This window comes from Paraburkholderia sp. 31.1, assembly GCF_014397645.1.
Taxonomy (GTDB): domain Bacteria; phylum Pseudomonadota; class Gammaproteobacteria; order Burkholderiales; family Burkholderiaceae; genus Paraburkholderia; species Paraburkholderia tuberum.
Genome location: NZ_VZQN01000001.1, coordinates 169,525 through 226,404, shown reverse-complemented (window position 1 = coordinate 226,404; position 56,880 = coordinate 169,525). Strand labels below are relative to the sequence as shown.

At 65.3% G+C, this 56,880-nt stretch carries 55 protein-coding genes and 1 tRNA gene (1 of these 56 only partly in view); 31 read left to right on the top strand and 25 right to left on the bottom strand.

The features are described from left to right. The 5 genes from coaE to F6X37_RS01055 all read right to left on the bottom strand — a co-directional run. Positions 1 to 59 carry the 5' end (the start) of a dephospho-CoA kinase gene (coaE, locus tag F6X37_RS01075; protein WP_187610010.1) on the bottom strand. Its footprint begins 556 nt before the window's first position, so 59 of the gene's 615 nt are visible here — the first part of the coding sequence; it begins with the start codon at positions 57 to 59; its stop codon lies off the left edge, out of view. Between the two features lie 3 nt (positions 60 to 62). Next, complete coding sequence (locus tag F6X37_RS01070) at positions 63 to 1,004, bottom strand: prepilin peptidase (RefSeq protein ID WP_184058556.1); 942 nt, start codon at positions 1,002 to 1,004, stop codon at positions 63 to 65. Between the two features lie 27 nt (positions 1,005 to 1,031). Next, a complete protein-coding gene (locus F6X37_RS01065) occupies positions 1,032 to 2,270 on the bottom strand; it encodes a type II secretion system F family protein (protein WP_187610009.1) in 1,239 nt (412 codons plus the stop codon). Next, a complete protein-coding gene (locus tag F6X37_RS01060) occupies positions 2,267 to 3,523 on the bottom strand; it encodes a GspE/PulE family protein (protein WP_184051022.1) in 1,257 nt (418 codons plus the stop codon). Before F6X37_RS01060 ends, F6X37_RS01065 begins: the two co-directional genes overlap by 4 nt. Before the next feature lie 147 nt (positions 3,524 to 3,670). Then, positions 3,671 to 4,969 (bottom strand): HlyC/CorC family transporter, encoded by a 1,299-nt coding sequence (locus F6X37_RS01055; protein ID WP_187610008.1) that lies wholly within the window; start codon positions 4,967 to 4,969, stop codon positions 3,671 to 3,673. Between the two features lie 112 nt (positions 4,970 to 5,081). On the opposite strand from F6X37_RS01055, the gene F6X37_RS37825 reads away from it, so the two are divergent. Continuing rightward, entirely contained in the window at positions 5,082 to 5,195 is a 114-nt protein-coding gene (locus F6X37_RS37825; RefSeq protein WP_410451179.1) for a hypothetical protein, read from the top strand. Positions 5,196 to 5,211: 16 nt separating this feature from the next. Here F6X37_RS37825 and F6X37_RS01050 read toward each other — a convergent pair. Further along, positions 5,212 to 5,288 (bottom strand) — tRNA-Pro (locus F6X37_RS01050). Between the two features lie 49 nt (positions 5,289 to 5,337). Further along, on the bottom strand, positions 5,338 to 6,330 hold the full coding sequence (locus F6X37_RS01045) for a polyprenyl synthetase family protein (RefSeq protein WP_026229109.1): 993 nt from the start codon (positions 6,328 to 6,330) through the stop codon (positions 5,338 to 5,340). A gap of 286 nt (positions 6,331 to 6,616) precedes the next feature. Here F6X37_RS01045 and rplU point away from each other — a divergent pair, with 286 nt between their 5' ends. From rplU to proB, 4 genes are all read left to right on the top strand, one after another. Continuing rightward, positions 6,617 to 6,928, top strand: a complete 312-nt coding sequence (gene rplU / locus F6X37_RS01040) for a 50S ribosomal protein L21 (RefSeq protein ID WP_007180329.1) — start codon at positions 6,617 to 6,619, stop codon at positions 6,926 to 6,928. 25 nt (positions 6,929 to 6,953) lie between these two features. Then, the gene (rpmA, locus tag F6X37_RS01035) at positions 6,954 to 7,214 is read left to right on the top strand and encodes a 50S ribosomal protein L27 (RefSeq protein ID WP_008923994.1); all 261 of its coding nucleotides are present in this window, start codon (positions 6,954 to 6,956) and stop codon (positions 7,212 to 7,214) included. Positions 7,215 to 7,452: 238 nt separating this feature from the next. Continuing rightward, on the top strand, positions 7,453 to 8,574 hold the full coding sequence (gene cgtA / locus F6X37_RS01030; protein WP_184051016.1) for an Obg family GTPase CgtA: 1,122 nt from the start codon (positions 7,453 to 7,455) through the stop codon (positions 8,572 to 8,574). A gap of 69 nt (positions 8,575 to 8,643) precedes the next feature. Beyond that, on the top strand, positions 8,644 to 9,762 hold the full coding sequence (proB, locus tag F6X37_RS01025; protein WP_184022882.1) for a glutamate 5-kinase: 1,119 nt from the start codon (positions 8,644 to 8,646) through the stop codon (positions 9,760 to 9,762). A gap of 133 nt (positions 9,763 to 9,895) precedes the next feature. Here the strand turns inward: proB and F6X37_RS01020 are convergent, their stop codons facing one another. Both F6X37_RS01020 and F6X37_RS01015 read right to left on the bottom strand, forming a co-directional pair. Further along, the gene (locus F6X37_RS01020) at positions 9,896 to 10,453 is read right to left on the bottom strand and encodes a CNP1-like family protein (protein WP_184058542.1); all 558 of its coding nucleotides are present in this window, start codon (positions 10,451 to 10,453) and stop codon (positions 9,896 to 9,898) included. Positions 10,454 to 10,529: 76 nt separating this feature from the next. Then, positions 10,530 to 11,279 (bottom strand): RNA pyrophosphohydrolase, encoded by a 750-nt coding sequence (locus tag F6X37_RS01015; RefSeq protein ID WP_090801927.1) that lies wholly within the window; start codon positions 11,277 to 11,279, stop codon positions 10,530 to 10,532. Between the two features lie 300 nt (positions 11,280 to 11,579). Between F6X37_RS01015 and F6X37_RS01010 the strand changes: the two genes are divergently transcribed. Both F6X37_RS01010 and F6X37_RS01005 read left to right on the top strand, forming a co-directional pair. Next, positions 11,580 to 13,316: a proline--tRNA ligase gene (locus tag F6X37_RS01010; protein WP_187610007.1), complete on the top strand. Its 1,737-nt coding sequence runs from the start codon at positions 11,580 to 11,582 to the stop codon at positions 13,314 to 13,316. A 12-nt stretch (positions 13,317 to 13,328) separates the two neighbouring features. Next, entirely contained in the window at positions 13,329 to 13,928 is a 600-nt protein-coding gene (locus tag F6X37_RS01005; protein WP_187610006.1) for a MarC family protein, read from the top strand. Positions 13,929 to 14,026: 98 nt separating this feature from the next. Here the strand turns inward: F6X37_RS01005 and F6X37_RS01000 are convergent, their stop codons facing one another. Continuing rightward, positions 14,027 to 14,578, bottom strand: coding sequence for a hypoxanthine-guanine phosphoribosyltransferase (locus tag F6X37_RS01000; RefSeq protein ID WP_184058538.1), 552 nt, complete (start codon positions 14,576 to 14,578; stop codon positions 14,027 to 14,029). Between the two features lie 157 nt (positions 14,579 to 14,735). Then, on the bottom strand, positions 14,736 to 16,103 hold the full coding sequence (ffh, locus tag F6X37_RS00995; RefSeq protein WP_187610005.1) for a signal recognition particle protein: 1,368 nt from the start codon (positions 16,101 to 16,103) through the stop codon (positions 14,736 to 14,738). 81 nt (positions 16,104 to 16,184) lie between these two features. Here ffh and F6X37_RS00990 point away from each other — a divergent pair, with 81 nt between their 5' ends. From F6X37_RS00990 to F6X37_RS00960, 7 genes are all read left to right on the top strand, one after another. After that, positions 16,185 to 17,108 (top strand): inner membrane protein YpjD, encoded by a 924-nt coding sequence (locus F6X37_RS00990; RefSeq protein WP_187610004.1) that lies wholly within the window; start codon positions 16,185 to 16,187, stop codon positions 17,106 to 17,108. A gap of 8 nt (positions 17,109 to 17,116) precedes the next feature. Then, entirely contained in the window at positions 17,117 to 17,428 is a 312-nt protein-coding gene (locus tag F6X37_RS00985) for a PP0621 family protein (protein WP_187610003.1), read from the top strand. Then, entirely contained in the window at positions 17,425 to 18,021 is a 597-nt protein-coding gene (gene ampD, locus F6X37_RS00980; RefSeq protein ID WP_187610002.1) for a 1,6-anhydro-N-acetylmuramyl-L-alanine amidase AmpD, read from the top strand. Before F6X37_RS00985 ends, ampD begins: the two co-directional genes overlap by 4 nt. Before the next feature lie 533 nt (positions 18,022 to 18,554). Then, positions 18,555 to 21,578, top strand: a complete 3,024-nt coding sequence (locus tag F6X37_RS00975) for a ribonucleoside-diphosphate reductase subunit alpha (protein ID WP_187610001.1) — start codon at positions 18,555 to 18,557, stop codon at positions 21,576 to 21,578. A 586-nt stretch (positions 21,579 to 22,164) separates the two neighbouring features. After that, positions 22,165 to 23,400, top strand: a complete 1,236-nt coding sequence (locus F6X37_RS00970) for a ribonucleotide-diphosphate reductase subunit beta (protein WP_187610000.1) — start codon at positions 22,165 to 22,167, stop codon at positions 23,398 to 23,400. 87 nt (positions 23,401 to 23,487) lie between these two features. Then, on the top strand, positions 23,488 to 23,805 hold the full coding sequence (locus F6X37_RS00965) for a hypothetical protein (protein ID WP_084754174.1): 318 nt from the start codon (positions 23,488 to 23,490) through the stop codon (positions 23,803 to 23,805). 29 nt (positions 23,806 to 23,834) lie between these two features. Beyond that, positions 23,835 to 24,461, top strand: a complete 627-nt coding sequence (locus F6X37_RS00960; RefSeq protein WP_187609999.1) for a histone H1-like DNA-binding protein — start codon at positions 23,835 to 23,837, stop codon at positions 24,459 to 24,461. 224 nt (positions 24,462 to 24,685) lie between these two features. Here the strand turns inward: F6X37_RS00960 and F6X37_RS00955 are convergent, their stop codons facing one another. The 10 genes from F6X37_RS00955 to F6X37_RS00910 all read right to left on the bottom strand — a co-directional run bounded on the left by F6X37_RS00955 (position 24,686) and on the right by F6X37_RS00910 (position 33,053). Further along, a complete protein-coding gene (locus F6X37_RS00955; RefSeq protein ID WP_184058527.1) occupies positions 24,686 to 25,162 on the bottom strand; it encodes a hypothetical protein in 477 nt (158 codons plus the stop codon). 25 nt (positions 25,163 to 25,187) lie between these two features. Next, positions 25,188 to 26,126 (bottom strand): carbohydrate kinase family protein, encoded by a 939-nt coding sequence (locus F6X37_RS00950; RefSeq protein ID WP_184050998.1) that lies wholly within the window; start codon positions 26,124 to 26,126, stop codon positions 25,188 to 25,190. 95 nt (positions 26,127 to 26,221) lie between these two features. Beyond that, the gene (gene tpx, locus F6X37_RS00945; RefSeq protein WP_187609998.1) at positions 26,222 to 26,722 is read right to left on the bottom strand and encodes a thiol peroxidase; all 501 of its coding nucleotides are present in this window, start codon (positions 26,720 to 26,722) and stop codon (positions 26,222 to 26,224) included. A gap of 72 nt (positions 26,723 to 26,794) precedes the next feature. Then, a complete protein-coding gene (locus tag F6X37_RS00940) occupies positions 26,795 to 28,177 on the bottom strand; it encodes a zinc-ribbon and DUF3426 domain-containing protein (protein ID WP_187609997.1) in 1,383 nt (460 codons plus the stop codon). 47 nt (positions 28,178 to 28,224) lie between these two features. Then, positions 28,225 to 29,127: a 50S ribosomal protein L11 methyltransferase gene (prmA, locus tag F6X37_RS00935; protein WP_184058521.1), complete on the bottom strand. Its 903-nt coding sequence runs from the start codon at positions 29,125 to 29,127 to the stop codon at positions 28,225 to 28,227. Positions 29,128 to 29,130: 3 nt separating this feature from the next. Continuing rightward, positions 29,131 to 30,495: an acetyl-CoA carboxylase biotin carboxylase subunit gene (gene accC / locus F6X37_RS00930; protein WP_090801904.1), complete on the bottom strand. Its 1,365-nt coding sequence runs from the start codon at positions 30,493 to 30,495 to the stop codon at positions 29,131 to 29,133. Between the two features lie 116 nt (positions 30,496 to 30,611). Beyond that, the gene (gene accB, locus F6X37_RS00925; RefSeq protein WP_187609996.1) at positions 30,612 to 31,082 is read right to left on the bottom strand and encodes an acetyl-CoA carboxylase biotin carboxyl carrier protein; all 471 of its coding nucleotides are present in this window, start codon (positions 31,080 to 31,082) and stop codon (positions 30,612 to 30,614) included. Positions 31,083 to 31,159: 77 nt separating this feature from the next. Continuing rightward, on the bottom strand, positions 31,160 to 31,615 hold the full coding sequence (gene aroQ / locus F6X37_RS00920) for a type II 3-dehydroquinate dehydratase (protein WP_090801901.1): 456 nt from the start codon (positions 31,613 to 31,615) through the stop codon (positions 31,160 to 31,162). Between the two features lie 207 nt (positions 31,616 to 31,822). Beyond that, a complete protein-coding gene (locus F6X37_RS00915; RefSeq protein WP_187609995.1) occupies positions 31,823 to 32,383 on the bottom strand; it encodes a TlpA family protein disulfide reductase in 561 nt (186 codons plus the stop codon). A 19-nt stretch (positions 32,384 to 32,402) separates the two neighbouring features. Continuing rightward, positions 32,403 to 33,053, bottom strand: coding sequence for a UDP-N-acetylmuramate--alanine ligase (locus tag F6X37_RS00910; RefSeq protein WP_090801898.1), 651 nt, complete (start codon positions 33,051 to 33,053; stop codon positions 32,403 to 32,405). Positions 33,054 to 33,241: 188 nt separating this feature from the next. On the opposite strand from F6X37_RS00910, the gene mpl reads away from it, so the two are divergent. From mpl to pyrF, 16 genes are all read left to right on the top strand, one after another. Further along, positions 33,242 to 34,636, top strand: coding sequence for a UDP-N-acetylmuramate:L-alanyl-gamma-D-glutamyl-meso-diaminopimelate ligase (gene mpl, locus F6X37_RS00905; RefSeq protein ID WP_184066834.1), 1,395 nt, complete (start codon positions 33,242 to 33,244; stop codon positions 34,634 to 34,636). Then, positions 34,633 to 35,247: a YqiA/YcfP family alpha/beta fold hydrolase gene (locus F6X37_RS00900; protein WP_187609994.1), complete on the top strand. Its 615-nt coding sequence runs from the start codon at positions 34,633 to 34,635 to the stop codon at positions 35,245 to 35,247. Before mpl ends, F6X37_RS00900 begins: the two co-directional genes overlap by 4 nt. Before the next feature lie 215 nt (positions 35,248 to 35,462). Next, complete coding sequence (locus tag F6X37_RS00895; RefSeq protein WP_187609993.1) at positions 35,463 to 37,607, top strand: ribonuclease catalytic domain-containing protein; 2,145 nt, start codon at positions 35,463 to 35,465, stop codon at positions 37,605 to 37,607. Then, entirely contained in the window at positions 37,604 to 38,467 is an 864-nt protein-coding gene (aroE, locus tag F6X37_RS00890) for a shikimate dehydrogenase (RefSeq protein WP_187609992.1), read from the top strand. Before F6X37_RS00895 ends, aroE begins: the two co-directional genes overlap by 4 nt. A gap of 25 nt (positions 38,468 to 38,492) precedes the next feature. Next, positions 38,493 to 39,227: a monofunctional biosynthetic peptidoglycan transglycosylase gene (gene mtgA / locus F6X37_RS00885; protein WP_184022897.1), complete on the top strand. Its 735-nt coding sequence runs from the start codon at positions 38,493 to 38,495 to the stop codon at positions 39,225 to 39,227. Positions 39,228 to 39,588: 361 nt separating this feature from the next. Continuing rightward, entirely contained in the window at positions 39,589 to 40,617 is a 1,029-nt protein-coding gene (locus F6X37_RS00880; RefSeq protein WP_187609991.1) for an IclR family transcriptional regulator, read from the top strand. Further along, a complete protein-coding gene (locus tag F6X37_RS00875) occupies positions 40,614 to 41,744 on the top strand; it encodes a 2-dehydro-3-deoxygalactonokinase (RefSeq protein ID WP_187609990.1) in 1,131 nt (376 codons plus the stop codon). Before F6X37_RS00880 ends, F6X37_RS00875 begins: the two co-directional genes overlap by 4 nt. Before the next feature lie 45 nt (positions 41,745 to 41,789). After that, positions 41,790 to 42,470: a 2-dehydro-3-deoxy-6-phosphogalactonate aldolase gene (locus tag F6X37_RS00870; RefSeq protein WP_187609989.1), complete on the top strand. Its 681-nt coding sequence runs from the start codon at positions 41,790 to 41,792 to the stop codon at positions 42,468 to 42,470. Beyond that, positions 42,467 to 43,255: an SDR family oxidoreductase gene (locus F6X37_RS00865; protein WP_187609988.1), complete on the top strand. Its 789-nt coding sequence runs from the start codon at positions 42,467 to 42,469 to the stop codon at positions 43,253 to 43,255. Before F6X37_RS00870 ends, F6X37_RS00865 begins: the two co-directional genes overlap by 4 nt. A 120-nt stretch (positions 43,256 to 43,375) precedes the next feature. Continuing rightward, entirely contained in the window at positions 43,376 to 44,374 is a 999-nt protein-coding gene (locus F6X37_RS00860) for an arabinose ABC transporter substrate-binding protein (RefSeq protein ID WP_187609987.1), read from the top strand. Positions 44,375 to 44,581: 207 nt separating this feature from the next. After that, positions 44,582 to 46,138 carry an L-arabinose ABC transporter ATP-binding protein AraG gene (gene araG / locus F6X37_RS00855; RefSeq protein ID WP_187609986.1) on the top strand — a complete coding sequence of 519 codons (1,557 nt, stop codon included), beginning with the start codon at positions 44,582 to 44,584 and terminating at the stop codon, positions 46,136 to 46,138. Between the two features lie 54 nt (positions 46,139 to 46,192). Continuing rightward, a complete protein-coding gene (gene araH / locus F6X37_RS00850; protein WP_184022903.1) occupies positions 46,193 to 47,209 on the top strand; it encodes an L-arabinose ABC transporter permease AraH in 1,017 nt (338 codons plus the stop codon). Between the two features lie 51 nt (positions 47,210 to 47,260). Continuing rightward, on the top strand, positions 47,261 to 48,061 hold the full coding sequence (locus F6X37_RS00845) for an SDR family NAD(P)-dependent oxidoreductase (RefSeq protein WP_184058491.1): 801 nt from the start codon (positions 47,261 to 47,263) through the stop codon (positions 48,059 to 48,061). After that, positions 48,058 to 48,999, top strand: coding sequence for an SMP-30/gluconolactonase/LRE family protein (locus F6X37_RS00840; protein ID WP_187609985.1), 942 nt, complete (start codon positions 48,058 to 48,060; stop codon positions 48,997 to 48,999). The genes F6X37_RS00845 and F6X37_RS00840 overlap by 4 nt, the downstream gene beginning before the upstream one ends. A 220-nt stretch (positions 49,000 to 49,219) precedes the next feature. After that, positions 49,220 to 50,278: an aldose 1-epimerase gene (locus tag F6X37_RS00835; protein ID WP_090801877.1), complete on the top strand. Its 1,059-nt coding sequence runs from the start codon at positions 49,220 to 49,222 to the stop codon at positions 50,276 to 50,278. Between the two features lie 186 nt (positions 50,279 to 50,464). Then, positions 50,465 to 51,280, top strand: a complete 816-nt coding sequence (gene pyrF, locus F6X37_RS00830) for an orotidine-5'-phosphate decarboxylase (RefSeq protein WP_187609984.1) — start codon at positions 50,465 to 50,467, stop codon at positions 51,278 to 51,280. A gap of 96 nt (positions 51,281 to 51,376) precedes the next feature. Here pyrF and F6X37_RS00825 read toward each other — a convergent pair whose 3' ends face one another. From F6X37_RS00825 to thiL, 4 genes are all read right to left on the bottom strand, one after another. Then, complete coding sequence (locus F6X37_RS00825) at positions 51,377 to 51,907, bottom strand: cupin domain-containing protein (protein WP_187609983.1); 531 nt, start codon at positions 51,905 to 51,907, stop codon at positions 51,377 to 51,379. 32 nt (positions 51,908 to 51,939) lie between these two features. After that, a complete protein-coding gene (locus F6X37_RS00820; protein WP_184022908.1) occupies positions 51,940 to 52,440 on the bottom strand; it encodes a CinA family protein in 501 nt (166 codons plus the stop codon). 109 nt (positions 52,441 to 52,549) lie between these two features. Then, entirely contained in the window at positions 52,550 to 53,125 is a 576-nt protein-coding gene (locus tag F6X37_RS00815; RefSeq protein ID WP_187609982.1) for a phosphatidylglycerophosphatase A, read from the bottom strand. Beyond that, positions 53,115 to 54,116: a thiamine-phosphate kinase gene (thiL, locus tag F6X37_RS00810; protein WP_184022910.1), complete on the bottom strand. Its 1,002-nt coding sequence runs from the start codon at positions 54,114 to 54,116 to the stop codon at positions 53,115 to 53,117. Before thiL ends, F6X37_RS00815 begins: the two co-directional genes overlap by 11 nt. A gap of 178 nt (positions 54,117 to 54,294) precedes the next feature. On the opposite strand from thiL, the gene F6X37_RS00805 reads away from it, so the two are divergent. Then, positions 54,295 to 56,634, top strand: coding sequence for an NADP-dependent malic enzyme (locus F6X37_RS00805; RefSeq protein ID WP_187609981.1), 2,340 nt, complete (start codon positions 54,295 to 54,297; stop codon positions 56,632 to 56,634). The last annotated feature ends 246 nt before the right edge of the window (positions 56,635 to 56,880 follow it).

Here is a 56,880-nt window from a genome sequence, read left to right as displayed (position 1 = left end):
AGATCGGCCACCGTCGATTTGCCGCTGCCGATGCCGCCAGTGAGTCCTACAACGAACATGGTTCAGCCCCCCAGAGCCAGATAAAGCGGCGTGCCGGCGAACAGCGTCAACACACCGCCCGCCGCGAGAAACGGCCCGAACGGCAGCGGCTCCTCGAAGCGCATTCGGCCGCGCCACGTCGCCGCGAGGCCGATCACGGCACCGGCCACCGCGGCGACCAGCACGATCTGCGGCAGCGCGGGCCAGCCGAGCCACGCGCCGAGCGCGGCGAGCAGCTTGAAGTCTCCATAGCCCATGCCTTCGATACCACGCACGAGCTTGAACGCCCAATGCACGGCCCACAACGCCAGATATCCGAAGATAGCGCCGAGCACCGCATCATGCAGATTCGTGAACATGCCGTTGAAATTGACGATCAGGCCGGCCCACAACAGCGGCAGCGTCAAGGAGTCGGGCAGCAAATGCGTGTCGACGTCGATCGCGCTCATCGCGAGCAACGTCGCGCACAGGCCGAACGCGGCGAGTGCCATCAGCGTCGGGCCGAACGCTATCAGTGCGCCTGCCGCGAAAGCGGCGCTCGCGATTTCGAGCAGCGGATAGCGTGCGCTGATATGCGTGCCGCACGCGGAACAACGGCCGCGTAACAGCAGGTAGCTCAGCACCGGCAAGTTTTCCCACGCGCTCAGCACATGGCCGCAATGCGGGCACGCGCTGCGCGGCACCCACAGGTTGTAGCGCGCGGGCAGTCCGTGGTCGGGCGGCGGCACGTCGGTGGTCTCGCTGATTTCGGCGCGCCATGCACGCTCGAGCATGATCGGCAATCGATGCACGACCACGTTCAGGAAGCTGCCAATCACGAGGCCAAGCACGATCGCGAATGCGATCTGCACGCCGGCGGGCAGGCTCGCGAGCGCGAGGCCGATATCGCTGGCAAAGCGGCCCGGCAGTAAGCCCGCGAGCAGGCTGGAGGAAGTTTGTGACACGAGCGGAAGAGGAGCCTGCATGGTGACGAAGTGGATTCGGCTGCGATGCTACACCACGTTGCCGAGTTGAATAATGGGAAGATACATCGCGATGACGAGGCCGCCGACCAGGGTGCCGAGCACGACGATCACGAGCGGTTCACACAGGCTCGATAGCGTGCCGATCCTGTCGTCGACCTGGCGATCCGCAAGCGACGCGACATCGAGCAGCATGCTGTCGAGCGCGCCGGATTCCTCCGCGACCGCAACGGGCTGCACGACTTCGGGAGGAAAGCAGCGGGCCGCGAGCATAGCCGCGGCGAGCCGTTCGCCGCGCCGCAATCTGATGGCGATGCTTGCCGTCGCGCGATCGAAGAAGGCATTGCCGGTCGCCTGAGTGAGCGAATCGAATGCGTCGGCGAGCGGCGTGCCGGCGGACAGCAAGGTGCCAAGCGCGCGACTCCAGCGCGCCGCGCACAGCGTGCGCAGCAGCGGGCCGGCCACCGGCAGGTCGAGCGACAGGCGCGCGAAGCGGATGCGCGCCCCTACCGAACGACGCAGCACGAGCGTGATGGCCGAGCTCATTGCGAGCATCAGTATGAACAGCGGCACACTCCAGCGCGCGGCGGCCGCCGAGAGCGCCAGCACGAACTGCGTCGGCGCGGGCAGCTTCGCGCCGAAGCCATCGAAGATCTGCTTGAACGTCGGCACGACCCACACCAGCAATGCGGCAGTTATCGCGAGCGCGAGCAGCAGGATCGCGGCTGGATAGGTGAGAGCCGCGCGCACCTTGGCGCGCTGCGCAGCGGCGCGTTCGCGATCGTCGGCGAGGCGGGCGAGCACGGTGACGAGCGCGCCCGCCGCTTCGCCCACCTCGACGAGCTGGCAATACAGCGCATTGAACTGCGCCGGGTGCCGCTGCAAGGCCGCCGAAAACCGCAGGCCGGCGGTGATGTCGCGCGCGATAGTGCCGACGATGCGCGGCATGCCTTGCCGCTGACCCGACGTCGACGCCTGCGCGAGTAGTTCGAGCGCGGGCGCGAGCGCCAAACCGGCGCGCAACAGACTGGACAGTTGTCGCGTGAACAGCGTGACAGCGGCCGCGCTCGTCTTCGGGCGTGGCGCCGGCCCTTGCGTTGCGAGTTCGACGATAAAGAGGTTGTCGCGTTTGAGCATCGTGCGTGCGGCGCTCGCGTCGGGCGCGATCAGCGTGCCGCTTTGGCGCGTGCCGTCCGCGTCGACGCCGCGCCATCTGAAGCGTAGGTCGGCTGAGACGGACCGGGTTGGTGACAGCGCGGCGGTACTCATGCGACCTCCGTCGCGGCGAGTGCTTCGGCGAGACTCGTGGTGCCGTCGCGCACGCGCGCAAGCGCCGCGTCGCGTAACGTCGCGACCTGTTCCATCTGCGCGAGGCGGGCCAGCTCGTGCGCGCCCGCGCTTGCGACGATCTGCTCACGCATCGCGTCAGAGACGGGCATCACCTGATGAATGCCGACGCGCCCCCGATAGCCGATGCCATGACAAACCGCGCAGCCGGTCGCCGCATACGGTTGCCAGCCGTCGAGCTCATGTTCGCCAAAGCCCGCGGCGTGGAGTGCCGCCGGCGAATGCGGCGCGGGCGCGCGGCATGCGACGCACAGTCGCCGCACCAGCCGCTGCGCGGTCACCATGCGCAGCGCGGCGGCAAGGTTGTACGGCTCGACACCGATGTCGATGAGCCGCGCGATGGCCGCGGGCGCGTCGTTCGTATGCAGCGTGGACAGCACGAGGTGACCGGTTTGGGCGGCCTTCACTGCAACGTCGGCGGTTTCGTTGTCGCGGATTTCGCCAACCATGATCACGTCCGGGTCCTGACGCAGAAAAGCCCGCAGCGCGACCGCGAAAGTCAGTCCGGCTTTTTCGCGCACGCTGACCTGGTTGATGCCGGCCAGCTGGATCTCGGCAGGGTCTTCTACCGAGCAGAGGTTGCGTGCCTCGCCGTTCAGCAGGTTCAGGAAGCAGTACAGCGATAGTGTCTTGCCGCTGCCCGTCGGTCCGGTGACGAGCATCAGACCGTGCGGCGCGCGGATCGCGGCGTCGACGGCTTCGCGCTGCCGCGGATCGAGGCCGAGCGAATCGAGCGAAAGATCGGCGGGCAACGCGTCGAGCCGTCGTAGCACGAGCTTTTCGCCGAACAGTGTCGGCAGCGAATTGACGCGGTAATCCTCGAGCCGCCCTGGCGACGTCGCGAGGCGTAGCCGGCCGTCCTGCGGCACGCGTCGCTCGGCGATGTCCATGCGCGCGAGCACTTTCACACGCGTGACGAACGCGTCGCGCAGATGGGCGGGCGGCCGCGGGATTTCATGCAGCACGCCGTCGATACGCAGGCGCACACGCCAGCCATGCTCGGCCGGCTCGATGTGGATATCCGACGCATTGCGCCGCGTCGCTTCGTGCAACGTGTCGGTCAACAGACGCACGGCTGGGGCGTTGTCGGGATCGTTCAGACTCGTTGCGCTGGATTCGCCGTCGACAGCGAGTGGGCGCGGCAATGCCGCGGCGGTGGCAAAAGGTGTTTGCATGAGAGACCGGTGATGAGCCGCCTGTAGAACATGACGGCTTCATCTTCCGGTTGCGGGCGTCCGAATGCCATTCGGCCATTCGGCTAATGGCGCGTGTCGCGAGCCTGTGCGATGCTGACCGTAAATCAGCGTGCGGCGGCGCGAAGTTCAGCCTGACCTTGCTTTAGCGGCCTTCGTGCGCGACGGCGGTTTGAAAAGCTTGACGGTGCGGATCGCCTGATCGTCGCTGCGCATCACTTCGACCTTGGTGTCTCCGATGTGCACGCAGACGTCGCCGTCGGGGATGTCTTCGAGGATTTCGAGAATCAGGCCGTTCAGCGTTTTGGGGCCATCGGTGGGTAGCCCGAGTTGCAGCCAGCGGTTCAGCTCGCGCAATGGCATGCTTCCCGCGACGATGCATTCGCCCGCCTCGTTCCAGCCACCGCGCGAGCTGGCGCTACGCGGAATCGACGTGGTGAATTCGCCGATCAGTTCCTCGATGATGTCTTCCGGTGTGACGAGGCCTTGCAGTTCGCCGTATTCGTTGACGACGAGCGCGATGCGTTGCCGGCTCTCCTGAAAGTATTGCAGCTGCTGGAACACCGGCGTGCCGCTTGGCACGAAGTACGGCTCGGCGAGCAGCTCGCGCAAGGTATCGCGCTCGAGCTCCTGGTTGTGCAGCGCTGACAGCGTCTTGCGCACGTGCAGCACACCGAGCACGCGGTCGATGTCGCCCTGGTAGACGATCAGCTTGTTGTGATAGCAGGTCTCCAGTTGATGCAGGATCTGTTCGAACGGGGCATCGAAGTCGAGGGCCTCGATACGGCGACGCGGGATCATCACGTCATCGACGGAGATGTTTTCGAGGTCGAACAGGTTCAGCAGGATGCTGCGGTGCTTGGTGGGCATGAAGCTTCCCGACTCGAGCACGATGGTGCGCAGTTCTTCGGTGGACAGCCGCTGGTCGCGCGCGCCCTTCGTGTTGATGTGCAGCACGCGCAGGATGCCGGTCGCGAACAGGTTGACAAACCAGATCAGTGGTCTCGCGACGCGCATCAACGGCGCGATCAGCAGGCTCGCGGGTAGCGCGATTTTCTCGGGAAACGTCGCGCCGACGATCTTCGGTGTGATCTCCGCGAACACGATAATGAGGAACGCGACGATACCGGTCGCGATCGACAGCACGAGGCTATTGCGGCCGAACGTATGCAGCGCGAGCGATGTCGTCAGTACCGGAATGATCGTGTTGAACAGGTTGTTGCCGATGAGGATCACGCCGAGCAGCTGATCGGTTTTTGCGAGCAGGCCCTGAGTCGTCTTTGCGCCGAGCGTGTTCTTGCTGGCGAGATGTTTGAGGCGATGACGATTGAGCGCCATCATCGCTGTCTCGGAAATGGAAAAGAAGGCGGAGCAGACAAGTAGCAGAAGGACGGCGCCGATCTGCGCCCATAAGGGAAGTTGTTCCACGCGTCGTGAAAAATAAGGGAAAGGATGGAGAGAATATAGCAGAGGGGGCCGCGCGCTCCGGTGTGGACGACGGCTGACGCCGCTAGGACGACAACGTGGCAACGTACGCGCTGTGCCTGGCGAGCCGGAGGAAAGAAAGCGGCGAAGGGCAGCACGAGAGCAACGAAAAAAGCGCCGCGCAAAACGAAAAACCGCCCAGCAACGCTGCGGCGGTTTTGAACCTTGAGCTAACAAGGAGAATCTGGTCGGGGTGAGAGGATTCGAACCTCCGGCCTCTACGTCCCGAACGTAGCGCTCTACCAGGCTAAGCTACACCCCGATTGGGTACTGCTGACTCGATTCAGACTAATTCGGTGTTTCGGTCTCGTTCAAGACTGTCTTGCCGTCGAGTAAGAGCATAATTCTAGCAGGCTCTCTTTGAAAATGGAATGGGGAAACGACGAAATTGCTGCCGCGGCTGCCTGCGCCTCCTGTTTCGCGCACTCGAGCGTGTGATCCAGCGCGCCCGAGCGCGTGATCGCGTCGAAAATCGTATCGAAACGGTCGGTGCCACCTTGCTCGATGGCTTCGCGCGCGAGCGCCGACTGCTCGGGTGTGCCGCGTTCGATCAGATAGATGAGCGGAAGCGTCGGTTTGCCTTCGCGCAGATCGTCGCCGGCGTTCTTGCCCATCGACTCGGCCGTCCCCGTGTAGTCGAGCCAGTCGTCCATGATCTGGAACGCGGTGCCGATGCGACGACCGTACTCGGCGGCGGCGGCTTCGGTTTTCGCGTCCGCGCCGGCCAGCACCGCGCCGAGCTGGGCGGCCGCCTCGAACAACTTTGCGGTCTTGTAGCGGATCACCTGCATGTAACGGGCTTCGTCGACGTCGGCATCGTGCATGTTCAACAACTGCAGCACTTCGCCTTCAGAGATGATGTTGGTCGCCTCCGACAGAATTTCCATCACGCGCATCTTGCCCACGCCGACCATCATCTGGAACGACCGTGAGTAAAGAAAGTCACCGACCAGCACGCTCGCCGCGTTGCCGAACAGCGCATTGGCGGTCTGGCGGCCGCGCCTCAGGTCGGACTCGTCGACCACGTCGTCATGCAGCAGCGTGGCCGTGTGGATGAATTCGACGACCGCTGCCAGCTCGTGCCGGTGCCCCGTCGTATCGCCCAGCGCGCCCGCCACCAGCAACAGCAGCGCGGGCCGCAGCCGCTTGCCGCCGGCGCTGATGATGTATTCGGAAATCTGATTGATTAGCATCACGTCCGACGCAAGACGTTGCCGGATGACGCGATTGACCTGCTGCATGTCTTCGGCGATCGGAGCAAGCAGGCTGGCGACGTTGGGGGAGGTGGTGGCAGTCGACGACATGATGGCTGAATTGGGTAGTGCCGCGAATTATAAGGCGATCGGGGCGCTTCCGGGTCGTCGGCTGCCGCGTGGATGCGTTCCGCATGGCGCGCGGGGCGCCTGCCAAGGCCGTCTGCGGGGCGCCGCGCGTCGCAGGTATGCCATCTGCGAGCGCCTGCGAGGGAGGGCAAAGCCGGACGGTAGACGGTTTGGTAAGCAGGTTTTGACCGAGCAGCTAACTCTATGTATAATCGACAGTTTCCGCGCGCGGTGCGTGGGAAAAAATGAATACAGAGTGAGGTTCTCAATGTACGCGGTCATAAAAACCGGTGGCAAGCAGTACAAGGTTGCCGTCGGCGAAAAACTTAAAGTAGAACAGATACCGGCAGACATTGACGCTGAAATCACGCTCGACCAGGTTCTCGCAGTGGGCGAAGGCGAATCGATTAAGTTCGGTACGCCGCTGGTCAGTGGGGCTTCCGTCAAGGCTACCGTCGTGTCGCAAGGTCGTCACGCCAAAGTGACGATCTTCAAGATGCGTCGCCGGAAGCACTACCAGAAGCATGGCGGCCACCGCCAGAACTATACCGAACTGCGCATCGACGCGATCAACGCGTAAGCGCACCGGTTAAGGAGCAAATCAAATGGCACACAAAAAGGCAGGCGGATCGTCCCGAAACGGCCGCGACTCCGAGTCGAAGCGCCTCGGCGTGAAGGTTTACGGCGGCCAGGCTATCAACGCTGGTGGCATCATCGTGCGTCAGCGCGGTACGCGCATGCACGCTGGCGAGAACGTCGGCATGGGCAAGGATCACACCCTGTTCGCGCTGAAGGACGGCCACGTCCAGTTCTCGACGAAGGGCGCGGCGAAGAAGCACACCGTTTCCGTCGTCCCGGCAGCCTGAGTTTAATCAGGCACGGGCTTCAGGACCGGAAAAAGGCCCCGCGAAGTTCGCGGGGCCTTTTTTTATTGCGGCGCCCCTTTAGCTTGGCGCCCAAGCCGCGCAGCCGACCGCTCCTCATCGGCGGACTATGCCGTTCGGTCGATTGATCAACGCGCGGCGCGCGCGGCAAAATAGCAGCATCCAATCAGTATCAACCCCTGCATCGAATCGGGCAGTACACCACGGGACGGAGTAACACATGAAGTTCATTGACGAAGCGAGGATTGAAGTCATCGCCGGCGACGGAGGGGATGGCAGCGCGTCGATGCGCCGCGAGAAGTTCGTCCCGTTCGGCGGCCCCGATGGCGGTGACGGCGGCCGGGGCGGCAGCGTGATCGCGGTGGCTGACCGCAACATCAACACGCTGATTGATTACCGCTACGCGAAAAAACATCTGGCGCGCAACGGCGAAAACGGCCGCGGCTCGGATTGCTACGGCAAGGGTGGTGATGACATCACGCTGCGCATGCCGGTCGGCACCACCATCACGGACATGGAAACCGGCGAGCTGATCGCCGATCTGACCGAGCACAACCAAAGCGTGCAAATCGCGCAAGGGGGAGCCGGCGGCCTCGGCAACCTCCATTTCAAGTCCAGCACGAACCGCGCGCCGCGTCAGAAGACCGACGGCAAGCCGGGCGAGCGCCGCATGGTCCGCCTCGAACTGAAAGTGCTGGCCGACGTCGGTCTGCTCGGCATGCCGAATGCGGGCAAGTCGACGTTTATCTCGTCGGTGTCGAACGCGAAGCCGAAAATCGCCGATTATCCGTTCACCACGCTCGCGCCGAACCTCGGCGTCGTGCGCGTCGGGCCGAGCCGCAGCTTCGTGATTGCCGACATTCCGGGGCTGATCGAAGGCGCGGCGGAAGGCGCCGGCCTAGGCCATCAATTCCTGCGTCACCTGCAGCGCACCGGGCTGCTGCTGCACATCGTCGACATCGCACCGTTCGATGAATCGATCGATCCGGTCGCCGAAGCGAAGGCGATCGTCAACGAACTGCGCAAGTACGACGAAGAGCTTTATCAGAAGCCGCGCTGGCTTGTGCTGAACAAGCTGGACATGGTGCCTGAGGACGATCGCGAAGCGCGCGTGGCGGCGTTCCTCGAAGGCTTCGGCTGGGACGGTCCGGTGTTCGAGATCTCGGCGCTGACTGGCCAGGGCTGTGAAAATCTTTGCTACGCCGTGTTCGACTATCTCGCCGAGCACTCCGACGCGCAACGCGCGGCCGAAGCCGAAGACCTGGCCTCCGACGTGCGTTTCCGCGACGGGACGCAAGTACCGGCCGCGACCCGCGAAGCCGGCACCGATCCGCAGGAATAACAACTCGAGCGCCGGCGCCAGCGGCGGGTGCCGGTATGCATCACGCGTCATCTTGGGAGACAGCGCACAATGCGTTCCGTCATCGCAGATTCACGGCGATTGGTCGTCAAAGTCGGTTCGAGTCTCGTCACGAACGACGGGCGCGGCCTCGATCATGCGGCGATCGGCCGCTGGGCCGCGCAAATTGCCGCACTGCGCGCGCAAGGCAAGGAAGTGGTGCTGGTCAGCTCGGGCGCGATCGCCGAGGGCATGCAGCGGCTCGGCTGGACGAAGCGGCCGCGTGAAATCGATGAGTTGCAGGCGGCCGCGGCGGTCGGTCAGATGGGTCTCGCGCAAGTGTACGAAAGCCGCTTCGCCGAACATTCCATCCAGACTGCGCAGATCCTGCTTACTCACGCTGACCTTGCTGACCGCGAGCGCTATCTGAACGCTCGCTCCACGCTGCTCACGCTGCTGGGGCTCGGAGTTGTACCGATCATCAACGAGAACGACACGGTCGTCACCGACGAAATCAAGTTCGGCGACAACGACACGCTCGGCGCGCTGGTTGCCAATCTGATCGAGGGCGACGCGCTGATCATTCTGACGGACCAGCAAGGCCTCTTCACCGCAGATCCGCGCAAGGACCCGACCGCGACACTCGTCCAGCAAGCCGACGCCGGCGCGCCCGAGCTCGAGGCGATGGCGGGCGGTGCGGGCTCGAGCCTCGGCCGCGGCGGCATGCTGACCAAGATTCTCGCTGCGAAGCGTGCGGCCCATAGCGGCGCCAATACGGTGATCGCGAGTGGGCGCGAGTCGGACGTGCTGGTGAGACTGGCGGCCGGCGAGGCGATCGGCACCCAACTGATCGCGCGCACCGCGCGCATGGCGGCGCGCAAGCAATGGATGGCCGATCACCTGCAGGTGCGCGGCCACGTCGTGATCGATGACGGCGCGGTCGAAAAACTGACCGCCGGCGGCAAGAGCTTGCTGCCGATCGGCATCGTCGGTGTGCAGGGTGCGTTCGCGCGCGGCGAGGTGATCGCGTGTCTGAGCGCGTCAGGCCGCGAGGTCGCACGTGGTTTGACGAACTACAGCAGCGCGGAAACCAAACTGATCCAGCGGCGTCCGAGCGGCGAAATTGAGTCAGTGCTCGGCTATATGCTCGAGCCCGAACTGATTCATCGCGACAATCTCGTGGTGCTTTGATCTGCGAGGCGGCGCGCATATCGCGCGTATGAAGAGCCAACAATAAAGCCGTTCCAGCGCAGGCTGGAACGGCTTTTTAATCGTGACGTATAAGCAACGGCGCCTGAGCCGGGCGCGCGCCGCGCAACCGGCCTCAATGAATCTGCGACGTCTGCGTGCGCTTGTAACGAATGTTCTCGACGATGTGCTGCGCGCTGCCGGTCGGAATCTTGTTGGCGCACATATAGTCCTGATACAACGCGGCCTGGTACGCATTCAGCGCGCCGTTTTCTATCCGCGAAAACGGGTTTGCGACCGTCGTATCCCACCCGTCGTGATCGGCGTTCAGGCCCGCATACTGACGCCATTCATACGTGTCGCAACGGATGCCCTCGTAATTGACGTTGCGCGCACCGCCCGGGCTCGTGACGACCACCGTGTAACGCACCACGCCGTCGTCGCCGACGCTGACGGACTTCGGGTCGATCGCAAATTGCAGCGGCGTATTGCCGGAGACTTCGAACGGCAGCAGGTTCGCGTCGGAGGGCAGCGGCGGCAACGTGTCGACCTTGTTTTCAACCCAGTTGCTCTTGCGATCCAGCAGATAGGTGAACTCGCTGTCGTCTTTGTTGGTCGGTTTGCCGGCGCTCGAACAGCCTGCCAGCAGGGCGCCGGTGGCGACGCACGCCACGGCGAATGCAAGTGCTTTCAATCTGATTCCCTCGAGAGACAGACGAGGCTCGAAAGCCGCGCCAGAGAGAGGCGGCGCGAGCCGCCGCCTGGAATGGTTAATCGCGCACGCCTCGTCGGACTAACGGGGCGACGGCCTCGTCGGCTTCGGCCGTTTCGCGCTCATCCTCCGATCTCATGTTGGCATCCGGTGAGCCGGGACCGCAATCCGGCGCGACCAGCACGTGCGTCGAAGTTTCGACGCTGACCGAAGTTACGGTCGTGACGGTGGTGACCACCGTGCTTACCGTGGAATCCGGCGGGCTTTGCATCGACGACGCTATCCGGGGATAACGCGACCCATGATGCCCGCCAGGTTTTTCCGCACGCGGCGCAGGCCGGCGCATGAAACGGGACAGCTCCGTTAGCGCCAACTGATACACATCCCGCTTGAACTCGATCACACAGTCGAGCGGCACCCAATACTCGTTCCAACGCCACGCATCGAACTCAGGGTGGTCGGTGGCGCGCAAACAGATGTCGCAGTCGCGTCCTACCATCCGGAGCAAAAACCAGATTTGTTTCTGGCCGCGGTAATGACCGCGTACTTCGCGCTTGATGAACTTGTCAGGCACCTCATAACGCAACCAGTCGCGCGTGCGACCGATCACCTTGACGTGCTCAGGAAGCAGCCCGGTCTCTTCGTGTAACTCCCGATACATCGCTTGCACGGGGGTCTCACCATATTTGATGCCCCCTTGCGGAAACTGCCAGGAATGTTCACGGAGTCGTTTGCCCCAAAACACCTCGTTGTGCGCGTTCAAGAGGATGATGCCGACGTTCGGGCGAAAGCCTTCACGATCCAGCATACAACCACCTTCGAATCCTTTAAAATTGCTTTGATTATAAACAGATAACGGACCCTACGCACCGAATCGCATCAGAATGGAGCGATTCGCCGCAACAGGCCCGGGTTTGCGGTAGCCTGTCGGTTTTCCGTGCCTATCCCCTGTGAGAGAGGCTTTGCGCGGCGGTTTCGGCGCCGCACGGGGGCAGGGCGCCGCCAGTCGGGCGAACCCTGCCGGCTTCGCCGCGGATGTGTGTCGATTTCCCTCATTTTCCCCTTTTCTGGCGGTCCAACCGGAAGCCGCCGCTTTTGGACACCTTGAATGAAAGCTTCCCGTTTCTTTATCGGCACTCTCAAAGAAGCGCCCGCCGACGCCGAAATCATCAGCCACAAGCTCATGGTGCGCGCGGGCATGATCCGTCGCGTCGCCGGCGGTATCTATAACTACCTGCCGGTCGGCCTGCGTTCGATCCGCAAGGTGGAAGCGATCGTGCGTGAGGAAATGAACCGGGCGGGCGCCATCGAGCTGTTGATGCCGGCCGTGCAGCCGGCCGAACTGTGGCAGGAATCGGGGCGCTGGGAGAAGTACGGTCCCGAGCTGCTGCGCTTCAAAGACCGCAAGCAGGCCGATTTCGTGATGGGCCCGACGCACGAGGAAGTCGTCACCGACATCGCGCGCAACCAGATCAAGAGCTATCGCCAACTGCCGGTCAACTTCTATCAGATCCAGACGAAGTTCCGCGACGAGATCCGTCCGCGTTTCGGCGTGATGCGCGGCCGCGAGTTCATCATGAAAGACGCGTACTCGTTCGACAAGGACGCGCAGGGTCTGCGCGAGTCGTATCGCAAGATGTACGACGCGTACGTGCGCATCTTCACGCGCCTCGGTCTGGACTTCCGCGCGGTGGCGGCCGACAACGGCTCGATCGGCGGCAGCGGCTCGCATGAGTTCCATGTGATTGCCGACACTGGCGAAGACGACATCGCGTATTGCCCGACCTCCGATTTCGCCGCGAACGTCGAGGCGGCCGAAGCGCTACCGCTGATCGCAGAGCGCGCGGCGCCGGCAGAAGAGATGAAGAAGACCGCGACGCCCGGCAAGGCGAAGTGCGAGGCGGTTGCCGAACTGCTGAACATTCCGCTCGAACGCACGATCAAGTCGGTCGTGCTCGCCACCGAGAACGAAGGCGCCGAGCCGACGATCTGGCTGCTGATGCTGCGCGGCGATCATGATCTGAACGAGATCAAGGCGGCCAAGCTCCCGGGCCTCGGTAATGTCCGCATGGCGACCGAAGCCGAGATCGTCGAGACGTTCGGCACACCGCCGGGCTATCTCGGTCCGATCAACACGAAGAAGCCGGTCAAGGTGATCGCGGACCGCACGGTCGCGAACATGAGCGACTTCGTGGTCGGCTCGAACGACGTCGACTATCACACCACCGGCGTGAACTGGGGCCGCGACCTGCCGGAGCCGGTCGTCGCCGACATCCGCAATGTGAAGAAGGGCGATCCGTCGCCGGACGGCAGGGGCGTGCTCGACATCTGCCGCGGCATCGAAGTGGGCCACGTGTTCCAGCTCGGCACCAAGTATTCCGAAGCGATGAACGCGGCCTGTCTCGACGAAACCGGAAAGCCTCGGCCGATGGAAATGGGCTGCTACGGCATCGGCGTCACGCGGATTCTCGGCGCCGCGATCGAACAGAATTTCGACGACAAGGGCATCATCTGGCCGGAGTCGATTGCGCCGTTCGAAGTCGTGCTGTGCCCGATGGGCTATGACCGCAGCGACGCGGTGCGTGAGCAGGCCGACAAGCTGTACGCGGAACTCGTCGCGGCCGGTATCGACGTGATCCTCGACGATCGCGGCGAGCGGCCGGGCGTGATGTTCGCCGACTGGGAACTGATCGGCGTGCCGCATCGACTGGTGATCGGCGACCGTGGTCTGAAGGACGGCAAGATCGAGTATCAGGGCCGTCGCGAGGCCGAAGCGACGCTGCTGCCGGTCGCGGATGCCGCGCAGACCGTGATCGGCAAAGTGCGCGCGGCGCTGGCGAACTAAGCGGAGCGGGCGGTGGAGTACACCTTCCTGTCCGCGACGGTGCTGCTGATCCTGATCACCGATCCGCTCGGCAACATCCCGATCTTCGTCAGTTGCCTGCGAGGTGTGTCGCCGGAGCGTCGCACGGTCGTGATCCTGCGCGAGGTCGCGATCGCGTTTGCGATCCTGCTGGTGTTCATGATGCTCGGGCAGAGCTTTCTGCGCATGATGAGCCTCAGCGACCAGTCGTTGCGGATCGGCGGCGGCATCGTGCTGTTTCTGATTGCGCTGCGCATGGTGTTTCCGCATCCGGACGGTCCGTTCGGCGGCGACGCGCGCGGCGGCGAGCCGCTGATCGTGCCGCTCGCGATTCCTGCGCTAGCGGGTCCGTCGGCGTTGGCGACGGTCATGCTGCTGACCTCGCAGGCGCCGGGCAAAACGTTCCAGTGGGTCGGCGCGCTGACCGTCACGATGATCATCTGTGCGATCGTGCTGATGCTCGCCGAGCGCATTCAGGCGTGGCTCGGTGAACGTGTGATGGCGGCGTTCGAGCGGCTGATGGGGCTCGTGCTCGTCGCGATTTCAGTCGAGATGATGCTCGGTGGAATCCGCTCTTTCGTGCACAAGCTGTGAAACGCGAGCCGGTGCGCGCATTGCCACCGTCGCAGCCATAAAAAAGCAGCCAGGCAGGCTGCTTTTTTTTCGCCGGTGGGGCGGGGCGGATGCCCCGCTCACGCTCCCTCGGTCAACGCCCGAATGGTCGGCAGGTTGCGCCAGTAGCCCTTCGCATCCATCCCGCAGCCGAACACGTACCGGTCCGGCACTTCGAAGCCGCAGTAATCGGGGCGCAGCGGTTTCGCCTTCGGAATGATCTTCTCGCACAGCACCGCGGACAGGAAGCGCTTCGCGCCCATCGCAAGGATGCGGTCGCGGATTGCGGCCATCGTCTCGCCTTCGTCGAGGATGTCGTCGAGCACGAGCACCACGCGATCCTTGACCGACTCGGCCGGCGCGACGCGCCATTGCATCTCGTTGCTGCCCTTCGTCGTATTGCGGTAGCGCGTCAGGTGGATGTAGTCGAACTCGAGCGGGAAATCGAGGTGCGGCAGCAGCATGCCGGTGAATACCGCGGCGCCGCCCATCACCGACAGCACGAGCGGGAAGTCCTCGCTCATCTCGTCGCGGATGGCAGCCGCCATGCGGGCGATCGACGCAGTGACGTCCGAGGCCGAAACTATCTCTTCGGAGTGTTGAAAAATATGGAAGGCTTCTTCGCGGTTCATGACGTCTGACGGACGGTAACTGTATACATAGTGTGAGTGGCAACGTCCCGAGAGACGTTCCCGCGAGGGACGGCGCAATGCGCTACAGAATAAACCCGCACAATGCCGAAGTCAGCCGCGCCGCACTCGGCGCGAGCGCGCGCCGGTCCCATCAAGCTTAGCGCATGCCGGGCATCATGCCCTTCATGCCGCGCATCATCTTCTGCAGGTTGCCGCCCTTGAGCTTCTTCATCATCGTGCGCATCTGTTCGTACTGGTTCAGCATGCGGTTGACTTCCTGCACCTGCACGCCCGCGCCCGCGGCGATGCGGCGCTTGCGGGTCGCCTTGATCAGTTCGGGCTTGGCGCGCTCGGCCGGCGTCATCGAGTTGATGATGCCTTCCATGCGGCGCATCTGCTTCTCGGCCTGACTCATGTCGGCGCCGGCCGCGGCTTGCTGAAACTGCGCGGGCAGTTTGTCCATCAGCGACGACAGGCCGCCCATGCCCTTCATTTGCGTGAGCTGAGCGCGGAAATCGTTGAGGTCGAAGTCGCCGCCTTTCTTGACCTTGTCGGCGAGCTTCTGCGCGGCCTGCACGTCGACGCCGCGCTGCGCTTCCTCCACCAGCGCGAGAATGTCGCCCATGCCGAGAATCCGGCTCGACATGCGGTCCGGGTGGAACACTTCGAGGCCGTCGAGTTTTTCGGCGACACCCACGAACTTGACCGGCTTGCCCGTCACGTGACGCACCGAGAGCGCCGCGCCACCGCGCGAATCACCGTCGAGCTTGGTGAGCACGACGCCGGTGAGCGGCAGCGCGTCGCTGAACGCCTTCGCGGTGTTGACCGCGTCCTGGCCGAGCATCGCGTCGACGACGAACAGCGTTTCCGCCGGCTTCAGCTCGGCGTGCAGCGCGGTGATTTCGTTCATCATCACCTCGTCGATACCGAGACGGCCGGCCGTGTCGACGAGCAGCACGTCGTGATAGTGGCGCTTGGCCCAGTCGAGCGCGGCGCGGGCAATGTCGACCGGCTTCTGGTTCAGCTCCGACGGGAAGAAGTCCGCGCCGACCTGCTCGGTCACCGTTTTCAGCTGCGCGATGGCGGCGGGACGATAGACGTCGCACGAAACGGTCAGCACCTTCTTCTTGTACTTCTCGCGCAGCAGCTTGGCGAGCTTGCCGACCGTAGTCGTTTTGCCGGCGCCCTGCAGACCCGCCATCAGGATGATCGCGGGCGGCGCGACGGCGAGATTGAGCTCGGAGGCCTTGCCTTCGTAATCGCCGCCGATCACCGCGGTCAGTTCGCGCTGCACGACACCGACGAGCGCCTGACCCGGCGACAGGCTGGAGATCACTTCCTCGCCGAGCGCCTTCTCCTTGACCTTCGCGATGAACTCGCGCACGACGGGCAGCGCCACGTCGGCCTCGAGCAGTGCGAGACGCACCTCGCGCAGCATTTCCTGGGTGTTCGCCTCGGTGAGCCGGGCTTCGCCGCGCAGCGTCTTGACGACGCGCGCCATCCGTTGAGTCAGATTGTCGAGCATGGGGAGCGATGAACGGTGGGGCCCGCGCAGCGCGCGAAGCGCAAGACGTCGCGGAGTAGGGCCCTAGTGTAAACTTCGAATATGGATATTGTACTGTATGCCCTCACCGCGCTTCTCTATGGCGGTCTTGCCGTGGCCGGCTGGCGCTCGCACCGGCACGCGGCCGTGCGGCCGCTGCTCGAGAGCGTGCCGCCGCTGCCCGGTCATGCCGCCAACGCGGGCGCTCTGGTGGCCTCCGGCATGAGCGCGCCCGGGCGCGCGCTGCTGTTCGTCGCGCTGCTCGCTCACGGCGTGCTGCTGCATACCACGATCTTCCCGCAGAACGCGATGGTGTTCGGCTTCGCGTTCGCGCTGTCGGCGATGTTCTGGCTCGGCGCCGGCATCTACTGGATCGAGAGTTTCTTTTTTCCGCTCGACGGACTGCGCCTGCTGGTATTGCCACTCGCGTGCGTCGCGTCGCTGCTGCCGCTCGCGTTCGGCGGCGTGCGCGTGCTGCCGTATGCGGCCGCGCCGATGTTCAAGCTGCACTTCCTGATTGCGAATATCGCGTACGGTCTGTTCGCGATCGCGGCGCTGCACGCGGTGCTGATGCTGGCGGTCGAGCGGCGTCTGCATTCGATGCGCGGTGGTCTCGCGCAAAGGCACGCGGCGGCGGACAATGGCTGGTGGTCGAGTTGGCTCGACGCGCTGCCGCCGCTGCTCACGCTCGAGAAGCTGCTGTTCCGTCTGATCGGCGCCGGCTTCGTGCTGCTCACGCTGACGCTGCTGTCGGGCATCCTGTTCAGCGAGCAGCTGATCGACCGCGCGTTGCGGCTCGATCACAAGACCGTGTTCGCGATTCTTTCGTGGGTGATGTTCGGCGCGCTGCTGACCGCGCGCAAGGTGTCCGGCTGGCGCGGCCGTGCGGCATTGCGCTGGGTGCTGGCCTCGTTCGTCGCGCTGTTGCTCGCGTACGTCGGCAGCCGTTTTGTTTTCGAGGTGCTGTTGCACCGGCCCGTGGTGTGAGTGTCCCCATGCGACAAATCTTTTTGCTGATTCTGCTGTTCCTCGTCGGTCAATGGCTCGTGAAGGCGCTGCGCCGCCACGACGCGCAATCCGCGCAACGCACCGGTGCCGGCGGCGCCAACGCTGCCGGCAGCGCGAATGGCGGCGCGCGTTCTTCGAATGGGCAACAGCCGCAGCTTGCCGAGCCGATGATCCGCTGCGTCGAGTGCGGCGTGCACGCACCGAAGAGCGACTCGGTCAGCGTCGCGGGGCAGGCGTTCTGCTGCGCCGCGCACGCGCAGCGCCACGGCGCGCGTCCGAGCGGCCGCGACGCCCGATGAGCGGCGCGTACACCGTCGATGCCGACGGTTGGGTTCCTGCCGCACGCAAGCTTGCCTCGCCAAACTTCGAAGCGCGGCCGCAAGGCGCGCTGCCGACGCTGATCGTCGTTCACAACATCAGCCTGCCGCCGAACCAGTTCGGCGGCACCGCGATTGCCGAGCTGTTCGAGAACGCGCTCGACTGCAACACTCACCCGTACTACGACACGCATCTGCGCGGCGTGCGCGTGTCCGCGCATTTCGTGATTCATCGCGATGGCGCACTCGAGCAGTTCGTGTCGTGCAACGAGCGCGCGTGGCACGCGGGGCCGTCGAATTTTTTCGGCCGCGAGCGCTGCAATGATTTCTCGATCGGCATCGAGCTCGAAGGCAGCGACACCACCGCCTTCGAAGCGGCGCAATACCGCACGCTCGCCGGGCTCGTCAGAGCACTGACGGCACGCTATCCGATCGACGCGCTTGCCGGCCACTCCGACATCGCACCCGGTCGCAAGACCGATCCCGGTCCGTATTTCGAGTGGCCGCGACTGCAGCGCGACACGTTGCTCGACGGTCGGTATTTCCCCTATCTCAAGTTTTCCGAAACGCGGTAATCCCTTCGCACGATCTTGCGTGATCCAGGGAGAACGAGGCGCAGCCTGCTTCTCCGGGGAGCTTCTGCGCGCCGCGTGAAGCAAAAGTCAAGACTGCGAGCGCAAATAAAACCTTTTGACCTGTCTCGAAACTCCACTATACTTGGTGCCGACAACTGAGTTTCACACTATATCTTGTGTTGTGCTGTGAATAACCATGTGCATAACCGAGTGAATAAGAGTGGATAAGTCTGCGGCGTCCCGCTCCCCGAGCCTGGCACCGCAAGCATTCCAGACAGCGAAAAAAATTCCTGGGGCGCAGCCGGTAGGGGATCTCCGGCCGCATCCAGAAGCATTCAGGAAAGGACCAGCCAGTGATCGCGACCGACCCGATGAAGACCGTCATCAAATCGAACCAGGCTTCCTCACAGTTGCATCCCGCCAACCGGCGTAGCCGGCCTTCCTGCACCTCATCGCACGCTCACGCGGCGGCGCGGCGTTCGATTTAATCCGCGGCACTCGCCGCAATATTTCCAAGACCAGGAGCTTTGCACATGCAAACCACCGACAACGTCACGACCCGTTACGAGGGCTCACCGACTGGCCAGGCCTTCGGCCAGACCCAAGGCGCGCAGGCGCTCGCGCCGCAAGCGAATTACGCCGACTACAAGGTGATCCGCCGCAACGGCAGCGTGGTGTCGTTCGAGCCGTCGAAAATCGCGATCGCCGTGACGAAGGCGTTCCTCGCCGTCAACGGCGGTCAGGGCGCGGCGTCGGCACGGGTGCGCGAACTGGTCGAGCAACTCACGCAGAACGTGGTGCGCGCGCTGGTGCGCAGCCGTCCGAATGGCGGCACGTTCCATATCGAAGACATTCAGGATCAGGTCGAACTCGCGCTGATGCGCGGCGGCGAACACAACGTCGCGCGTGCTTACGTGCTGTATCGCGAGAAGCGCAACCAGGCGCGCGCGCATGACGCTCTTGAAGGTCAGACAGCGGAAAGCGCCAGCACCCCGGGCCTGAACGTGACCGACAACGGCATCACGCGTGCGCTGGACATGGCTGCGCTGCGCGGCATCATCGAGTCCGCGTGCGCGAACCTCGGCGAGGCCGTAAGCGCCGAGCCGATCGTCGCGGAAACGGTGAAGAACCTGTACGACGGCGTGCCGATGAGCCAGGTGTACGACTCGGCGATCCTCGCTGCCCGTACGATGATCGAAAAGGACCCGGCCTACAGCCAGGTCACCGCGCGCATCCTGCTGCATACGATCCGCCGCGAGATTCTCGAAGAGGAAGTCACGCAAGCCGAGATGGGCGAGCGCTACGGCGAGTACTTCCCGCAGTTCATCAAGCGCGGCGTGCAAGCCGAGCTGCTCGACGACAAGCTGCTGCAGTTCGACCTGAAGCGCCTCGGGGCCGCGCTCGACGCGAACCGCGACCTGCAGTTCGGCTACCTCGGTCTGCAGACGCTGTACGACCGCTACTTCCTGCATCACGACAACGTGCGTATCGAAATGCCCCAGGCATTCTTTATGCGTGTCGCGATGGGTCTGTCGCTGAACGAGATCGACCGCGAAGCGCGCGCGATCGAGTTCTACAACGTGCTGTCGAGCTTCGACTTCATGAGTTCGACGCCGACGCTGTTCAACTCCGGCACGCGCCGCTCGCAGCTGTCGTCTTGCTACCTGACCACGGTCGACGACGACCTCGACGGCATCTACGAAGCGCTGAAGGAAAACGCGCTGCTGTCGAAGTTCGCCGGCGGCCTCGGCAACGACTGGACGCGTGTGCGCGCGCTCGGCTCGCACATCAAGGGCACCAACGGCAAGTCGCAGGGCGTGGTGCCGTTCCTGAAGGTCGTCAACGACACGGCGGTCGCCGTGAACCAGGGCGGCAAGCGCAAGGGCGCGGTGTGCGCGTACCTCGAATCGTGGCACCTCGACATCGAGGAATTCCTCGAGCTGCGCAAGAACACCGGCGACGACCGTCGTCGCACGCACGACATGAACACCGCGAACTGGATTCCCGACCTGTTCATGAAGCGCGTGATGGAAGGCGGCGACTGGACGCTGTTCTCGCCGTCCACCTGCCCGGACCTGCACGACAAGTTCGGCGCCGAGTTCGAAACGGCTTACACGGCTTACGAAGACAAGGTCGCCCGCGGCGAGATCAAGCTGTTCAAGAAGATCCCGGCGGCGCAACTGTGGCGCAAGATGCTGGGCATGCTGTTCGAAACCGGCCATCCGTGGATCACGTTCAAGGATCCGTGCAACGTGCGCTCGCCGCAGCAGCACGTCGGCGTCGTCCATTCGTCGAACCTATGCACGGAAATCACGCTGAACACGAGCGACGCCGAAATCGCCGTCTGTAACCTCGGCTCGGTGAACCTCGTCGCGCACCTGAAGGAGCAGGCCGACGGCACGCTCGCGCTCGACCACGACAAGCTGAAGCGCACGGTCAGCGTCGCGATGCGCATGCTCGACAACGTGATCGACATCAACTACTACGCGGTCGCCAAGGCGCGCAACTCGAACCTCAAGCACCGTCCGGTCGGCCTCGGCATCATGGGCTTCCAGGACTGCCTGCACGTGCTGCGCACGCCGTACGCGTCGCAGGAAGCGGTCGAGTTCGCCGATCGCTCGATGGAAGCGGTTTGCTACTACGCGTACTACGCGTCGACCGAGCTTGCCGAACAGCGCGGCCGCTACTCGAGCTACCGCGGTTCGCTGTGGGATCGCGGCATCCTCCCGCAGGATTCGGTGGCGCTGCTCGCCGAGGCGCGCGGCGGTTATGTCGAGGTCGATTCGAGCGAGTCGATGGACTGGCCCGCGCTGCGCTCGCGTATCTCGACCTACGGCATGCGCAACTCGAACTGCGTGGCGATCGCGCCGACCGCGACGATCTCGAACATCATCGGCGTGTCGGCGTGCATCGAGCCGACCTATCAGAACCTGTACGTGAAGTCGAACCTGTCGGGCGAGTTCACGGTGGTCAACGACTACCTGGTGCGCGACCTGAAGGCGCGCGGCCTGTGGGACGAAGTGATGGTCGCCGACCTGAAGTACTTCGACGGCACGCTGTCGCGCATCGACCGCATCCCGGCCGACCTGCGCGCGATCTACGCGACCGCGTTCGAAGTCGATCCGGTGTGGCTCGTCGAGTCGGCTTCGCGTCGTCAGAAGTGGATCGACCAGGCGCAGTCGCTGAACATCTACATGGCGGGCGCATCGGGCAAGAAGCTCGACGAGATCTACAAGCTCGCATGGCTGCGCGGACTGAAGACCACCTACTACCTGCGCACGATGGCGGCGACGCACGTCGAGAAGTCGACGGTTGCGCACGGCGCGCTGAACGCGGTGAGCTCGGGTCATGACGGCTCGGGTGGCGCGGGCGGCGCGGCAGGCGGCTTCGGCGTGGGCGGCGGCGCGGCGGGTGGTGTGGGCGGCGGCTTCCAGGCTGCTGCAGCGGTCGCAGCGACTGCCGCGGTCGCGCTCGACGCGGCACCCGAAGCGGATGGTCCGGTCTGCATGATGCGTCCGGGCGATCCTGGCTTCGACGAGTGCGAGGCTTGCCAGTAAAGATTGGCAAGCAGCGGGAGCGATGCTTGCTGACTGCACGCGAGGGTCGTAGGTGGTGATCCGCAGGCGGTGAGCGACACGCCCCGTCGATGAAGTAGAAAGCAGGTCGACGAGCGGTGAGCAGTATCGAAGTCTCACCGCTCGTCGATGCAGTGAAGCAATCCAGCCGTTGGCAACACCAGACGATCGCTCGACATGGCATCGCACCTCGACCGCCAACGCTGACGCAACACGCTCGACACGGCTCACCGCCGACTCTCGCGATGCGCGGCTCGTGCGGCATCGATCAGTCCATCGATCAGTGGGCGGATGTCGCGAACGCACTGCGCAATACATATAGATAGAGCAACGAAACGTCGTGTCGAAACGTTGCTCTTCGAGTTCGCGAAGGACCTCGGCAACACATGTTCAACACGCGTTCATCACGCGTCACTCGATGCGTCACTGGATGGGTCACACGCAGCATGTCGAACAAAGTGTTGTATGAACGTAGCAACGCGAATCGAAAACAGGAATTTTCGCGAGTGAACTCTTTTATCGCTCGTGAAAAGATGGTACAAACCGTTCTAAATTGATGGTGACATTTATGCTCAACTGGGATGACGAGGTCACTGCCGTAACTCCCTCGAGCGCGACGCAACCGAACGTGTTGCGCAACGCTGCGGGGTCGGCTGTTGATTCGCAAATCGGAACGCGTTCCGCTCCGCATGCTCCCTCCGCTCAAGAAGTCTTCGCGAACGACGTCGCTGTCGCTCCCGTCGCTCATATTGGCAACGCGGTTGCCAACGCGGCGGCCGCTTCCGAAGCGCGCGTCAATGTCGCCGACAAGCGCATCATCAACGGCCAGACTGACGTCAATCAGTTGGTGCCGTTCAAGTACAAGTGGGCCTGGGAAAAGTATCTGGCGGGTTGCGCCAACCACTGGATGCCGCAGGAAGTGAACATGTCGCGCGACATCGCCCTGTGGAAAGACCCGAACGGGCTGACCGAAGACGAGCGCCGCGTCGTCAAGCGCAACCTCGGCTTCTTCGTGACGGCAGATTCCCTCGCCGCCAACAACATCGTGCTGGGCACCTACCGCCACATCACGGCGCCCGAATGCCGCCAGTTCCTGCTGCGCCAGGCGTTCGAAGAGGCGATCCACACGCACGCTTACCAGTACATCGTCGAGTCGCTCGGTCTGGACGAGGGCGAAATCTTCAACGCGTATCACGAGGTCCCGTCGATCCGCGCGAAAGACGAATTCCTGATTCCGTACATCCACGTGCTGACCGACCCGGCCTTCAAGACCGGTACGCTCGAAGCAGACCAGACGCTGCTGCGCTCGCTGATCGTGTTCGCCTGTGTGATGGAAGGCCTGTTCTTCTACGTCGGCTTTACGCAAATCCTGGCGCTCGGCCGCCAGAACAAGATGACCGGCGCGGCGGAGCAGTACCAGTACATCCTGCGTGACGAGTCGATGCACTGCAACTTCGGCATCGACCTGATCAACCAGATCAAACTCGAAAACCCGCACCTGTGGACGGCCGAATTCCGCGCCGAAATTCGCGCGATCTTCCAGCAGGCGGTCGAGCTCGAATACCGCTACGCCGAAGATACGATGCCGCGCGGCGTGCTCGGCCTCAACGCGTCGATGTTCAAGAGCTATCTGCGCTTCATCTGCAACCGCCGTTGCCAGCAGATCGGTCTCGATCCGCTGTACCCGAACGAGGAAAACCCGTTCCCGTGGATGAGCGAGATGATCGACCTGAAGAAGGAACGCAATTTCTTCGAGACGCGAGTGATCGAATATCAGACTGGCGGTGCGCTTTCCTGGGAGTAAGCCGGGATTCGTATCGCGGATGTATTCATTGATGGGGATGCCGCCGCCTGTGGCCGCGGCGCCCCGGGTTAGGAGCAGAACGGCCTGATGCAAAGCGTGCCCGGTGCCTTGACGGCCCACAAACATGACAGGCACTTTGCGGACCCTTCAGTGGGATGGGCAAACTTCCCCCCGGAAAAAGCCGCTGGCGTCGTTGCCGGCGGCCCGATCAAGCAATTGCCGGCGTCGCCTTGCGACGCCGACCAGATTTGGCGCGCGGTGCCTTCGGGCACGGCGCGCCTTACCGCATTCATTAGCGTAAGCGCGCCGCACCTGCGTACGCCGATGAATAGCCCGCTTCGTAGCGCGCGCCCTGAGAAGCGTCCGCGGGAAGCGGGTTTTGACGAAGGGTGTAGTTTGAACTGACCTCATCTGAAAACCTGAAGGAGAAAATGATGGCAACTGCAAAGAAGGCCGCGGCCAAGAAGCCCGCAGCAAAGAAGACCGCAGCAAAGAAGGCTGCTCCGGCTAAGAAGGCTGCTCCGGCCAAGAAGGTCGCCGCGAAGAAGGTCGCAGTGAAGAAGGTCGCCGCGAAGAAGGTTGCAGCGAAGAAGGTCGCGGCGAAGAAGGCAGCACCGGCGAAGAAAGCCGCAGTGAAGAAGGTCGCGGCGAAGAAGGTTGCAGCGAAGAAGGTCGCGGCGAAGAAGGCAGCACCGGCGAAGAAAGCCGCGGTGAAGAAGGTCGCAGCGAAGAAGGTCGCAGCGAAGAAGGCAGCACCGGCGAAGAAGGCCGCAGCGAAGAAGGCAGCACCGGCGAAGAAGGCCGCGGCGAAGAAGGCCGCTGCCAAGAAGGCGGCGCCTGCCAAAAAGGCTGCAGCCAAGAAAGCTGCACCTGCCAAGAAGGCTGCCGCGAAGAAGGCCGCTGCGCCTGCGAAGAAGGCTGCCCCTGCGAAGAAGGCTGTCGCCAAGAAGGCCGCGCCTGCTCCCGCTGCGCCTGCTGTCTCGAGCGCACCGGCGGCGACGGTGAAGACCGCGCTGAACCCGGCAGCGGCATGGCCGTTCCCGACGGGCAGCCGTCCGTAAGCAGTAGCAGTAAGTCGACACATCGTACGATGTGTCGGATGACCGGGTCGTGCTCGATTTCTTGCGGGCGCCACCCGGTCAATGACCCGTTACCGGTGTGCCGGTGGCGGGTTTTTTTTGCTCGTCGTCCCGAAAAGAAAAAACACGCATGGACCCGTGAGGACCCATGCGTGTGAAGTCGTCGTCGCGGCGCTGAACTACGCGCCGCCGCGCGGGAGGTGCGCTTAGTGTGTGACGCGCGTGACGCCGCCGCTCGACAGCAGCCTCACGCGATCGCCGGCGCGGAAGATTTCGCCGGTAGCAGTTTGGGTGACGGCGCGCATGTCGCCGTTGTCGAGGCGCACGGTGATTTCGATACCGTCGCGCATGGCGACGCGGTTTTCGATTGCATTGCCGGCGACCGCACCGCCGATACCGCCGACGATACCCGTCGCGACCGAGCCACGTCCGCCGCCGATCGTGCTGCCGGCGAGCGCGCCGAGCGCCCCGCCACCGAGTGCGCCGATGCCGATCGGCTGACCGTCGTTCGTGCTGATCCGCACCGCGCGCACGCTCTCCACCGTGGCCATGCGAACCGTCTGTTCACGCTGCGCCTGCGAGGCGGTGAAAACGTCGGGAGAACTGCTGTTGACCGCACACCCCGACATGGCCAGCGAACCGGCGAACAAGGTGACGACGATCAGGCGACTCGATGTTCTCATTCCCAAACTCCCATAGCACGCGATATCAGTGCAGGTCGTATCCGAAGGCCTGCTTGAACCGCTCGTTGATTTCCGCCCGACTGGGCGCGTAGTTTTGCGGGCCTTGATGCTCGATCTTCAGTGCGCCCATCAGGCTGGCGAGACGGCCGGTCGTGGCCCACCCGAGACCCTTCTCGATACCGTAGAGCAAGCCGCCGCGAAACGCGTCGCCGCAGCCGGTGGGATCGAGCACCTGCCTGGCCGTGACCGCCGGAATCTCTTCGATACCGCCGCCGTGATGGATCTGCGCACCCTTCTCGCCGAGCGTGATGATCAGCGCGTCGACCTTGCCGGCGATCTGTTCGATCGACCAGCCGGTCTTGTTGCTCACCAGCGCGGCTTCGTAATCGTTGACCGCTACATAAGTAGCAAGTTCAATGATGCGCCGCAGCGTCTCGCCGTCGAACAGCGGCAAGCCCTGGCCCGGATCGAAGATGAACGGCACGCCTGCGGCGGCAAGCTGTTCGGAGTGCTGGACCATGCCGTCATAGCCGTCCGGCGCGACGATGCCGAGCGTCAGGCCCGCCACTTCGTCGGCGCGGTTCTGATGCGACTGCATCATCGCGCCCGGATGGAAAGCGGTGATCTGGTTGTTCTCGAGGTCGGTCGTGATCATCGCCTGCGCCGAGTAGGTGTCGGGCACGACGAGCACGTTTTCCGTCGACAGGCCGAGCTGCGCGAGCCGGTCCAGATAGAGCCGTGCGTCGACGGCGCCGATCGCGCCCATGATGCGTGCGTCGCCGCCGAGCAGATTCAGCGCATAGGCGATGTTGCCCGCGCAGCCGCCGAACTCGCGACGCATGGTCGGCACGAGAAAGCTTACGTTCAGGATGTGGACCTGCTCCGGCAGGATGTGCTCCCGAAAGCGGCCTTCGAAGGTCATGATGTTGTCGTACGCGAGCGAGCCGCAGATGAGCGTAGCCAAGGCGAGCGTTCCTGTATGAAAGCGGTGGGAAGAGACGCGCCGCGCCGACAGCGCCGCGCGCGAGGCGCGGCGCCGTGGTTCGCGCGCGAGAGGGCTTACTTCAGCGCGGCGAGTGCTGCGTCGTAGTTCGGCTCGTTCTTGATCTCGCCGACCAGCTCGGCGTGCACGACCTTGTCGTTTTCGTCGAGCACGACGACCGCGCGCGCGGTCAGGCCGGTCAGCGGACCGCTCGTCACGTCGACGCCGTACGCTTGCGCGAACTCATGGCCGCGGAACGTCGACGCGGTCACCACGTTCTCGATGCCCTCGGTCGTGCAGAAGCGCGACGCCGCGAACGGCAGGTCGCCCGACACGACGATGACGGCCGTGTTGCCGAGCTTCGCGGCGGCTTCGTTGAACTTGCGCGTCGACGTCGCGCAGGTCGGCGTGTCGAGACTCGGGACGATGTTGAGCACCTTGCGCTTGCCGGCGAAGTCGGCGAGCGTCAGCGGCTTCAGGTCTCGGCCGATCAGCGAGAATGCGGCGGCCTGCTGGCCGACCGACGGGAACGTGCCGCTTACTTCGATCGGGTTGCCACCCAGCGTGACTTGACTCATGTGTTGTGCTCCGGAAAGGGCGTCAGTGATGACAATGATGCGCCCGCTCGGGAGCGGGCGCGCGAGGGTGCGTTACGGATAAAAAATCTGTACGCGAAAATTGGAGGCAATCGCGCTGCCGGTGTCGAGGTGCACGATCATCGTCTGCGTCGCGTGCGCGGGCAGGCCGGACGCGATCACGGTGCCGGGCGGCACGTAATCCTGCGGCCACAGCACGCGCCGCACGGCGACGTTGTTCTGATCGTCGAGCAGCGTGAGTTCGATCGCGGGGTAGGCGAGCGCGATGTTCAGGCGGTTGTGCAGCGGCATCTTCAACTCGAGCTTGTGCGGGCCGTCGATCTGCCGCAGATCGGAGGGCTCGACCAGCAGGCCTTCGAGGTCGTGCGGCGGCGTCAGCTGACAGCCGAGATGCGCGCAGGCCTGCGCGTACAGGATCTGCGAGCGCGGCAGGTTGACCATCACGGTCTCGCGTTGCCACCACGCGAGTTGCGCGAGCAGCGCAATGACGAGCAGCGCGGCGAGCACCACACCGGCGACGATCCAGCCGACGCGTCCGGCGTCCACCGGGCGGGTTTCGCGCACGACCGGGAACGGATCGTCGCCATCGCTGACGGGCGGATTGACCGAGAATGGCTCGCCGCTCGATGGGGCGAGCGACGGACCGCCCGGCGGGCGCGGGCCGCCGGGACCGCCGGCGCCCGAAGCACCTGCGGCACCCATGCCTGCGGCGGCGCCGAAGCCGCCCACGCCCCCACCGACCGGGCCGAAGTGCGGCTCGTTGTCGGGCATGCCATGCAGACTTGCTGGTTCGCGCAGCGCCGGTTCATCGAGCGTGGACGGCTCCGGGCGTTCGATCTTGTGCCAGACGCGCGGCGCTTCGTCTTCGACTCGCGGTGGGGGAGCAGGCGCGGTGGGCGGGACGACAGGTGGTTCATCGACCGCGTTGTCGGCGGGATAGGCGAAGGGTTCGAGCGGCGCGTCGGCCAGCGTCGGCTCATCGTCCGCGGGTAGCGGTGCCGTGAAAGCGCCGGCGCGCAATTCCGGTTCGGTCGCCTGGCGAGGAGTGCCCGATGTGACGGGTGCGTGCTCGTTGCCGCCAAGCGGCAGCGGCGCGAGCGGCACGCTGCTCGCGTGGTCGCGCAAACGGGCATCGAGCGTGCTGCGGGAAATGCTGGTGGAGTCTTGTTCCGAAGCCGGCGCCCATGGGTCCCACGCGACCCCGCTGAAGTCCGGGTTGGGTTGCCGCACACCCGACAGCGCTTCGATTGCCGCCGCGGCGGCAACCGGTTTGGCCGTGGAAAAATCGCCGCCTTCGGAGACGTCGAACAGACTGCTCGACGCGTCGAAGACTTCCTGGCAATGCCCGCACCGCACGAGGCCGCGGCGCTGCGCAAGCTGCGCCGGTTGCAGAAGGAAGACAGTTTCGCAGAAGGGGCAACGCGTCGCCAGGTGCATATCGAGCCGTTAAGCCTGAGGCCGTTAGGTTGACAATACGCCTTATTCTAATTGCTTTCGCGGCGCGTTCCGGCGAGGCACACCCAACCTTCATGTTCGCGCCACACGCTGATATCGATCCAGCGCGCGTAGACCTGCGCGACCTCCTCGGCCTGGCGGGCGAGAATGCCCGACAGCGCGATGTGGCCGCCCGGCTTCACCTTCGACGACAGCATCGACGCCATCAGCTTGAGCGGATTGGAGAGAATGTTCGCGACCACGACGTCGAATTCGCCGGCCGGACAGGCGTCGGGCAGGCCATAGGTGACTTCGGCGTGATTGCGTTCGCTATTGTGACGCGCCGATTCGACCGCCTGCGGATCGATATCGATGCCGATCACCGGATCGGCGCCGCACTTCTTCGCGAGAATCGCGAGGATGCCCGAGCCGCAGCCGTAGTCGAGCACGGACTGGCCGGGCTTGATCGACTGCTCGATCCACTCCATGCACAGACGCGTGGTGGGGTGGCTGCCGGTGCCGAACGCGAGACCCGGATCGAGTTCGAGCACGAGCGCCTCGGGGTCCGGCGCATCGTGCCACGACGGCACGACCCAGATGCGCTCGCCGATCTGGATCGGATCGAACTGCGACTGCGTGAGCCGCACCCAGTCCTGCTCCTCGACCTCGCGCACGGTATATGCCGGCGCGGCATCGAGTCCGATCTCGTTGGCCGCGGCGGTTAGCAACACGGCCGGATCGTGTTCCGGCGCGAGCAGCGCGATCACGCGCGAATGCTGCCATGCCGTGCGATCCGGCGTGAGGCCGGGCTCGCCGAACAGCGGCTGCTCGTCGGGCGTGTCGGCGTCGGCGTCTTCGACCGACACCGACAGCGCGCCCAGCTCGAGCAGCGCGTCGGACAACTCCTCCGCGTGCTCGCGCGCCAGTTCGGCAACCAGTTCCCGATAGCTCATGACTTACGCTTCTTCCGCGACCTGCTGACGCGCGGCCAGCCGGTTTTCGAGGTAGTGGATGCTGGTGCCGCCTTCGACGAACTTCGCGTCGAGCATCAGCTCACGGTGCAGCGGGATGTTGGTCTGAATACCTTCGACCACCATTTCCGACAGCGCGATGCGCATCCGCATGATCGCCTGTTCGCGCGTGGCGCCGTAAGCGATCAGCTTGCCGATCATCGAATCGTAGTTCGGCGGCACGAAATAACCATTGTAGGCGTGCGAATCGACGCGGATGCCGGGACCGCCCGGCATATGCCACGAGGTCAGGCGTCCCGGTGACGGCGTGAACTTGAACGGATCTTCGGCGTTGATCCGGCATTCGATCGCATGGCCGCGGAACTGGATGTCGCGCTGACGGAACGTGAGCTTCTCGCCGGCCGCGATGCGGATCTGTTCCTGCACGATGTCGACACCGGTGATCAGTTCGGTCACCGGATGCTCGACCTGCACGCGCGTGTTCATTTCGATGAAGTAGAACTCGCCGTTCTCATACAGGAACTCGAAGGTGCCCGCGCCGAGATAGCCCATCTTCTTGCACGCGTCCGCGCAACGATCGCCGATACGGTCGATCAGGCGACGCGCGATGCCCGGCGCCGGCGCTTCCTCGATCACCTTCTGGTGACGGCGTTGCATCGAGCAGTCGCGCTCGCCGAGCCACACGGCGTTCTTGAACGAGTCGGCCAGCACCTGGATTTCGATGTGCCGCGGGTTCTCGAGGAATTTCTCCATGTAGACCTGCGGGTTGCCGAACGCGCGGCCGGCTTCCTCGCGGGTCATGATGACCGCGTTGACGAGCGCCGCTTCCGTGTGGACCACGCGCATGCCGCGGCCGCCGCCGCCGCCAGCCGCCTTGATGATGACCGGATAGCCGACCTGGCGGGCGATCTTTACGATCTCCTTCGGATCGTCCGGCAGCGCGCCTTCCGAACCCGGCACGCAAGGCACGCCGGTCTTGATCATGGTCTGCTTGGCCGTGACCTTGTCGCCCATCATGCGGATCGTTTCCGGACGCGGGCCGATGAAGGTAAAGCCGGACTGCTCGACGCGCTCGGCGAAGTCGGCGTTCTCCGACAGGAAGCCGTAGCCGGGGTGGATCGCTTCGGCGTCGGTGACTTCGGCCGCGCTGATCAGCGCGGGCATGTTCAGATAGCTCAGATTCGACGGTGCAGGGCCGATGCAGACCGCCTCGTCGGCGAGCTTCACGTACTTGGCTTCCTTGTCGGCTTCCGAATAGACGACGACCGTCTTGACGCCGAGCTCGCGGCAGGCGCGCTGGATACGAAGTGCGATCTCGCCACGATTGGCAATGAGGATTTTTTCAAACATAGCGGGTTTTCGACTCATCAATGGGCGCCGGGTCGGTCACGACACTGGCTGCCGCAGAGGATCGGTCGCGCGCCTCGGGACGTGCGGCGCGCGGGCGGCAAATAGTGCGTGCCGCGTTAGCCGACCACGAACAGCGGTTGGCCGTATTCGACCGCCTGGCCGTTTTCGACGAGGATTTCCTTGACCACGCCGGACTTGTCCGACTCGATCTCGTTGAGCAGCTTCATCGCTTCGATGATGCAGATGGTCTGGCCTTCCTTGACCGTGTCGCCGACCTGCACGAACGGATCGGCGCCCGGCGACGGCGCGCGGTAGAACGTGCCGACCATCGGCGAGGTAACGACGTGACCCTGCGGCGCGGCGGCCGGCGCGGCCGGAGCGCCCGCGGGGGCTGCCGGTGCTTCGACAGCGCCGAACGGTGCCGGTTGTGCGAATTGCGGTACGGCGTATGAGGCGGACGGTTGGACGTAAACCGGCGGCGCATTCTTGACGATGCGGACCTTGCCTTCGCCCTCGGTCACTTCGAGTTCGGAAATACCGGACTCCGAGACGAGGTCGATCAGAGTTTTGAGTTTACGTAGATCCATCAGGTTGCCCCTTTCAATGCGTAGTGTGCCGGCGTGTGCAAGTCGCAGTAGCCGGCTCAAATTGGACGTGTTTGGATTCAGCCGCGCGACGACCCGGCCGCGAGCCGGTCGAGCGCGAATTCGAGCGCGTAGAGATACCCCTTCCAGCCGAGGCCGCAAATGACGCCCTCAGCCTGGTCGGAGAAATACGAGTGATGCCGGAACGGTTCGCGGCGATGCACGTTCGACAGATGAATCTCGACGAACGGGATGCCGACCCCCGCCAGTGCGTCGCGAATGGCCACGCTCGTGTGTGTGTACGCGGCGGGATTGATCAGGATGAAATCGGTTTGCTCGGTGCGGGCCGCCTGAATACGGTCGACCAGCGCGCCTTCGTGATTGCTCTGAAACGACGCGAGCTCGACGCCTGCGTCGGCTGCCCGGTCCGCCAGCGCCTGATCGATCTGCGGCAGGGTCACGCGACCGTAGACCTCGGGTTCCCGGCTGCCGAGAAGATTGAGGTTGGGTCCGTGCAGTACCAGCAGTCGCGTCATGGTCGCTTCTTTTTCCGTGGAATTGCGCGCACTTTAGCGCTGATTAGAGAAACTTGTCTAGTTTCGCGCGCGTACGCGGCGACGGCCGGCGCGGGCCGCCGCGCAGCCTTGGGTCCAACTTCACTCAAATTCGGGGATTATCCGCGTATTTTTGCTCGTTCTGCACGGAATCGCATGCCAAAAAGCGCAGCGTGGGAAATGGGAAATTTACAGCGCGTCGAGCGTCTGACGCAGCGCCGTCGGGTCGATCTGGCCCAATTTTGTCGAGCGGATGTTGCCTTTTGCGTCGATCACGACGGTAAACGGCAAACCGCCCGCATTGTTGCCGAACGCGCGCGCGAGGTCGGCGCCGCCGAAGCCGGTCACGTAGACGGGGTACGCGACCTTGACCTTCTGCAAGAAGGTCTGGATGTTCTTTTCCGAGTCGACGCCGAGGCCGACGAACTGGATGCCTTTCTTCGCGTACTCGCGCTGGATCTGCGACAGCGCCGGCATTTCCTCGACGCACGGAGCGCACCACGACGCCCAGAAGTTGACGACGATCGGGTGGCCCTTGAGCAGGCTCAGCGACTGCGGTTTGCCGTCGACGTTCGTGACCGGCGCGGTCCACAGTTGCTGCACGGGACTCGCAGAGGTGGCAGGCTGCGCCCCGGCCTGCGCCGCGTACGCGACGTCGGAACCGCGATTGAGCCAGTGATTGGCCAGTACGCCGCCGCCCACGGCAATCAGCGCGACGACCGCGCCCGCCAGCATACGTCTCGTGTTCATCGTGCTCCGTTCTGTCTGATCAATTGGTGAAGGACGGCACTTCGTCGCCGTCGAGCAGCGCCTGCACCGCCGGCAAATTGGCCCGCGCCGTGCGGCCGCGCGCGTCGGCGCGTACCGCGCCACGCAGGTCGTCGGTTTCGTACAGCGCGACGTGGATGCCGACCGGCTCGGCGTTGCGCTCGCCCGCGGGGCGCCACAGAAAGCTCAGCGTCTCCACGTAGCCGCGGCCCGCGAAGTGGCGCGTTTCCGACACGTCGTACTGGATGTTTGCATTGAGCATGTAGATCGCGACTTCCTTCGGGTTGTCGCAAAACACCTGCAGATGCACATCCGAATGCTCGCCGGCCGTACCGCCGAGCACCGCGCCCGTCAGATACGGATTGAACGGCGCGAGCCGCTCCATCCAGTCGACCGCGATCATGCGCAGGCGCCGCAGCAGCGCCGGCTGGCTGTCGCTCTGGAACAGCGACTGATATTCGCGGATTTCTTCTTCGATCTGATCGTTGTCCGGCAGCCATTCGCCGGCAACACGAGTCTCGCCGACGACTTGCCGGGCCGCCTTGCGCTTCGCGCTGGCGTAATCCAGGCCGTCTTCGGCAATCAGGCGTGCCGCCGCGATTGCGATTTCCTCGCGCACGCGCTGCGGATCGAAATGTGATTTGCGAACCATCCTTGCATGATACTCGATCGAGCCTGCGACGCGGTTCGGCGGCCCGCACGGGGCGGCGCCGGGCGTGGCCGGCAGGGGGCAGCGCGCGTCGCGTCGGTTACAATAGGCGTCCTTTGCAGACGGTCGTTCCGACCGTCCTGTGGCTCTCTCATCCCTCGCAAGAAACGCCCCCGCGGCACGACAGGCTTATGCATATCCACATCCTCGGCATCTGCGGCACCTTCATGGGCGGTCTCGCGGTGCTCGCGCGCAATGCGGGCCACACGGTGACCGGCTGCGACGCCGGCGTCTATCCGCCGATGAGCACGCAGCTCGAGGCGCAAGGCATCGGTCTGATCGAGGGTTATGACGCGGACCAACTGAACGGCCTGAACGCGGATCTATTCGTAATCGGCAACGTGGTCACGCGCGGCAACCCGCTGATGGAAGCGATTCTGGACCGCGGCCTGCCGTACGTGTCCGGTCCGCAGTGGCTCGGCGAGCACGTGCTGAACGGCAAATGGGTGCTGGCCGTGGCCGGCACGCACGGCAAGACCACCACGAGCTCGATGCTGACCTGGCTGCTTGAAGACGCGGGCCTGAACCCCGGCTTCCTGATCGGCGGTGTGCCGCTCAATTTCGGCGTGTCGGCGCGGCTCACCGATTCGAGCTTCTTCGTGATCGAAGCGGACGAATACGACACCGCGTTCTTCGACAAACGCTCGAAGTTCGTCCATTACCGCCCGAAAACGGCGGTGCTGAACAATCTAGAATTCGATCACGCCGACATCTTCCCTGATCTCGCCGCGATCGAAACGCAGTTCCATCATCTGATCCGCACGGTGCCACGCCTCGGCCGCGTCGTCACGAACGGCCGCGAGGACGCGCTCGAGCGCGTACTGACGCGCGGCTGCTGGAGCGAGGTCGAGCGCTTCGGCGTCCAGGGCGGCTGGGAGATCCAGGCGGCGGAGCAGGGCGTGCCCGTCGACGAACGCTTCGCCGTCTATCACAACGGCGAGCGCGTCGGCGTGGTCGACTGGCAGGTGCAGGGCGAGCATAACCGCCTGAACGCGCTCGCCGCGATCGCCGCCGCGCGCCATGTCGGCGTGCCGCCCGCGCAGGCCGCGAAGTCGCTGTCCGGCTTTCGCAACGTGAAGCGCCGCATGGAAGTGCGTGGCAGCGTCGAGGGTGTGACCGTGTACGACGACTTCGCGCATCACCCCACCGCGATCGAGACGACGGTGGCCGGCCTGCGCGCGCGGGTCGGCCGCGACAACACGCGAATCCTTGCGGTGCTGGAACCACGCTCGAACACGATGAAGCTCGGCGTGATGAAAGCGCAACTGCCGGCGAGCCTCGCCGACGCCGATCTCGTGTTCGGCTACGGCGCGCCGAGCGGGCGCGACGCGCTCGGCTGGAACCTCGGCGAAGCGCTCGCGCCGCTCGACGGCAAGGCGCAGGCGTTCGACAACCTCGACGCGCTCGTGAAGGCGGTGGTCCACGCGGCGCGCCCCGGCGACCAGATTCTGGTGATGAGCAACGGCGGCTTCGGCGGCGTGCATCAGAAACTGCTCGACGGTCTTTCGACGCGAGGCGCGTCGTGATTCTGTATCTGCACGGTTTCCGTTCGTCGCCGAATTCGTTCAAGGCGCGCCTGCTCGCGGCGCGTCTCGCCGAGCTGGGTCGCGCCGACGAGTGGTGCTGCCCGATGCTGCCGGTGTCGCCGTTCGAAACCGTGGCGCTCGCCGAATCGCTGGTTGCCGACGCACGCGCGAAGGGCGATGCGCGGCAGGTGACCGTGGTCGGCAGTTCGCTCGGCGGCTACTTCGCCACCCATCTGGCCGAAAAACACGGCTGGCCGGCCGTGCTGCTGAACCCGGCGGTCGTGCCGCAGCGCGACCTGAGCGCGTATCTCGGCGAGCAGCCGTTGTGGCACGGTGGCGGCAGCATCGTCGTCGAGCCGCATCATCTGGATGAATTGCGCGCGCTCGGCGTGGCGTCGATCACGCAGCCCGAACGCTATTATTTGATGGCAGCCACCGGCGACGAAGTGCTCGACTACCGCGAAATGCTCGCGCACTATCCGGGCGCGCGCACCACGCTGATCGAGGGCAGCGACCACGCGATCAGCGAGTTTGCGCAGTATCTCGACGACGTGCTGGCCTTTTGCGATGCCGAATATGTCGAGCCGCCGGCGCCGCGCGCGGCGGCCTGACGGCATGCAAGGGCGGCGGCACCGAACCCTGCCAGGACGTCAGTCAGAGAGGCACACCGACCGCCACCGCTGGTCGCAAGATTCAACCCGCTGGCACGCGCAGTGCGCGCCGCGGATTCACTATCACGAACAGGTTGCCGTGCCGCGCATGCAGTGATCGATCGCCACAAGGCGTCGGGCGCGACGGCAGACGCAAGTCAGAACGAGAGTATTGAGTGAACGTCTTCTTCGAGGAATCGGGCAGTTTCAAGGCCGGCAGCGTGCTGTCGCGCCAGGGCGACGCGTTTCAGGTCGAGTTGCCGGGCGGGCGGCGCGCGAAGGTGCGCGCGAAGGATGTGCTGATCGAGTTCGAGAAGCCCACCGCGGCCGAACTGATGCAGCAGGCCGACGCGTTGGCGCAAGAGTTCGATCTGGACTTCCTGTGGGAATGCGCGCCGGACGATGAATTCCCGTTCGCGACGCTGGGCGCCGAATACTTCGGCGCGAGCTTCGGCGCGATCGAGCGCGCGGCGCTGGTGCTGCGCATGCACGGCTCGCCGGTGTACTTCCGCCGCAAGGGCCGCGGCATGTACCAGCGCGCGCCGCAAGAGCAACTGAAGATGGCGCTCGCGGGCCTCGAGCGCAAGCGTCAGCAGGCGCTCGTGCAGGCGCAGTACGAGGAAGAGCTGAAGGCAGGCCGTCTGCCTGAAGCGTTCGCGGGCGGCAAGGGGCTCGCGCTCCTGACGAAGCCCGACAAGAACACGATCGAGTACAAGGCGCTCGAGGGCGCCGCGGCCGCGCGCGGCATCTCGCAGGCGCGGCTGATGCTCGAATGCGGCGCGATCGCGTCGCCGCGCGCGCTGCACGAAGCGAAGTTCCTGTCCGAATTCTTCCCGCACGGCACCGGCTTCCCGTCCGTCGCGGCCGCGAACGTGCCAGACGATCTGCCGCAGGCGGACGTCGAGGCGTTCTCGATCGACGATATCACCACGACCGAAATCGACGACGCGTTCTCGGTCGAGCATCTGGCCGACGGCCGTGTGCGCATCGGCGTGCACATCGCCGCGCCGGCGCTCGGCATCCAGCGTGGCGACGACGTCGATGCGATTGCGCGCGCGCGTCTGTCGACGGTCTACATGCCCGGCGACAAGATCACGATGCTGCCCGACAGCGTTGTCGACACCTTCACGCTTGCCGAGGGTGGGTATCGGCCGGCGCTGTCGCTGTACGTGATCGTCAATCGCGAGACGCAGGAGATCGTCGCGAGCGAAACGCGCGCCGAGCGCGTGTTCGTGAAGAACAATCTGCGCCACAACACGCTCGACGAAATCGTCACCGAGAAGGCGCTCGCCGAGGGCACCGGCGAGTATCCGCACAAGGACGATATCGCCGTGCTGTGGCCGTTCGCGCAAGCGCTGTTCGAAAAGCGCCAGACCGCGCGCGCCGGCTACGGCCTGCGCCGCGAAGTGCAGCGCAATACCGACTTCAATTTCTACGTCGACGGCGAGCACGTCACGATTACGCCGCGTCGGCGCGGCTCGCCGCTCGACACGATCGTCGCCGAGCTGGCGATTCTCGCGAACTCGTCGTGGGGCGGGTTCCTGCACGATCACGGCGTGCCGGGCATCTATCGCACGCAGCGCGCGTTCGGCGTGCCGAGCGGCCCGAAGCGCACGCGCATGCAGACCAACGCCGCGCCGCACGAAGGGCTCGGCGTCACGCAGTACGCGTGGAGCACGTCGCCGCTGCGCCGCTACGTCGACCTCGTGAATCAGTGGCAGCTGATCGCGTGCGTGCAGCATGGCGTGACCGCCAAGCTCGCCGCGCCGTTCAAGCCGAAGGACGCCGATCTGTTCGCGGTCGTGCAAGGCTTCGACGACACCTACACCGCGTACGCCGACTATCAGCGTCGCATGGAGTACTTCTGGTGTTTGCGCTGGCTCACGCAGGAAAACCGCAAGCAGGTGGTCGCGTCGGTCGTGAAGGGCGATCTCGTGCGTCTCGAGGAAATTCCGCTGCTGCTGCACGTGCCGGGCCTCGGCGTGCATGCGCGCGGCACGCGTTTGCAGATGGAAGTCATGTCGATCGATGAACTGACGATCGAAGCGTCGGTGCGTCTGTTGCACGTGCTCGATGCACCGACCGTGACGAGCGGCGCCGAAGCCGAAGAAGGCGAGGACGAGAGCGAGGAAGAGTTGCTCGACGCATCCGATGACAGCGCCGAAAGCGAAGCGGAAGCTGAAGCGGAAGCGGAAGCCGAAGCCGACGGCGGCAATCCCAACGACAACCCCAGCGCAGACGAATCCGCGGCGACCGGCGACGGCAATGACGCCGCGAACAACGCCGACAACGACCAACACGTCACGGAGCCGGGACGATGAGCGGCAACCCAACGCGCGAGCGCTACGCGGTCATCGGCAACCCCGTCGGGCATAGCAAGTCGCCGTTCATCCACGGCCGCTTCGCCGCGCAAACCGGCGAGCCGGTCGAGTACGGTCATCTGCTCGCGCCGCTCGACGCGTTCGTGCCGCACGTGCGCGCGTTCATCGAAGCGGGCGGACGCGGCCTGAACGTGACCGTGCCGTTCAAGCTCGACGCGCATGCATTCGCGAACACGCTGTCGCCGCGCGCGGCGGCGGCCGGCGCGGTGAACACGCTGCGGGTCGACGCCGACGGCATCTACGGCGACAACACGGACGGCGTCGGCCTCGTGCGCGACATCGAGGTGAATCTCGGCGTGTCGCTGAAGGGCGCGCGCATCCTGCTGCTCGGCGCCGGCGGGGCCGCGCGCGGTGTCGTGCTGCCGATGCTCGAGCGCGCACCGCATACGCTGACGATCGTCAATCGCACGGCGCAGAAGGCCGAAGCGCTGGTCGACCAGTTCGCGCAGGCTGCCAGCGGCGCGCACTGCCGTCTGACCGGCGGCAGCGCGCGCGCGATCGAAGCGGGCCAGTACGACGTGATCGTCAACGCGACCGCGGGCAGCCTCGATGCGTCGCTGCCCGAGTGCGACGATTGCGCGTTCGGCAACGGCACGCTCGCCTACGACATGATGTACGGCGCGCATCCGACCATCTTCATGCAGCACGCGGCGAAACTCGGCGCGCGCGGCGCCGACGGACTCGGCATGCTGGTCGAGCAGGCCGCCGAATCGTTCCATGTGTGGCGCGGCGTGCGTCCGGACAGTGCGCCGGTGCTCGCCGAATTGCGCGCGCTGCTGACGGCGCCGTCGCCCGCGTAACGTCGGCGCGCGGATAGCACGCACCATGACAGCGACGCGGCGCGCCAGCGGTTCGCGCGGCCAGTCCGGCCCGCTGCGCTGGCTCGCCTGGTTGACCGCGGTCGTGGCCATCGCCTGGCTCGCGACGCAGGCGTACTACTTCGCGCAGATCGCAATCTGGAACGTCGTCAATCCGCGCTCGACCGCGTTCATGCGCTCGGACGCATGGCGTCTGTCGCAGGACCGGCCGGATCTGTCGGTGCAGCGAACGTGGGTGCCGTACGATCAGATTTCGCGCAACCTGAAGCGCGCGATCATCGCGTCCGAAGACGCGAACTTCGTCAACAACAAAGGCTACGAAACCGACGCGATCCTGCAGGCGTGGGAGCGCAACAAGGCGCAAGGCCGGATCGTGCGCGGCGGCTCGACGATCTCGCAGCAGCTTGCGCGCAACCTGTTTCTGTCGCGCGAGAAAAGCTATATCCGCAAAGGCCAGGAGCTGATCATCACGTGGATGCTCGAAACGCTGATGGACAAGCAGCGCATCTTCGAGATCTATCTGAACTCGGTCGAATGGGGCAGCGGCGTGTACGGCGCCGAGGCGGCCGCGCAGTACTACTTCAAGACCTCGGCGAGCAAGCTCACGGCCGCGCAGTCGGCGCGGCTCGCGGTGATGCTGCCACGCCCCAGGTATTTCGATGAACACAGAAATTCGGCATATCTCACGCAACGCGCGCGCGTGATTGCGCGGCGGATGGGCGCGGCTGAATTGCCGGATTGAAAGAGCCCTCGATCCGTTGTCCTGCTTCGAAGCCCGCCTCGCGCGGGCTTTTTTCGTCAGCAGACCGCGACCGCGACAGTTCGCTAAACACTCGATCGCCCACTAAAATCTCACTATATGGACTCAACATTCACATATTGGTGATTCTCAAAAGTCGCCCTACAATCCAAGCCAACATGCATCGCGAGTCGGCGCCCCAGCGCGCCGAAACAGCGAACAGCGACAGAAAAAAACCGGAGACGAGACCGACCATGTCTGGCAGCCAACCACAGCAGCCGCGCGAGCGCGGCGCCGCGCCCGTTTCCGCCCTGTTCTCCGGCCCCGCGCGCTAAGCGCAGAAACCATCCGAAGGCGAATCGCCATGAACAAAGCGATGCCCACTCCCGCCGCCAGCGCGACCGAGGCCGCGCAGGGCTCGAACGGCGGGCCGAACAGCGCCGCGAATCCGGCGCTGAATTCCGCGCCGCGCGAGGCTTCAGCCGTCACCGCCAATGTCGCCGCCAGTGCGTCCGCTACCGCGAGGGCGTCGCGCCCGGTTGCGCGCGCGGCGACCGTCGACGGTCTCGGGCTGCCGGTCACGCTGCTGGAAATCACGCCGCAGCAGGCCGGCACGCAGACGCTGTTGCGCGGCCTTGCGATTCTCGAGGCGGCCGCGGCCGGTGTGCGCGATCTGCGCAGCTTCGGCGCCGCGCTCGGCACGACCCGCAGCACCACGCACCGGCTCGTCAGCAGCCTCGTGCAGGCGCGCTATCTGCGCCAGGTGCAGGGCGGCTATCTGCTCGGGCCGAAGCTGATCGAGCTCGGCACGATCGCGCTCGAACAGATGCCGCTGACGGCCGTCGCGCGTGCGCACCTCGAGTCGCTGGCCGAGCAGACGCTCGACACGATCCACCTCGGCGTGCGCGACGGCGACGACGTGCTGTACATCGACAAGATCCCCGGCACGCGCGGCCTCGAAATGCGCTCGCGCGTCGGCCATCGGATGCCGCTCGCGTCGACCGGCATCGGCAAGGCGATGATGCTCGACCTCGCGGCGGACGCATGGCAGTCGCTGTTCGACGCGTCGCGCCGCGCGCTCGCAGGCGTCAGCTTCAAGCCGGACAACCGCCCCGATGCGCCGACCTTCCTGCAGCGCATGACGAACTACGCGGCCGGCGGCTACACGTTCGATCTCGAAGAGAACGAAGCGGCGATCCGTTGCGTCGCGGCGCCGGTGCGCGATGCGTCGGGCGCGATCGTCGCGGCGTTGTCGGTGGCCAGCACGATTCCCTATATGCCGCTCGAACGGATGGACGAACTGATTCCGGTCGTGCAGCGCGAGGCGCGCGCGATTTCGGAAGAACTCGGTTGGCGCGCACCGCGACCGGCCACGCGCAGGATCAAGCGATGAAACAAGCGGGCACCGCCACGCCGGCGAACCACCGGGCGCCCGCCGCGCCCACCTCGGGCGTGAAGCCGGACGCGACCGCCGCCGTCGATACCGCCGCCGTCGATACCGCCGCCGTCGATTTCACGCACGCCGCGCTGATCGCGCTCGACTGGGGCACGACGTCGCTGCGCGCCTATCTGTTCGACGCGCACGGCCGCGTGCTGGCGACGCGCGCATCGACGTCCGGCATCATGAATCTGCCGCGTAGCGCGGCCGAGGGCGGCTTCGACGCCGCGTTCGACGACGCCTGCGGCGCATGGCTCGACCATGCGCGCGGCGTGCCGGTGATCGCGGCGGGGATGGTCGGCAGCGCGCAGGGCTGGCTCGAAGCGCCGTATGTCGAGACACCCGCGAACGCCGATGCGCTGGTGGCCGGTATCGTCCGCGTGCAGACCGCGCGCGGCGCGACGCTGCATATCGTGCCGGGCGTGCTGCAACGCGGTGAATTGCCGAACGTGATGCGCGGCGAGGAGACGCAAATTTTCGGCGCGCTCAGCGCGGACGCGGACGGCGCGCACGACGCGAACTCGGTCGACAGCAACACCCGCTCGCTGATCGGCCTGCCCGGCACGCACGCGAAATGGGCGGTCGTGCAGGCGGAGCGCATCGAGCGTTTTCATACGTTCATGACCGGCGAGGTGTTCGCCGCGCTGCGCGAGCACACGATTCTCGGCCGCACGATGGTCACGCCCGATCGCCCGGATACCGAAGCATTTCTGCGCGGCGTGAACATCGCGCGCGAGCAGGGCCAGGCAGGCGTGCTCGCGACCGTGTTCAGCACGCGCACGCTCGGCTTGACCGGCGCGCTGTCGAGCGAGGCACAGCCGGACTATCTGTCGGGCCTGCTGATCGGGCACGAACTCACCGGCCTCGAAGCGGTCCTCGCGCAGCAAGGCAGCTCGCTCGCGCAGCAGAGTCTGCGGCTGATCGGCAACGACGCGCTGTGCGAGCGCTACCGCCTCGCGCTCGCGCAATTCGGCTGTCTGCGCGCGGAGCCGGTCAGGCATGCAACCGAACGCGGCCTGTGGCGCGTCGCCGTCGAAGCGGGGCTCGTCCGGCCGTCCGCCCAGGCGGCGCGCGCAGGCTGACCGGCGGCAGAGCCCTTTACGACGCTCACGAAACAAGGAACCGACATGCAACCACACATCAATCTGCCCGCACCGTACATGCCGCACGCGGGTCTGATCGCCGCGTTCGAAGCCTGTCCGCTGATCGCGATCCTGCGCGGCGTCACGCCCGCCGACGCGGCCGATCACGGTCAGGCCCTGTACGAAGCCGGTTTTCGCATCGTCGAAGTACCGCTCAATTCGCCGCAGCCGTTCGACAGCATCTCGGCGATCCGCAAGGTGCTGCCGGCCGACGCGATCGTCGGCGCGGGCACGGTGCTGCATCCGCTGTTCGTGGACGACGTGAAGGCCGCGGGTGGCGAACTGATCGTGATGCCGCACAGCGATCCGGAAGTCGTGATCGCCGCGAAGGCGCGGGGCCTCGCCTGCGCGCCCGGCGTCGCGACGCCGACCGAGGCGTTCATCGCGCTGAAGAACGGCGCGGACGTGCTGAAGATGTTTCCCGCCGAGCAGCTCGGCTGCCAGGTCGTCAAGGCATGGCGCGCGGTGATCGCCGCGCAGGTGCCGCTCGTGCCGGTCGGCGGCGTCACGCCGGACAACATGGGGCCGTTCCTGAGCGTCGGCGCGAACGGTTTCGGCCTCGGCTCGGCGCTGTACAAGCCGGGCCAGAGCGCGGCGGTGACCGCGTCGCATGCGAAGGCGTTCATCAACGGTCTGCGGATCGCCCGCGCGGGCGTGAAGAAATGAACCGGCTCGCCGGCAAAGCCGCTCTCGTGACGGGCGCTGGACGAGGCATAGGCGCGGCGATCGCGCTGGCGTTCGCGCGCGAAGGCGCGGCGGTCGTGCTGGCGGAACTCGACCTCGACCTGGCGCAGCGTACGGCCGCGCAGATCGAGGCAGACGTTGGCGCCGGCGCCGGCGCGCGCGTGCTCGCGATTCAGACTGACGTGACGCAACCCGCGTCGGTGCGGCACGCGGTCAGCGAGGGCGAACGCGCGTTCGGCGCGCTCGACATCCTCGTCAACAACGCGGGCATCAACGTGTTCTGCGATCCGCTGACGATGACCGACGCCGACTGGCGGCGCTGCTTCGCGGTCGATCTCGACGGCGTGTGGAACGGCTGTCGCGCGGTGCTGCCGGGCATGGTCGAGCGTGGCGCGGGCAGCATCGTGAACATCGCGTCGACGCACGCGTTCAAGATCATTCCGGGCTGCTTTCCGTACCCGGTCGCGAAGCATGGCGTGATTGGCCTCACGCGCGCGCTCGGCATCGAGTACGCGCCGCGCAACGTGCGCGTGAACGCGATCGCGCCGGGCTACATCGAAACGCAGCTGACGCACGACTGGTGGAACGAGCAGTCCGATCCGGCCGCCGCGCAGCAGGCGACACTCGATCTGCAGCCGATGAAGCGCATCGGCCGCCCGGAGGAGGTGGCGATGACCGCGGTGTTCCTCGCGTCGGACGAGGCGCCGTTCATCAACGCGAGCTGCATTACCGTCGATGGCGGACGCTCGGCGCTGTATCACGACTGAATTTGCGTCGCCAAAAGACGCACAGAACACCGGACGACGCGCTGGCCGCGTGTGTCAGACCGGTACAAGAAGACGCGGCCGATTACCTTCTCGTTATCAATTAGTCAGGAGACACGCATCATGAAACGAAGAATTTTCCTCACGCTGGCAGCGGCGGCGGCGGGTGTGCTCTTCAACGCACCGGTCGTACAGGCCGCCGATTCGGTCAAGATCGGCTTCCTCGTGAAGCAGCCGGAAGAACCGTGGTTCCAGGACGAATGGAAGTTCGCCGAGATCGCCGCCAAGCAGAAGGGCTTCACGCTCGTGAAGATCGGCGCGCCGTCGGGCGAGAAGGTGATGAGCGCAATCGATAACCTCGCCGCGCAGAAGGCACAGGGCTTCGTGATCTGCACACCCGACGTCAAGCTCGGGCCGGGCATCGTCGCGAAGGCGAAGGCCGACGGCCTGAAGATGATGACGGTCGACGACCGCCTCGTCGACGGCGCGGGCAAGCCGATCGAAGCGGTGCCGCACATGGGCATCTCGGCGTATAACATCGGCAAGCAGGTCGGCGACGGCATCGCGGCTGAAATCAAGAAACGCGGCTGGGACATGAAGGACGTCGGCGCGATCGACGTGACCTACGAGCAGTTGCCGACCGCGCATGACCGCACCACCGGCGCAACCGACGCGCTGGTCGCAGCGGGCTTCCCGAAAGCGAACATCGTCACCGCGCCGCAGGCGAAGACCGACACGGAAAACGCGTTCAACGCCGCCAACATCGCGCTGACGAAGAACCCGCAGTTCAAGCACTGGGTCGCTTACGCGCTGAACGACGAAGGCGTGCTCGGCGCGGTGCGCGCGGCGGAAGGCCGTGGCTTCAAGGCCGACAACATGATCGGCATCGGCATCGGCGGTTCGGAGTCCGCGATGAACGAGTTCAAGAAGCCGCAGCCGACGGGCTTCTACGGCACCGTGATCATCAGCCCGAAGCGCCACGGCGAGGAAACCTCGGAACTGATGTACGCGTGGATCACGCAGGGCAAGGAACCGCCGCTGCTGACGCTGACGACCGGCATGCTGGCGACGCGCGACAACGTCGGCGAAGTGCGCGAGAAGATGGGCCTCGCGTCGAAGTAATCGCAAGACTGGCGGTGGTATGAAGTACACCGCCGGCGCGTCGCTTTCCCTGCCTGGCGCAGGAGACGGCGCGCCGGCGGCGAGAGACGATCTGCGGTAGACAGACGGATCGCGCGCGAAACGCGTACGGTCAACATGAAGCAGCAATATCTTGCATGGGACCGGAGTAAGCGCTAAAGCGCTAACTCCGGTCGACAAGGAGGCGAAGTGTCAGCGACGCTACGTTTTGACAATATCGGCAAGGTTTTTCCAGGCGTGCGTGCGCTCGACGGCGTGTCCTTCGACGTCAACGTCGGCCAGGTGCACGGCCTGATGGGCGAAAACGGCGCGGGAAAATCGACGCTGCTGAAAATTCTCGGCGGCGAGTATCAGCCCGATTCGGGCCGCATGATGATCGACGGCAACGAGGTGCGCTTTCCGAGCGCGGCCGCGTCGATCGGTGCCGGCATCGCGGTGATTCACCAGGAACTGCAGTACGTGCCCGACCTCACGGTCGCGGAAAATCTGCTGCTCGGCCAACTGCCCAATGCGCTCGGCTGGGTCAACAAGCGCGAGGCGAAGCGCTTCGTGCGCGAGCGGCTCGCAGCGATGGGCGTCGCGCTCGATCCGAACGCGAAGCTGCGCAAGCTGTCGATCGCGCAGCGGCAGATGGTCGAAATCTGCAAGGCGCTGATGCGCAACGCGCGCGTGATCGCGCTCGACGAGCCGACCAGCTCGCTGTCGCATCGCGAGACCGAGGTGCTGTTCAAGCTGGTGCGCGATCTGCGCGCCGACAACCGCGCGATGATCTACATCTCGCACCGCATGGACGAGATCTACGAGCTGTGCGACGCGTGCACGATCTTCCGCGACGGCCGCAAGGTCGCGTCGCATCCGACGCTAGAAGGCGTGTCGCGCGACACGATCGTCAGCGAGATGGTCGGGCGCGAAATTTCGGACATCTATAGCTATTCGGCGCGGCCGCTCGGTGAAGTGCGCTTCGCGGCGAAGGCGATCGAAGGTCATCCGCTCGCGCAGCCGGCGAGCTTCGAGGTGCGGCGCGGCGAGATCGTCGGCTTCTTCGGACTCGTCGGCGCGGGCCGCAGCGAGCTGATGCATCTGGTGTACGGCGCCGAGCATCGCAACGGCGGCGAACTCATACTCGACGGCAAGCCGATCAAGGTGCGCAGCGCGGGCGAGGCCATCAAGCACGGCATCGTGCTGTGCCCCGAGGATCGCAAGGAAGAGGGCATCGTCGCGATGGCGAGCGTCGCGGAGAACATCAACATCAGCTGCCGCCGTCACTATCTGCGCGCGGGCGTGTTTCTCGATCGCAAGAAGGAGGCGCAGACGGCCGACCGTTTCATCAAGCTGCTGAAGATCAAGACGCCGCATCGGCGGCAGAAGATCCGCTTCCTGTCGGGCGGCAACCAGCAGAAGGCGATTCTGTCGCGCTGGCTCGCCGAGCCCGATCTGAAAGTCGTGATTCTCGACGAACCGACACGCGGCATCGACGTCGGCGCGAAACACGAGATCTATAACGTGATCTATCAGCTCGCGGGGCGCGGCTGCGCGATCGTGATGATTTCGTCGGAATTGCCGGAAGTGCTCGGCGTGTCCGACCGGATCGTCGTGATGCGCCAGGGCCGCATTTCCGGCGAGCTCGCGCGCAAGGACGCGACCGAACAGTCGGTGCTGAGCCTCGCGCTGCCGCAAAGCTCGACCGCGCTGCCTGAAAACGCGAACGCCAACGCCGCCAACCAGAGCGCGTCGCGCGCGGCCTGAACCTTATCCGGACGCGAGTCCGCAACCCGTGGGGAACGGGGAGGAGTATTGAACATGCAAGCCAGAGAAAACCTCGCGCAGCAGACCGCCAAGAGCGCGGCCGACGCGCTGATTCCGCAGACCGGCGACAAGGCCAAATGGTGGCAGCAGATCACCGAATACAGCCTGATCGTGATCTTCATCCTGATGTTCGTCACGATGTCGCTGACCGTCGATCATTTCTTCTCGATCGAGAACATGCTCGGCCTCGCGCTGTCGATCTCGCAGATCGGCATGGTCGCGTGCACGATGATGTTCTGCCTCGCGTCGCGCGACTTCGACCTGTCGGTCGGCTCGACCGTCGCGTTCGCCGGCGTGCTGTGCGCGATGGTGCTCAACGCGACCAACAGCACGGTCATCGCGATCATCGCGGCGGTCGCGGCGGGCGCGGTGATCGGCTTCGTCAACGGCGCGGTGATCGCTTATCTGCGCATCAACGCGCTGATCACGACGCTCGCGACGATGGAAATCGTCCGTGGCCTCGGCTTCATCGTGTCGCATGGGCAGGCGGTCGGCGTGTCGTCGGATACGTTCATCGCGCTCGGCGGCCTGACGTTCTTCGGCGTGTCGCTGCCGATCTGGGTCACGCTGATCTGCTTCATCGTGTTCGGCGTGATGCTGAACCAGACCGTGTACGGCCGCAATACGCTGGCGATCGGCGGTAATCCGGAAGCGTCGCGGCTCGCCGGTATCAACGTGGAGCGCACGCGCGTCTACATCTTTCTGATCCAGGGCGCCGTCACCGCGCTTGCCGGCGTGATTCTCGCGTCGCGTATCACGTCGGGTCAGCCGAACGCCGCCGAAGGCTTCGAGCTGAACGTGATCTCCGCGTGCGTGCTCGGCGGCGTGTCGCTGTTGGGCGGCCGCGCGACGATTTCCGGCGTCGTGATCGGCGTGCTGATCATGGGTACGGTCGAGAACGTGATGAACCTGCTGAACATCGACGCGTTCTATCAGTACCTGGTGCGCGGCGCGATCCTGCTCGCGGCCGTGTTGCTCGACCAGTTGAAGAACCGCGGCTCGCGCGATTGAGTCGCTTTCACCCCATCCCAAGCACATCCAAGCTCATCAAGGAATCGAACGATGTCGTCTCCGGCCAATGCAAACGCCAGCCTCGCTGACACCGCGTACGCGCGCTATCCGAGCCTCGTCGACCGTACGGTGCTGATCACGGGCGGCGCGACCGGCATCGGCGCATCGTTCGTCGAACACTTCGCGGCGCAGGGCGCGCGCGTCGCGTTCTTCGATATCGACGCGAGCGCGGGCGACGCGCTCGCCGACCAGCTCGGCGATTCGAAGCACAAGCCGCTGTTTCTGGCCTGCGATCTGACCGATGTCGACGCGCTGCAAAAAGCGATCGCCGACGTAAAGGCCGCGCTGGGTCCGATCCAGGTGCTCATCAACAACGCTGCGAACGACAAGCGCCATCAGATCGGCGACGTGACGCGCGAGTCGTTCGACGCGGGCATCGCCGTGAACATCCGCCATCAGTTCTTCGCGGCGCAGGCCGTGATGGAGGACATGAAGGCCGCGCGTAGCGGCTCGATCATCAACCTCGGCTCGATCAGCTGGATGCTGAAGAACGGCGGCTATCCGGTGTACGTGATGTCGAAGTCGGCGGTGCAGGGTTTGACGCGCGGGCTCGCGCGCGACCTCGGCCACTTCAATATCCGCGTCAACACGCTGGTGCCGGGCTGGGTGATGACCGACAAGCAGCTGCGCCTGTGGCTCGACGACAACGGCCGCCGCCAGATCAAGGAAGGCCAGTGCATCGACGCCGAGCTGATGCCGGCCGACCTCGCGCGCATGGCGCTGTTCCTCGCCGCCGACGACAGCCGCATGATCACCGCGCAGGACATCGTCGTCGACGGAGGCTGGGCGTGAGCGCCAGCCCGCGCGTGCAACGGGCCACGCTGCTGCTCGACGCGCAATGCGAGCTCGGCGAAGGCGCGACCTGGTGCGCGAGGAGCGGCCGCTTCTACTGGACCGACATCGAAGGCGCGCGGCTGTGGCGCTACGATCCGGCCGACGGCCGCAGCGATTCGTTCGACATGCCCGAGCGGCTCGCCACCTTCGCACTGTGCGAAAACCCGCGCTACGTGTTGCTCGGGCTCGCATCGCACCTCGCGTTTTTCGATCTGCAGACAGGCAGCACACAGCGCATCGTCGACGTCGAGCCCGGCATGAATACACGGGTCAACGACGGCCGCTGCGATCGGCAAGGGCGTTTCGTGTTCGGCACCAAGGACGAAAGCGGGCAACGGCAGACGGTCGCCGGCTTTTATCGGTTGAATCACGATCTGTCGCTCGAACGTTTACCGTTGCCAGCGCCGGCGATTTCGAACAGCATCGCATTCAGTCCCGACGGCGCGACGATGTACTACTGCGATTCGCCGACGCGTGAAATCCGCGCGTGCGACTATCGCGCGGACGGCGGCATCGCGAACGATCGCCTGTTCACTCGCCTGACCGATGCGAACGGCATCCCCGACGGCTCGACCGTCGACAGCGACGGCGGCCTGTGGAACGCGCAATGGGGCGGCGCGCGCGTGGTGCGTTACGGTCCCGATGGCGTGGAAACCGAGCGCATCGACGTGCCGACCACGCAGCCGAGCTGCGTCGCGATCGGCGGTGCCGCGCTCGGCCAGGCCACGGGCAGCGCCCAGGGCGAGACGGCGCTCGACACGCTGTACATCACGAGCGCCTACGCCGAGCTCGATGCGACGGCGCGCGCGGCCGACACGCTCGCGGGCGACCTGTTCGTCGCGACGCTCGCGCGGCGCGGTGTTGCGGAGCCGCTGTTCCAGGGCGCGCCTATCTAGCGCAGAATGACGCAGCCCCGGCCGCACGCCGGGGCCGCGATCCTGAAGGTGAAGCAGAAGTCGATGTGGCAGTTTCGGTCCGCGAGCAATACGCCCGCGACCGGCCGGCAACGAATCGGCAGCATGCAGTTCGGACTCGAGGCGAATTGGTCATAAAAAATCGCCCGCCACTCCCGTCAACCCTGACGGCAACGTCCCACGCCTCTCGATGGAGCCAGATATGACTGTTGCGAATCTCGTTTCAACCTCATCCCCAACCTCTCAAACGCGACGCTCGCGACTCGCCGCGGCCGCCAATCCCGTGCTGGCGGGCCCGAGCACGTCGGCGGTGGCCCTCGGCGAAGGCAGCGCCGGCGATGTCGCGTGCATCACGCTCGCCAACTCGCAATTGCGTCTCGATGTCGCGCCGACGCTCGGCGGCGGTGTGACCCGCTTCGACTGGCGCGACGACGGCGCGCTGACGCCGATCTTCCGGCGCTGCAGTCACGTCGGTGGCGATACGCAACCGAACCAGCTGGCCTGCTATCCGCTCTTGCCATACTCGAACCGCATCGGCGGCGGCCATTTCAGCGTGGCCGGGCGGCGCGTCGAGGTGCCGCGCAACCGCGCCGACGAGCCGCTGCCGATTCACGGCGACGGCTGGCTCGCGCAATGGCAGGTGCTCGACGCGGGCCGCGAGCACGTGCGTCTCGCGCTCGACCGCAGCGACGGCAAGCCGTACGCGTTCCGCGCGACACAAACCTATACGCTGGACGGCCCAACGCTGGTCGTCTCGCTCGACATCGAAAACGCTGGCCGCGAGACGCTGCCGTTCGGGCTCGGCGTGCATCCGTTCTTCGTGCGCGACGCGGACACCGAGCTGTCGGCGGCGGCCGGCGGCCTGTGGCTCTCGGGCGACGACTGGCTGCCGGTGCGCCACGTGCCGGCGCCCCCCGCGTGGCAGTTCGGCGTCGCGTATCCGCTGCCGGAGACGATCGTCAATCACGCGTTCACCGGCTGGAGCGGCCAGGCGGCAGTGGTGTGGCCGAAGCGCCGTCTGTCGCTGAACATCGCCGCCGACACCGACTATTACGTGCTGTACACGCCGCCCGGCGAAGACTTCTTCTGCTTCGAACCGGTCGATCATCCGATCAATGCAATGAACCTGGCGGGCGGCGCGAGCGAAAACGGCATGACGCTGCTCAAGCGCGGCGAGCGGTTGACGCGCACGTTCCGCTTCACGGTCGAGCGGACTGGACTGCGCTCGATGCCGGGCGGGCGTGGCGCGCGGCGCAGGTAGTAGTCGCAGCCGTAGCCGCAGTCGTAGCCGCCGGGCCGCCGGCCGGACGAACGTCCGAACGGGCGGCCTGGCGCTGCTATCGCCTATGAGGCGCGGGCCGCGCGGTGACCGCCATCGACGGACGGCGTTCGTGGGACAGGTAAAATACGCGCCTCCTCCGATTACCGGCTCGCCGCGAGACTCACCATGTCCAATTTCATCCAGACACTCAACGACGCCTGGCAGCGCACGAACTCGCTGCTGTGCGTTGGCCTCGATCCCGAGCCCAGCAAGTTCCCGGGTGCGCTCGCGGGCCGCGCCGACGCGATCTTCGAGTTCTGCCGCATGATCGTCGATGCAACCGCGCCGTACGCGTCGTCGTTCAAGCCGCAGATCGCCTACTTCGCCGCGCATCGCGCGGAAGAGCAGCTCGAGCAGCTGATCGCCCACATTCACGCGAACCATCCGGGCCTGCCGGTGATTCTCGACGCCAAGCGCGGCGATATCGGCAGCACGGCCGAGCAATACGCACGCGAGGCCTTCGAGCGCTACCAGGCCGACGCGGTGACGGTCAATCCGTACATGGGTTTCGATTCCATCGAGCCGTATCTCGAGCACGCAGGCAAGGGCGTGATCGTGCTGTGTCGCACGTCGAACGCGGGTGGCTCGGATCTGCAGTTTCTCGAGACAAGCGGTCGGCCGTTGTATCAGGTCGTCGCGCAACTGGCCGCGCAGAAGTGGAATGCGAGCGGCCAGCTTGGGCTCGTGGTCGGCGCGACGTTTCCGAAGGAAATCGAAGTGGTGCGGGGGATCGTCGGCGACATGCCGCTGCTGATTCCGGGCATCGGCGCGCAAGGCGGCGACGTGCAGGCCACCGTGAGCGCCGGACGCACCGCGAACGGCACCGGCATGCTGATCAACTCTTCGCGCGCGATCATCTACGCGGGCAAGGGCGACGATTTCGTGCAAGCGGCCGCGCAGGCCGCGAAGGACACCCGCGACCGGATCAACGCGTTTCGTTGAACCGGCGGGCGATCCCGCGGCGGGCGATCCCGCGGCGGGCGATCCCGCGGCGGGCGATCCCGCGGCGGGCGATCCCGCGACGGCCGGCGCGGCGCGTCAGCGCGCCGGTGCGAGCCGCCCGATCAATCCCGCATGCCGCGGATGCCGCGCCTTCAGCGCGTCCACCTCCGCGAGTTCGAACTCGCTGAATTCGAAACCCGGTGCGACCGTGCAGCCGACCAGCGCGAACGATGCCGGATCGGCGCACTCGGCCGCGAACCACAAGCCGGCCGGCACGACGGCCTGACAGACCGTATCGGGATGCGTGAGCGGATTGCCGAGCCGGTGCGTGACGAGCGCACCGCCGGCATCGCTTTCATCGAGCACGTGGACCAGCAGCGGCTCGCCGGCATAGAAATGCCAGACTTCATCGGAACGGATCCGATGCCACGCCGAATGCGCGCCGTCGCACAGCAAGTAATGGATCGCAGTCGACGCCGCACGGGCGTTCCCAACCTCGCTCGGCTCGCCGACGCGCAGCACACGCGCGGCCGAGCGGTAGGTCTCCGCAAAAAAGCCGCCTTCAGGATGGGGCTTCAGATCGAAGCGGCGGATCAGTTCGTCTGCGATCGCGCGCGAATCCGGCATTGTCCGCCTCCTCAGTGATAGTTAGCCGCCGCTCAATGCTCGCGTTCGTCGAGTAGCGCCAGCAGGCCGCGCAGCGCGTGCGCCGCGGCCTGCACGCGGATCTGGTCGCGGTCGCCCTTGAAAATCTTCGTTTCCACCGACGTGTGCAGCCGGTTGCTCCAACTGAACGACACCATGCCGACAGGCTTGGTTTCCGTGCCGCCGCCGGGGCCGGCGACGCCGGTGATCGACAGCGACACCTGCGCTCGGCTGTTGCGCAGCGCGCCTTCGGCCATCGCTCGTGCGACCGGCTCGCTGACCGCGCCGTGTTTTTCGATCAGGTCGGCCGGCACACCGATCATTTCGCTTTTCGCCTGGTTCGAATACGTGACGAAGCCGCGTTCGAACCAGCCGCTGCTGCCGGAGATGTCGGTGATCGCGGTCGCGACCATGCCGCCCGTGCAGGACTCGGCGGTCACGAGCATCAGGCGCTCGTCGCGCAGACGGTTGCTCACGCGGATCGCAAGCTGGTGAACGACGGAATCGGTAGGCATGGCGTCAGTCAATCCGGAAAACGAAGCCGGCCGGGCGGCGCGGCGAACGGCAGGGGCCGGGCGGCGACCAAAAGAGTCGAACGGTACTCGAACGGTGAACAGGCAGCGCTCAAACCGACATCCGCCACAGCGCAATCACCAGCAACGTAAAAAATGCGGCGATCAGGTCATCGAACATGATGCCAAAGCCACCTTTCAGCCGGCGGTCGAAGTAGCCGATCGGCGGCGGCTTCACCATGTCGAAGAAGCGGAAGATCAGGAACGCCCACACCTGGCCGGTGAGCGTGGCAGGCGTGACCATCAGCAGCACGAGCCAGATCGCGACGATTTCGTCCCACACGACCGCCGACGGATCCTCGACGCCAAGCCGCTTCGCGGTAAAGCCGCACAACGCGATGCCGCCGAGAAAGCCGACGCCGATCAGCACGCCCCATTCGATAACTGTCAGATAACGATTCAGCACCGCGAACGAGGCCCACCCGAGCAGCGTGCCGATCGTGCCCGGTGCGACGGGCGACAGCCCGCTGCCGAAGCCGAGCGACAGAAGGTGGACTGGATGCGACAGCATGAAGCGCGCGGTCGCGCGGCGCGGCTGAGCAGGCTTCGGCTCGCGCGGTCCAGGCGCCTCTGGCGGCTCGCCGCCGAGGAAGTCGTCGGCGGGGCCGAGCGGGGGGTCATTCTGCATGAAAGTGATCGAAACCTTGCAAGGTCAGAGTGAGCGGCGCGCCGCTGGCGTTGCGCCACGCGATGGCCGGGCGGTCGGTGGCCGCCTCCAGTGCGCTTATTGTACCGATGCGGGTGACCGGCACGGCGGCCTTCTGCGCGGCGGCCTCGACCGCGGCGCGCGCGGCGGCGGGCGCGGTGAAGCACAGCTCGTAGTCGTCGCCGCCGGCGAGCGTGCAGCGCTGCTGGACGTCGGGCGGCAGGCGGCGTAGCGCGGCCGAGCGCGGCACCGCATCGACGTCGACGCTCGCGCCCACCGACGAGCGTTCGAGGATGTGCCGCAGATCGCCGGCGAGTCCGTCCGACAGGTCGAGCGCCGCGTGTGCGATGCCGCGCAGCGCGAGGCCGAGCGCGATGCGCGGCTCGGGGCGTTCGAGCGCCCGGCGGAACGTCGCGGCGTCATTCGGGGTGGCGGACCATTCGCCGCGCTGCGCGCCGAGGCCGGCGCGCGCGTCGCCGAGAGTGCCGGAGATCCAGATGTCGTCGCCGGGTTGCGCGGCATCGCGGCGCAAGGCTGTTCGTGGCGGCACGCTGCCGAATACCGTAATGCACAGATTGAGCGGCCCGCCCGTCGTATCGCCGCCGATCAGCTCGCAACCGTAGCGCTCGGCGAGCGCGAACAGGCCTTCGCTGAAACCGGAAAGCCAGGCTTCGTCGGCTTTCGGCAGCGAGAAGGCCAGCGTGAACGCCCGCGGCTGCGCGCCCATTGCGGCGAGGTCAGACAGATTGACGGCAAGCGCCTTGTGACCGAGCGCTTCGGGATCGATATCGGCGAAGAAATGACGGCCTTCGACCAGCATGTCCGTCGATATCGCCAGCATTTCGCCGGCAGGCGGCGCCAGCAACGCGCAATCGTCGCCGATGCCGAGCGTGCCGCCTTCGGCATTGGCGGGCCGCACGGCGGCGGCGCGGCGGGCAAAGAAACGATCGATCAGCGAAAACTCGGAAAGCATGATGGCGGACGGTGAGCGGAGAACGATTGGAGAAATGGCGCGGATCAGGGCGATTGAGCGTGATGCCCCGTCGCAAGCGCCGGACCATCCGGACAACGGGCAACGCGCGCTTTCACGCTGTTTCAGTCGCGGCTGTTGTACCCGTATTGAAGGAATTGCGTAGGCAATTGGGGCTACAATGCCGTCGAACGTCTATTCTAATCTGCCCTCCGAAGCCCGCCTTATGTCGAATTCCGTCAATACCAAACTCCGCGAAGCAGCTCTCGATTACCACGAGTTCCCGACTCCCGGCAAAATCGCGATCGCCCCGACCAAGCAGATGATCAACCAGCGCGACCTCGCGCTGGCGTATTCGCCTGGTGTCGCGTTCGCGTGCGAGGAAATCGTCGAGAGCCCGCTGAACGCCGCGCGCTTCACCGCGCGCAGCAACCTCGTTGGCGTCGTCACGAACGGGACCGCGGTGCTGGGCCTCGGCAACATCGGGCCGCTCGCGTCGAAGCCGGTCATGGAAGGCAAGGCCGTCCTGTTCAAGAAGTTCGCCGGCATCGACGTGTTCGATATCGAGATCAACGAGAACGATCCGCACAAGCTGGTCGAGGTGATCGCCGCGCTCGAACCGACCTTCGGCGGCATCAACCTCGAAGACATCAAGGCGCCGGACTGCTTCATCGTCGAGCGCGAATGCCGCAAGCGCATGAAGATTCCGGTCTTCCACGACGACCAGCACGGCACCGCGATCGTCGTCGCGGCGGCGGTCACCAACGGCCTGAAGGTCGTCGGCAAGGACATCAAGGAAGTCAAGCTGGTCGCGTCGGGCGCGGGCGCGGCGGCGCTCGCGTGTCTGGACCTGCTGGTCGACATCGGCCTGCCGCTCGAAAACATCACCGTGACCGACCTCGCGGGCGTCGTGTACAAGGGCCGCACCGAACTGATGGACCCGGACAAGGAGCGTTTCGCGCGTGAAACCGACGCGCGCTCGCTTGCCGAGGTGATCGAAGGCGCGGACGTGTTCCTCGGGTTGTCGGCTGGCGGCGTGCTCAAGCAGGACATGGTCAAGCAGATGGCCGCCAGGCCGCTGATCCTCGCGCTTGCGAATCCGACCCCGGAAATCCTGCCGGAACTCGCGCTCGAAGTGCGTCCGGACGCGGTGCTGTGCACGGGCCGCACCGACTACCCGAACCAGGTCAACAACGTGCTCGTGTTCCCGTTTCTGTTCCGCGGCGCGCTCGACGCCGGCGCGACGACGGTTACGCGCGAAATGGAAATCGCCGCCGTCAACGCGATCGCCGAGCTGGCGCGCCAGGAGCAGAGCGACATCGTCGCGACCGCGTACGGCATCCAGGACCTATCGTTCGGACCGGAATACTTGATTCCGAAACCCTTCGATCCGCGTCTGATCGTGAAGGTCGCGCCCGCGGTGGCGAAGGCCGCGATGGAATGCGGCGTCGCCGAGCGTCCAATCGAGGACATGGACGCATACGCGCAGCATCTGCAGCAGTTCGTTTATCACAGCGGCACGACGATGAAGCCGATCTTCCAGCTCGCGCGCAGCGTCGAGCCGGAGAAGAAGCGCATCGTGTTCGCGGAAGGCGAAGAAGAGCGCGTGCTGCGCGCGATGCAGATCATCGTCGACGAAAAGCTCGCAAAGCCGATCCTGATCGGCCGGCCGGCCGTGATCGAGCAGCGGATCGCGCGTTATGGCCTGCGGCTCGTCGCGGGGCAGGACTACACGGTCGTCAACACCGATCATGACGAACGTTACCGCGAGTTCTGGCAGGAATACGCGAAGATGATGTCGCGCAAGGGCATCACCACGCAGATGGCCAAGCTCGAGATGCGCCGCCGCACCACGCTGATTGGCTCGATGATGGTCAACAAGGGCGAGGCGGACGGCATGATCTGCGGTACGGTCAGCACCACGCACCGCCACCTGCACTTCATCGATCAGGTGATCGGCAAGAAGCCCGGCGCGAAAGTCTATGCGGCGATGAACGCGCTGGTGCTGCCGAATCGGCAGATTTTCCTCGTCGATACGCACGTGAACGTCGATCCGACACCGGCCGAGCTGGCTGAGATCACGATCATGGCAGCCGAGGAAGTGCGCCGTTTCGGCATCGAGCCGAAGGTTGCACTCGTGTCGCACTCGAACTTCGGTTCGAGCAACGCGCCGACCGCGCAGAAGATGCGCGATACGCTCGAGATCCTGCGCGAACGCGTGCCGGCGCTGCAAGTTGACGGCGAAATGCACGGCGACGTCGCGCTCGACGCCAACCTGCGCCGTGAGGTATTGCCCGATTCGACGCTCGAAGGCGACGCGAACCTGCTGGTGCTGCCGAACATCGACGCGGCCAATATCTCGTACAACCTGCTGAAGACGGCGGCCGGCAACAACATTGCGATTGGCCCAATTCTGCTCGGCGCGGCCAAGCCGGTGCACGTGCTGACGCCGTCGGCGACGGTGCGCCGGATCGTCAACATGACGGCGCTGCTGGTCGCGGACGTCAGCGCAACCCGCTAACTGCGCATCGTGATCGGGCCGCGACGGGCCCGGCGCCGGTTTTCCAACCGGTGTACCTGAAAAAAAAGGCGTGCCCGCAATGGGCACGCCCTCAGGGCAAGCAGGGGATCGCCACCCCGAAAAATGGCAATGACACGGCCTTTCGGCTCAGTGGTTACAGGCTCTAACAACCGCAATCGAGCGCTTCGGCCAGCGGCCGCTTGCACCGCCCGCACTGCATTCGATCACGGTTGAGCTCAGTTTAGC

Bases quoted from the DNA above. Each gene is read 5' to 3' on its own strand.
- F6X37_RS01070 (WP_184058556.1), bottom strand. From the start codon at position 1,004: ATGCAGGCTCCTCTTCCGCTCGTGTCACAAACTTCCTCCAGCCTGCTC.
- F6X37_RS01065 (WP_187610009.1), bottom strand. From the start codon at position 2,270: ATGAGTACCGCCGCGCTGTCACCAACCCGGTCCGTCTCAGCCGACCTA.
- F6X37_RS01060 (WP_184051022.1), bottom strand. From the start codon at position 3,523: ATGCAAACACCTTTTGCCACCGCCGCGGCATTGCCGCGCCCACTCGCT.
- F6X37_RS01045 (WP_026229109.1), bottom strand. From the start codon at position 6,330: ATGTCGTCGACTGCCACCACCTCCCCCAACGTCGCCAGCCTGCTTGCT.
- rplU (WP_007180329.1), top strand. From the start codon at position 6,617: ATGTACGCGGTCATAAAAACCGGTGGCAAGCAGTACAAGGTTGCCGTC.
- rpmA (WP_008923994.1), top strand. From the start codon at position 6,954: ATGGCACACAAAAAGGCAGGCGGATCGTCCCGAAACGGCCGCGACTCC.
- cgtA (WP_184051016.1), top strand. From the start codon at position 7,453: ATGAAGTTCATTGACGAAGCGAGGATTGAAGTCATCGCCGGCGACGGA.
- proB (WP_184022882.1), top strand. From the start codon at position 8,644: ATGCGTTCCGTCATCGCAGATTCACGGCGATTGGTCGTCAAAGTCGGT.
- F6X37_RS01015 (WP_090801927.1), bottom strand. From the start codon at position 11,279: ATGCTGGATCGTGAAGGCTTTCGCCCGAACGTCGGCATCATCCTCTTG.
- F6X37_RS01010 (WP_187610007.1), top strand. From the start codon at position 11,580: ATGAAAGCTTCCCGTTTCTTTATCGGCACTCTCAAAGAAGCGCCCGCC.
- F6X37_RS01000 (WP_184058538.1), bottom strand. From the start codon at position 14,578: ATGAACCGCGAAGAAGCCTTCCATATTTTTCAACACTCCGAAGAGATA.
- ffh (WP_187610005.1), bottom strand. From the start codon at position 16,103: ATGCTCGACAATCTGACTCAACGGATGGCGCGCGTCGTCAAGACGCTG.
- F6X37_RS00990 (WP_187610004.1), top strand. From the start codon at position 16,185: ATGGATATTGTACTGTATGCCCTCACCGCGCTTCTCTATGGCGGTCTT.
- F6X37_RS00985 (WP_187610003.1), top strand. From the start codon at position 17,117: ATGCGACAAATCTTTTTGCTGATTCTGCTGTTCCTCGTCGGTCAATGG.
- ampD (WP_187610002.1), top strand. From the start codon at position 17,425: ATGAGCGGCGCGTACACCGTCGATGCCGACGGTTGGGTTCCTGCCGCA.
- F6X37_RS00975 (WP_187610001.1), top strand. From the start codon at position 18,555: ATGCAAACCACCGACAACGTCACGACCCGTTACGAGGGCTCACCGACT.
- F6X37_RS00970 (WP_187610000.1), top strand. From the start codon at position 22,165: ATGCTCAACTGGGATGACGAGGTCACTGCCGTAACTCCCTCGAGCGCG.
- F6X37_RS00965 (WP_084754174.1), top strand. From the start codon at position 23,488: ATGCAAAGCGTGCCCGGTGCCTTGACGGCCCACAAACATGACAGGCAC.
- F6X37_RS00960 (WP_187609999.1), top strand. From the start codon at position 23,835: ATGGCAACTGCAAAGAAGGCCGCGGCCAAGAAGCCCGCAGCAAAGAAG.
- F6X37_RS00955 (WP_184058527.1), bottom strand. From the start codon at position 25,162: ATGAGAACATCGAGTCGCCTGATCGTCGTCACCTTGTTCGCCGGTTCG.
- tpx (WP_187609998.1), bottom strand. From the start codon at position 26,722: ATGAGTCAAGTCACGCTGGGTGGCAACCCGATCGAAGTAAGCGGCACG.
- F6X37_RS00940 (WP_187609997.1), bottom strand. From the start codon at position 28,177: ATGCACCTGGCGACGCGTTGCCCCTTCTGCGAAACTGTCTTCCTTCTG.
- prmA (WP_184058521.1), bottom strand. From the start codon at position 29,127: ATGAGCTATCGGGAACTGGTTGCCGAACTGGCGCGCGAGCACGCGGAG.
- accC (WP_090801904.1), bottom strand. From the start codon at position 30,495: ATGTTTGAAAAAATCCTCATTGCCAATCGTGGCGAGATCGCACTTCGT.
- accB (WP_187609996.1), bottom strand. From the start codon at position 31,082: ATGGATCTACGTAAACTCAAAACTCTGATCGACCTCGTCTCGGAGTCC.
- aroQ (WP_090801901.1), bottom strand. From the start codon at position 31,615: ATGACGCGACTGCTGGTACTGCACGGACCCAACCTCAATCTTCTCGGC.
- F6X37_RS00915 (WP_187609995.1), bottom strand. From the start codon at position 32,383: ATGAACACGAGACGTATGCTGGCGGGCGCGGTCGTCGCGCTGATTGCC.
- F6X37_RS00910 (WP_090801898.1), bottom strand. From the start codon at position 33,053: ATGGTTCGCAAATCACATTTCGATCCGCAGCGCGTGCGCGAGGAAATC.
- mpl (WP_184066834.1), top strand. From the start codon at position 33,242: ATGCATATCCACATCCTCGGCATCTGCGGCACCTTCATGGGCGGTCTC.
- aroE (WP_187609992.1), top strand. From the start codon at position 37,604: ATGAGCGGCAACCCAACGCGCGAGCGCTACGCGGTCATCGGCAACCCC.
- mtgA (WP_184022897.1), top strand. From the start codon at position 38,493: ATGACAGCGACGCGGCGCGCCAGCGGTTCGCGCGGCCAGTCCGGCCCG.
- F6X37_RS00880 (WP_187609991.1), top strand. From the start codon at position 39,589: ATGAACAAAGCGATGCCCACTCCCGCCGCCAGCGCGACCGAGGCCGCG.
- F6X37_RS00875 (WP_187609990.1), top strand. From the start codon at position 40,614: ATGAAACAAGCGGGCACCGCCACGCCGGCGAACCACCGGGCGCCCGCC.
- F6X37_RS00870 (WP_187609989.1), top strand. From the start codon at position 41,790: ATGCAACCACACATCAATCTGCCCGCACCGTACATGCCGCACGCGGGT.
- F6X37_RS00865 (WP_187609988.1), top strand. From the start codon at position 42,467: ATGAACCGGCTCGCCGGCAAAGCCGCTCTCGTGACGGGCGCTGGACGA.
- F6X37_RS00860 (WP_187609987.1), top strand. From the start codon at position 43,376: ATGAAACGAAGAATTTTCCTCACGCTGGCAGCGGCGGCGGCGGGTGTG.
- araH (WP_184022903.1), top strand. From the start codon at position 46,193: ATGCAAGCCAGAGAAAACCTCGCGCAGCAGACCGCCAAGAGCGCGGCC.
- F6X37_RS00845 (WP_184058491.1), top strand. From the start codon at position 47,261: ATGTCGTCTCCGGCCAATGCAAACGCCAGCCTCGCTGACACCGCGTAC.
- F6X37_RS00835 (WP_090801877.1), top strand. From the start codon at position 49,220: ATGACTGTTGCGAATCTCGTTTCAACCTCATCCCCAACCTCTCAAACG.
- pyrF (WP_187609984.1), top strand. From the start codon at position 50,465: ATGTCCAATTTCATCCAGACACTCAACGACGCCTGGCAGCGCACGAAC.
- F6X37_RS00825 (WP_187609983.1), bottom strand. From the start codon at position 51,907: ATGCCGGATTCGCGCGCGATCGCAGACGAACTGATCCGCCGCTTCGAT.
- F6X37_RS00820 (WP_184022908.1), bottom strand. From the start codon at position 52,440: ATGCCTACCGATTCCGTCGTTCACCAGCTTGCGATCCGCGTGAGCAAC.
- F6X37_RS00815 (WP_187609982.1), bottom strand. From the start codon at position 53,125: ATGCAGAATGACCCCCCGCTCGGCCCCGCCGACGACTTCCTCGGCGGC.
- thiL (WP_184022910.1), bottom strand. From the start codon at position 54,116: ATGCTTTCCGAGTTTTCGCTGATCGATCGTTTCTTTGCCCGCCGCGCC.
- F6X37_RS00805 (WP_187609981.1), top strand. From the start codon at position 54,295: ATGCCGTCGAACGTCTATTCTAATCTGCCCTCCGAAGCCCGCCTTATG.